Origin of the sequence: Streptomyces cahuitamycinicus, from assembly GCF_002891435.1 — a bacterium.
GTDB lineage: Bacteria > Actinomycetota > Actinomycetes > Streptomycetales > Streptomycetaceae > Streptomyces > Streptomyces cahuitamycinicus.
Window position 1 is genome coordinate 1 of sequence record NZ_POUC01000012.1, and the last position, 49,532, is coordinate 49,532.

At 70.7% G+C, this 49,532-nt stretch carries 44 protein-coding genes and 1 pseudogene; 26 read left to right on the forward strand and 19 right to left on the reverse strand.

Features of this window, described 5'->3' with window-relative positions:
• The 5 genes from C1J00_RS03135 to C1J00_RS03160 form a co-directional block, all read right to left on the reverse strand.
• Positions 1-678, reverse strand: a 678-nt coding sequence (locus C1J00_RS03135) for a hypothetical protein (RefSeq protein ID WP_102907489.1), incomplete at its 3' end; no start/stop codon positions are given.
• The gene (locus C1J00_RS03140) at positions 675-1,115 is read right to left on the reverse strand and encodes a hypothetical protein (protein ID WP_102907490.1); all 441 of its coding nucleotides are present in this window, start codon (positions 1,113-1,115) and stop codon (positions 675-677) included. The genes C1J00_RS03140 and C1J00_RS03135, both read right to left, overlap by 4 nt.
• A 624-nt stretch (positions 1,116-1,739) precedes the next feature.
• Entirely contained in the window at positions 1,740-2,321 is a 582-nt protein-coding gene (locus tag C1J00_RS03150) for a TetR/AcrR family transcriptional regulator (RefSeq protein WP_180989380.1), read from the reverse strand.
• A gap of 260 nt (positions 2,322-2,581) precedes the next feature.
• Positions 2,582-2,899 (reverse strand): hypothetical protein, encoded by a 318-nt coding sequence (locus C1J00_RS03155; protein ID WP_102907492.1) that lies wholly within the window; start codon positions 2,897-2,899, stop codon positions 2,582-2,584.
• Positions 2,896-3,750, reverse strand: coding sequence for a methyltransferase domain-containing protein (locus C1J00_RS03160; RefSeq protein ID WP_439333377.1), 855 nt, complete (start codon positions 3,748-3,750; stop codon positions 2,896-2,898). The genes C1J00_RS03155 and C1J00_RS03160 overlap by 4 nt, the downstream gene beginning before the upstream one ends.
• Before the next feature lie 40 nt (positions 3,751-3,790).
• Between C1J00_RS03160 and pdxR the strand changes: the two genes are divergently transcribed.
• From pdxR to C1J00_RS03175, 3 genes are all read left to right on the forward strand, one after another.
• Positions 3,791-5,281 carry a MocR-like pyridoxine biosynthesis transcription factor PdxR gene (gene pdxR, locus C1J00_RS03165; RefSeq protein ID WP_245936162.1) on the forward strand — a complete coding sequence of 497 codons (1,491 nt, stop codon included), beginning with the start codon at positions 3,791-3,793 and terminating at the stop codon, positions 5,279-5,281.
• 182 nt (positions 5,282-5,463) lie between these two features.
• Positions 5,464-6,777 (forward strand): Gfo/Idh/MocA family protein, encoded by a 1,314-nt coding sequence (locus C1J00_RS03170; protein ID WP_102907495.1) that lies wholly within the window; start codon positions 5,464-5,466, stop codon positions 6,775-6,777.
• A gap of 194 nt (positions 6,778-6,971) precedes the next feature.
• Positions 6,972-7,592: an acetoacetate decarboxylase family protein gene (locus tag C1J00_RS03175; RefSeq protein WP_102907496.1), complete on the forward strand. Its 621-nt coding sequence runs from the start codon at positions 6,972-6,974 to the stop codon at positions 7,590-7,592.
• Between the two features lie 113 nt (positions 7,593-7,705).
• Here the strand turns inward: C1J00_RS03175 and C1J00_RS03180 are convergent, their stop codons facing one another.
• Both C1J00_RS03180 and C1J00_RS03185 read right to left on the reverse strand, forming a co-directional pair.
• Positions 7,706-7,894 (reverse strand): CstA-like transporter-associated (seleno)protein, encoded by a 189-nt coding sequence (locus C1J00_RS03180; RefSeq protein WP_102907497.1) that lies wholly within the window; start codon positions 7,892-7,894, stop codon positions 7,706-7,708.
• A complete protein-coding gene (locus C1J00_RS03185) occupies positions 7,891-10,068 on the reverse strand; it encodes a carbon starvation CstA family protein (RefSeq protein WP_102907498.1) in 2,178 nt (725 codons plus the stop codon). Before C1J00_RS03185 ends, C1J00_RS03180 begins: the two co-directional genes overlap by 4 nt.
• A 227-nt stretch (positions 10,069-10,295) precedes the next feature.
• On the opposite strand from C1J00_RS03185, the gene C1J00_RS03190 reads away from it, so the two are divergent.
• From C1J00_RS03190 to C1J00_RS03200, 3 genes are read left to right on the forward strand one after another with little or no spacing between them, the layout of a single operon-like run.
• On the forward strand, positions 10,296-11,837 hold the full coding sequence (locus C1J00_RS03190) for a sodium:solute symporter family protein (protein WP_102907499.1): 1,542 nt from the start codon (positions 10,296-10,298) through the stop codon (positions 11,835-11,837).
• Between the two features lie 20 nt (positions 11,838-11,857).
• Positions 11,858-12,400 (forward strand): SigE family RNA polymerase sigma factor, encoded by a 543-nt coding sequence (locus C1J00_RS03195; RefSeq protein WP_245936163.1) that lies wholly within the window; start codon positions 11,858-11,860, stop codon positions 12,398-12,400.
• Positions 12,397-12,669 carry a hypothetical protein gene (locus tag C1J00_RS03200; RefSeq protein WP_102907500.1) on the forward strand — a complete coding sequence of 91 codons (273 nt, stop codon included), beginning with the start codon at positions 12,397-12,399 and terminating at the stop codon, positions 12,667-12,669. The genes C1J00_RS03195 and C1J00_RS03200 overlap by 4 nt, the downstream gene beginning before the upstream one ends.
• Here the strand turns inward: C1J00_RS03200 and C1J00_RS03205 are convergent.
• On the reverse strand, positions 12,651-13,271 hold the full coding sequence (locus C1J00_RS03205; RefSeq protein WP_102907501.1) for a dihydrofolate reductase family protein: 621 nt from the start codon (positions 13,269-13,271) through the stop codon (positions 12,651-12,653). The two genes, C1J00_RS03200 and C1J00_RS03205, sit on opposite strands and share 19 nt — an antisense overlap.
• Before the next feature lie 133 nt (positions 13,272-13,404).
• On the opposite strand from C1J00_RS03205, the gene C1J00_RS03210 reads away from it, so the two are divergent.
• Positions 13,405-14,061 (forward strand): maltokinase N-terminal cap-like domain-containing protein, encoded by a 657-nt coding sequence (locus tag C1J00_RS03210; RefSeq protein WP_102907502.1) that lies wholly within the window; start codon positions 13,405-13,407, stop codon positions 14,059-14,061.
• 11 nt (positions 14,062-14,072) lie between these two features.
• Here the strand turns inward: C1J00_RS03210 and C1J00_RS03215 are convergent, their stop codons facing one another.
• Positions 14,073-15,017, reverse strand: a complete 945-nt coding sequence (locus C1J00_RS03215; protein ID WP_102907503.1) for a helix-turn-helix domain-containing protein — start codon at positions 15,015-15,017, stop codon at positions 14,073-14,075.
• A gap of 101 nt (positions 15,018-15,118) precedes the next feature.
• Between C1J00_RS03215 and C1J00_RS03220 the strand changes: the two genes are divergently transcribed.
• The 7 genes from C1J00_RS03220 to C1J00_RS03250 all read left to right on the forward strand — a co-directional run bounded on the left by C1J00_RS03220 (position 15,119) and on the right by C1J00_RS03250 (position 24,455).
• Positions 15,119-16,153, forward strand: coding sequence for a saccharopine dehydrogenase family protein (locus C1J00_RS03220; RefSeq protein WP_102907504.1), 1,035 nt, complete (start codon positions 15,119-15,121; stop codon positions 16,151-16,153).
• A gap of 139 nt (positions 16,154-16,292) precedes the next feature.
• Entirely contained in the window at positions 16,293-17,387 is a 1,095-nt protein-coding gene (locus C1J00_RS03225) for an ABC transporter substrate-binding protein (RefSeq protein ID WP_102907505.1), read from the forward strand.
• A 50-nt stretch (positions 17,388-17,437) separates the two neighbouring features.
• Complete coding sequence (locus C1J00_RS03230; protein WP_102907506.1) at positions 17,438-20,278, forward strand: SpoIIE family protein phosphatase; 2,841 nt, start codon at positions 17,438-17,440, stop codon at positions 20,276-20,278.
• 163 nt (positions 20,279-20,441) lie between these two features.
• The gene (locus tag C1J00_RS03235) at positions 20,442-21,326 is read left to right on the forward strand and encodes a LysR family transcriptional regulator (RefSeq protein ID WP_102907507.1); all 885 of its coding nucleotides are present in this window, start codon (positions 20,442-20,444) and stop codon (positions 21,324-21,326) included.
• A gap of 73 nt (positions 21,327-21,399) precedes the next feature.
• Positions 21,400-22,458, forward strand: a complete 1,059-nt coding sequence (locus tag C1J00_RS03240) for a tartrate dehydrogenase (RefSeq protein ID WP_102907508.1) — start codon at positions 21,400-21,402, stop codon at positions 22,456-22,458.
• 62 nt (positions 22,459-22,520) lie between these two features.
• Complete coding sequence (gene solA, locus C1J00_RS03245; RefSeq protein WP_102907525.1) at positions 22,521-23,657, forward strand: N-methyl-L-tryptophan oxidase; 1,137 nt, start codon at positions 22,521-22,523, stop codon at positions 23,655-23,657.
• 117 nt (positions 23,658-23,774) lie between these two features.
• Positions 23,775-24,455: a haloacid dehalogenase type II gene (locus tag C1J00_RS03250; RefSeq protein ID WP_102907509.1), complete on the forward strand. Its 681-nt coding sequence runs from the start codon at positions 23,775-23,777 to the stop codon at positions 24,453-24,455.
• A 176-nt stretch (positions 24,456-24,631) separates the two neighbouring features.
• On the opposite strand, the gene C1J00_RS03255 is transcribed toward C1J00_RS03250, so the two are convergent.
• The 3 genes from C1J00_RS03255 to C1J00_RS03265 all read right to left on the reverse strand — a co-directional run bounded on the left by C1J00_RS03255 (position 24,632) and on the right by C1J00_RS03265 (position 27,516).
• Complete coding sequence (locus C1J00_RS03255) at positions 24,632-25,342, reverse strand: GNAT family N-acetyltransferase (RefSeq protein WP_102907510.1); 711 nt, start codon at positions 25,340-25,342, stop codon at positions 24,632-24,634.
• Positions 25,343-25,419: 77 nt separating this feature from the next.
• Complete coding sequence (locus C1J00_RS03260; protein WP_102907511.1) at positions 25,420-26,343, reverse strand: GDSL-type esterase/lipase family protein; 924 nt, start codon at positions 26,341-26,343, stop codon at positions 25,420-25,422.
• Between the two features lie 21 nt (positions 26,344-26,364).
• Positions 26,365-27,516, reverse strand: a complete 1,152-nt coding sequence (locus C1J00_RS03265) for a rhamnogalacturonan acetylesterase (RefSeq protein ID WP_245936164.1) — start codon at positions 27,514-27,516, stop codon at positions 26,365-26,367.
• A 439-nt stretch (positions 27,517-27,955) separates the two neighbouring features.
• Here C1J00_RS03265 and C1J00_RS03270 point away from each other — a divergent pair, with 439 nt between their 5' ends.
• Positions 27,956-29,857, forward strand: coding sequence for a rhamnogalacturonan lyase (locus C1J00_RS03270; protein ID WP_245936165.1), 1,902 nt, complete (start codon positions 27,956-27,958; stop codon positions 29,855-29,857).
• Positions 29,858-29,878: 21 nt separating this feature from the next.
• Here the strand turns inward: C1J00_RS03270 and C1J00_RS03275 are convergent, their stop codons facing one another.
• The gene (locus C1J00_RS03275; protein WP_102907512.1) at positions 29,879-30,361 is read right to left on the reverse strand and encodes a MarR family winged helix-turn-helix transcriptional regulator; all 483 of its coding nucleotides are present in this window, start codon (positions 30,359-30,361) and stop codon (positions 29,879-29,881) included.
• A gap of 140 nt (positions 30,362-30,501) precedes the next feature.
• Between C1J00_RS03275 and C1J00_RS03280 the strand changes: the two genes are divergently transcribed.
• Positions 30,502-31,863 carry a pyridoxal phosphate-dependent decarboxylase family protein gene (locus C1J00_RS03280; protein WP_102907513.1) on the forward strand — a complete coding sequence of 454 codons (1,362 nt, stop codon included), beginning with the start codon at positions 30,502-30,504 and terminating at the stop codon, positions 31,861-31,863.
• Positions 31,864-31,899: 36 nt separating this feature from the next.
• On the opposite strand, the gene folE is transcribed toward C1J00_RS03280, so the two are convergent.
• Positions 31,900-32,556: a GTP cyclohydrolase I FolE gene (gene folE, locus C1J00_RS03285; protein ID WP_102907528.1), complete on the reverse strand. Its 657-nt coding sequence runs from the start codon at positions 32,554-32,556 to the stop codon at positions 31,900-31,902.
• Between the two features lie 79 nt (positions 32,557-32,635).
• Positions 32,636-32,815 (reverse strand): hypothetical protein, encoded by a 180-nt coding sequence (locus tag C1J00_RS03290; RefSeq protein WP_146046122.1) that lies wholly within the window; start codon positions 32,813-32,815, stop codon positions 32,636-32,638.
• 120 nt (positions 32,816-32,935) lie between these two features.
• Between C1J00_RS03290 and C1J00_RS03295 the strand changes: the two genes are divergently transcribed.
• The 3 genes from C1J00_RS03295 (at position 32,936) to C1J00_RS03305 (ending at position 35,318) form a co-directional block, all read left to right on the forward strand.
• Complete coding sequence (locus C1J00_RS03295; protein WP_102907515.1) at positions 32,936-33,691, forward strand: helix-turn-helix transcriptional regulator; 756 nt, start codon at positions 32,936-32,938, stop codon at positions 33,689-33,691.
• Between the two features lie 152 nt (positions 33,692-33,843).
• Positions 33,844-34,788, forward strand: a complete 945-nt coding sequence (locus C1J00_RS03300; protein ID WP_102907516.1) for an MIP/aquaporin family protein — start codon at positions 33,844-33,846, stop codon at positions 34,786-34,788.
• Positions 34,789-34,922: 134 nt separating this feature from the next.
• Positions 34,923-35,318, forward strand: coding sequence for a cupin domain-containing protein (locus tag C1J00_RS03305; RefSeq protein WP_102907517.1), 396 nt, complete (start codon positions 34,923-34,925; stop codon positions 35,316-35,318).
• Positions 35,319-35,463: 145 nt separating this feature from the next.
• Here the strand turns inward: C1J00_RS03305 and C1J00_RS03310 are convergent, their stop codons facing one another.
• Complete coding sequence (locus tag C1J00_RS03310; protein ID WP_245936166.1) at positions 35,464-36,996, reverse strand: glycoside hydrolase family 43 protein; 1,533 nt, start codon at positions 36,994-36,996, stop codon at positions 35,464-35,466.
• Positions 36,997-37,249: 253 nt separating this feature from the next.
• On the opposite strand from C1J00_RS03310, the gene ppk2 reads away from it, so the two are divergent.
• A complete protein-coding gene (ppk2, locus tag C1J00_RS03315; RefSeq protein ID WP_102907519.1) occupies positions 37,250-38,206 on the forward strand; it encodes a polyphosphate kinase 2 in 957 nt (318 codons plus the stop codon).
• Between the two features lie 50 nt (positions 38,207-38,256).
• Here the strand turns inward: ppk2 and C1J00_RS45005 are convergent, their stop codons facing one another.
• Positions 38,257-38,520 (reverse strand): hypothetical protein, encoded by a 264-nt coding sequence (locus tag C1J00_RS45005; protein WP_180989386.1) that lies wholly within the window; start codon positions 38,518-38,520, stop codon positions 38,257-38,259.
• On the opposite strand from C1J00_RS45005, the pseudogene C1J00_RS03320 reads away from it, so the two are divergent.
• Positions 38,425-39,432 (forward strand): annotated as a pseudogene (locus tag C1J00_RS03320) (diguanylate cyclase domain-containing protein); the annotation flags it as partial. The gene C1J00_RS45005 and the pseudogene C1J00_RS03320 overlap by 96 nt on opposite strands.
• A 126-nt stretch (positions 39,433-39,558) precedes the next feature.
• Entirely contained in the window at positions 39,559-41,097 is a 1,539-nt protein-coding gene (gene hutH / locus C1J00_RS03325; protein WP_102907520.1) for a histidine ammonia-lyase, read from the forward strand.
• Between the two features lie 46 nt (positions 41,098-41,143).
• Here the strand turns inward: hutH and C1J00_RS03330 are convergent, their stop codons facing one another.
• Entirely contained in the window at positions 41,144-41,458 is a 315-nt protein-coding gene (locus C1J00_RS03330; RefSeq protein WP_180989382.1) for a hypothetical protein, read from the reverse strand.
• A gap of 110 nt (positions 41,459-41,568) precedes the next feature.
• Between C1J00_RS03330 and C1J00_RS03335 the strand changes: the two genes are divergently transcribed.
• From C1J00_RS03335 to C1J00_RS03350, 3 genes are all read left to right on the forward strand, one after another.
• Positions 41,569-41,898 carry a hypothetical protein gene (locus C1J00_RS03335; protein ID WP_102907521.1) on the forward strand — a complete coding sequence of 110 codons (330 nt, stop codon included), beginning with the start codon at positions 41,569-41,571 and terminating at the stop codon, positions 41,896-41,898.
• 263 nt (positions 41,899-42,161) lie between these two features.
• Positions 42,162-43,412, forward strand: a complete 1,251-nt coding sequence (locus C1J00_RS03340; protein ID WP_102907529.1) for a L,D-transpeptidase — start codon at positions 42,162-42,164, stop codon at positions 43,410-43,412.
• 355 nt (positions 43,413-43,767) lie between these two features.
• Positions 43,768-47,034, forward strand: a complete 3,267-nt coding sequence (locus tag C1J00_RS03350; RefSeq protein WP_102907530.1) for a S8 family serine peptidase — start codon at positions 43,768-43,770, stop codon at positions 47,032-47,034.
• Positions 47,035-47,218: 184 nt separating this feature from the next.
• Here C1J00_RS03350 and C1J00_RS03355 read toward each other — a convergent pair whose 3' ends face one another.
• Entirely contained in the window at positions 47,219-48,133 is a 915-nt protein-coding gene (locus tag C1J00_RS03355) for a helix-turn-helix domain-containing protein (protein WP_102907522.1), read from the reverse strand.
• 181 nt (positions 48,134-48,314) lie between these two features.
• Between C1J00_RS03355 and C1J00_RS03360 the strand changes: the two genes are divergently transcribed.
• Positions 48,315-49,355: an NAD(P)-dependent alcohol dehydrogenase gene (locus C1J00_RS03360; protein WP_102907523.1), complete on the forward strand. Its 1,041-nt coding sequence runs from the start codon at positions 48,315-48,317 to the stop codon at positions 49,353-49,355.
• Positions 49,356-49,532: the final 177 nt, after the last annotated feature.

The following is a 49,532-nucleotide window of genomic DNA, read 5'->3' on the forward strand; positions in this document are numbered from 1 at the left end:
GGCCACGGGGGTGACCAGCCCGGTGGCGGCGAGGCGGCGGAGCTCGACGAGGGTGTGGAAGGTGCGGCAGGCGAGGGCGGTGGCGATCTGGGCGGCGGTGCGGACACCGTCGACCTGGGCGAGGGTCCGGCCACGGCGGGCCGGCAGGTCGGCGGCGTCCGGTCCGGGCACCCGGGCGAGCGGCGCGCGGTCGACGGCGGGCTCGGGCCATATGCGATGCAGCAGTTCGCGGCGGCGTCTGGACTCGCGCAGGACGGTGTCCACCGGTACGGGACGGACCGCGCCGAGCCAGTGAGCGGCTCCGGGCCGGAAGCGGAGCGCCGGTCCGTCGTGGGCGAGCACGAAGTACGCCGCGTCGAAAAGGGCACCCATGTGGCACAGTTCCAGCGCGCCGGCGGCGAGGTGGCCGCTGTCGACCAGTTGCCGTCCGACACGGCAGCGGCGGCCGGCCCGGTCGATCGCCTCCCACCAGCCGTCCGCGGCGAGCGCGCCGCTGTGGGTGAGCAGGTCGCCGAGGTCGGGTGTCACGGCGGATTCGACGTGGACGACGTGTCCCGCAGCGAGGTAGACGATCCCCGTCTCCGTGGACAGGGCACCGGTCGCGCCCTGCTCGGCGAGGGTGCCGAGCATGGCCGAGGCGGGTTCGTCCCTGCGCAGCGTCCCCGTCGGCGCCGTCATCCGAGCACCAGCCGGTCCGCCATCTCGGCCAGCCGGATGCGGGCCAGGGCCAGGTTCCCTTCGTCACGGTCGAGCCACAGGTGCACGAACACCGTGCTGTCGAAGGTCGTGGTGACGAACCTGAGCAGGTGGTACGAGTCGGCGTTCGTGATGATCAGGTCCTGTACGGGGGGCTCCTTGCCGGACGGGTCGCCCGACGGGCCACCCGTGTCGTCATCGGGCGGCCCGCCCGGGCCCTTGCCGGTCAGGGCGAGGGCGCCGCTCTCGGTGGCGAGGCGGGCGAGTTCGGCGGTTTCCGCAGCTGTCGCCTCCACGTCGCCACCGGGTGCGTCACCCACCGCTCCCAGCGCAAGACCACTGATCCAATCGACCACCGACGCCCCCCGAGCACCTTGCAGTCGCATGGCGTCCAGCAGACTCTCGTCGATTCCGGGCACGCCCAATCCCCTCCCCCTGCACGGCCGTTCCCGCGAACGTGAGCACGACACTACGCACGGTACTTGGCGCAGGTGAACGCTTTGGCATTTTCCAAAGGAATGTGCAGCGGAGCGGGCAGAGGCGCGAACGGGATCGATCCGAAGCGAGCAGGACCTGTCGCGCCAGGGCCGACGACTTTCGATCCATGGCCTGACTTGGCGATGTTGCGGCGGCGCACCGACGTCCGTGGCTGACCGCACATCCCTGCCGAATCAGAACGCGTAGCGCGTGACAATCGGCTTCGCACCGGCCACGGATGGCGTGCACGCCATGCTCATCCAGCAGCTTTGGAGCGCGACCACGCCAACCGGCTGGCCGGCCTCCTCCCGCCACCGGAGGGGACGATCTCCACTCCGCCCGCCGGGGCCCTACGCATGCCGGCCCACCTCGGCGAGTTCCCCGCCGGCCCGATCACGGGCCTCTCGGGCACCCCGGGCTCGCGGGTGCGGTGACCACCGTGAGGTCCGCGCGGCGTGGCGCCCGGTGAGGGCGGTCGCGACGAGGACGAGCATCTCCATGGCGGGGGAATCCGCCCTGCGCGACGGAGACCGGCTCCGATCACGCGGATCTCGGCCTCCCGATCGTCACCCTCGCCCTGGCGCTCCCGCGCGCAGCCCGTCCATGACAAGGTCAAGGAGCCGAGCACTCTGGGCTTGCCAGTCCCCTCGGGCGTCGATCTGCCAGATGCCGGCGATGGCCAGGACGAAGTCGTCGACGGTCAGCTCCGGGCGGATGGTGCCGGCCTCGTGATTGGCCGCGACCAAGGCTTCGATCGCCGCGATCACCGGCGCGTATCCCGGCTGCGCAGGGCCGTCCGTCGTACCGACGATCTGGCGCATCGCGTCCGACAGGCCGGCCTTGGCGACAGCGAAGCGGGCGAGCTGGTCCAGCCATGCGCGCAGGGCCTGGTCGGGCGTCCGGGTCTTGAGCAGGTCCGTCACAGCGTCCGTGAGCAGCCGCACCTCGTGGCCGTAGACCTCCAGGACGAGCGCTTCACGGTTGGGAAAGTTGCGATAGAACGTGCCCTGCCCCACCCCCGCCTTCTTGGCGATCAGACTCAGCGGGACATCCACAGCACGCGACAACTCGGCCAGTGCCACCTCCAGAATCCGCTCCCGATTGCGCTGTGCGTCCGAGCGCTGAGGCCCGCTGTTGCTGGACTCCACTCCCCCTCCTCCGGGTACGTTGCGGGTAGCGGACATCGGTCCGCTTAGGTCCACCATAGTGCCAGCCGCAGTCGAGAAGAGCGGCCGGTAGCACTCGACCGTCCTTCGGTCCAGCCATCAGGGCGCACTGAGGGACGGGCCCGGCACCGGCGCGTCCTGGGCGCCGGTCACGCCGCGGACGATCGACGGGCCCCGCCCATGGCCCCATAGCGAACTACAGTCCGCTTAGTGATCTGCGTCGTAAGCCCTTCGGGGGTTGATCATGTTGCTGGTGCGGCGGAGGATACTTCTGGGTGATCGGCGGTGTGCCGGGTCGAGTCTGGCCAGCAGATCGTCCAGATCGGAGGTGGTGAACTTCCGCTGCTGGTGGCGTGATCGTTGGCGACTGGCATCCCCAAAGGCCCCAGCTCGGCCCAGTCAGCGGCGGCACCTAGTTCGGCCCGGACGCGCTCGGCATCCCGGTCGTGGACGTCTGTGCTGCCGTTCAGCGATGGTCGCGGGTAAGGCTGGCGACGGTGGTTGTGCTCCAGGCCGCAGGCGGTGGTCGCCAGCAGAATGAGAGTGATGATGACGGTCATTGGCCCGTGGTGGCGACGCCGGATGGGTTCACGGCGGCGGCCTTGAAGAACGTGTAGTGGAAGGTCCCGATGGCCTGTGCGGTGCGGTGTAGGTCTGTGATCCCCCGGTCCCAGTCGCCCGCGGTCATGAGCCCTGCTGCCAGCGCATCGTCCCGGACTGATTCGACCATGGCGATGAAGGTGTTGCGAGTAAAGCCGTCGACCAGTGCGGGCCGGGTCTGGTCGGCATACACAGTGCGAGGACGCACTACGACGTCGTCGTAGCCGGCCTGAGCCAGCAGCGGTTGCAACTGCCGGCCGATCAGCGCGTTTCCGCCGGCGGCGGACTGCAGTTGGACCTGGCATTCGATCGCGGCGCGGGCGTATGCGCTGGCCGGATGGAAGAACGCCGATCCGTGATCCCCTTCGATCACGGTGATGGTGCCCTCGGGCCGCAGCACGCGCCGCAGCGCGGTCAGCGCCTGCCGGGGGTCTGACAGGTGCTCCAGGACGAAGCAGACGAAAACATGGTCGAACTCCGCATCAGGAAAGGGAAGATCGAACAGATCAGCGCGATACCACTCCACCTCCGCCCCCGGTGCGTGGGCCGCGACACGGGCGCGGGCCTGTGCAAGGGAACCACGGGAGCGGTCGACCGCGGTGATGCGCGCTCCCGGGCTGGCCTGGGCCAGGTGGATCGTCTGGGCGCCGACCCCGCAACCGACCTCCAGCACCCGGCTACCGGCCGGATAGGCCGTGCCGGCATGCAACAACGCCGCCAAGGTGTCCGCCTGCTCGCCGAGCCGAGCCGCCTCACGTTCCGAGTAGCCGTGCACATAGCCGGCCGCCACGGTCACTCCATGAGATGCCATCGCTGTATCCATGCGTTCACCCTGCTGCCACTATGGCTCGGTGAACAGGTCCAATCCACACTCATCCGACCAGTCCATAGTCTCCGGATCCGACTTCCTGCAACTGAACATCGACGATGCACCGATGGGCAGGCGATCCGACTGGCTGGCCCAGCAGCTTCGGCTCGCGATATCGGACCACCGCCTGCCGGTGGGAAGCAGGCTTCCAGCCACCCGGGTTCTGGCCGGCGAGCTGCGGGTGTCCCGCGGAGTGGTCACAGAGGCGTATCAGCGACTGATAGAAGACGGGCACGCGGCAGGACGCGGGCGCAACGGAACGATCATTGTTGCCGCTCCCGCCGTGCCACCGGAAGTGCCCCCGACCACGCCCGGCGCTCCACCGCAGCCAAGGGCGCTGTTCGCCGCCGCACCCGGTGCGGACATCTTCGACATGATGCGAGCGGCACCTGCCCGGATCGATCTGTCGCCCGGCGTTCCCGACCTTGCCGCGTTTCCGCGGTCAGCGTGGCTGCGTGCCGAACGCTCCGTACTGGCAAGCCTCTCGGCGTCCGACCTTGGATACGCAGACCCTCGCGGGACACCGGCACTGCGTCACGCCATTGCCAACTGGCTCGCCCGCAACCGCGCAATCAGGGCGGACCCCGACGAGATACTCATCGTCGCCGGCACCGCCCAAACACTCAGCCTGCTCGGACACGTACTGCACGACGACGGGATCCCCGCGGTAGCTGTGGAGGACCCAGGATCCCTCGGGGCCCGCCAGCATCTGCGCAATCAACGGCTGGACACGCCAGCGATCCCTGTCGACTCCCAGGGCGCACGCGTCGACGTACTGCACCGCATGGGCGTTCCAGCTGTCTTGCTGACTCCCGCGCATCAGTTTCCGACCGGAGTAGTGCTCAGTGGGGCACGGCGTCGTGAACTGATGCATTGGGCCACCGAAAACGACGGACTGATCATCGAGGACGACTATGACGCGGAGCACCGCTACGACCGGCCTCCGGTCCCCGCCCTGCGATCCATACTGCCCGACCACGTCTGCTATGCCGGGAGCGTTTCCAAGCTCCTCGCCCCCGCACTGCGCATCGGCTGGGTACTCGCACCGCCGAAGTACCGCGATGCTCTTGTTGCCGCCAAGCGGTTCGCCGACCTGGGCAACGCGGCACTGCCGCAGCAGGTGCTGGCCCGGTTCATGGAATCAGGTGAGATGGAACGCCGGTTGCGGCACCTGCGCACACGCCACCGCCGTCGCCGGGACGTCATGGTCGATGCGATCACGACCCACCTTCCCAACGCGGTCGTACACGGCGCCGCAGCAGGCTTGCACCTGACGATCACCTTCGACACCGAGTTCGCCGACACCGACCTCGCTGCCTCTGCGCTTGCGCGGGGCGTGAAGGTGCAGCCACTCTCATGGCACACTCAACGTCCGTCCCGCCCCGGGCTTGTCCTCGGCTACGCGGCGAGTTCGCCCACCGACATCAGCGAAGGTGTGGCAACCCTCGGCGCCGCCCTACGGCGCCTGCCTTGAGCAGGTCGATACACGGTCCAACGCCAGCACCGGCCACCACGAGGACGTTGGAGTAAACCCCCGAAGGACTTCCGGAGCCGACCACTTAGCAGGGGTGGGATGTAAGCCTCATCGTCAGGGAAGCAGGAACTCACTCCGCTGCCCGCCGAGTCGTCCTCCGACCGAACCGAGACGGAGACCGCATGCCTTCCGACACCGCACGCCGCCGCTGCGCCGTGGTGGGACTGGGTGCCCGAGCCCGGCTGTTCACCGCAGCGCTCGCCGGTCCCTACGCGGACCGCATCGAACTGGTGGGTTTCTGCGATGTCAACCCGCGCCGCATGGCCGTGCACAACGAGTGGATCGGGGCCTCGGTACCCGCGTACGCCGCCGAGGATTTCACTGTGATGCTGCGCCGCGAGCGTGTCGATCTCGTCGTCGTCGTCAGCGTGGACCGGACTCACGACCACTACATCGTCGAAGCCCTGGAGGCCGGCTGCGACGTGGTCACCGAGAAGCCGATGACGACGGACGCCGACCGCGCCCGCCGCATCCTCGGCGCACAGCGGCGCACCGGCCGCGAGGTGCGGGTCGCCTTCAACTATCGCTACAACCCGGTGCACGCCGCCGTCCGGGAGACCATCGCGGCCGGGGGGATCGGCGAGGTCGGTTCCGTGCACTTCGAATGGCTGCTCGATCTGCGGCACGGCGCCGACTACTTCCGGCGCTGGCACCGCGAGAAGGCCAACTCCGGTGGCCTGATGGTCCACAAGGCCACCCATCACTTCGACCTGGTCAACTGGTGGCTGGGCACCGAACCCGAGACGGTGTACGCGCAGGGCAGGCTGTTCTTCTACGGTGACGAGGCGGGCACACGGCGCGGCCTGGCCCGTGACTACACGAGGGCGCACGGCTCGCCGGCGGCGGCGGACGATCCGTTCGCCGTACGGATGACCGACTCGCCACTGCTCAGCGCGCTGTACCTGGACGCGGAGGCGGCGGACGGCTACCACCGGGATCAGAACGTCTTCGGGCCGGGGGTGACGATCGAGGACGACATGGCGGTGCTGGTCCGCTACGCGTCCGGCTCCACCCTGACCTACCACCTCACCGCCTACGCCCCGTGGGAGGGATACCGGATCTCCGTCAACGGCAGCGAAGGACGTCTTGAGCTTCTGGTCGAGGAGTCCACCTGGACCCCGCCCCGTTCACCGGCCCAGGGCGAGAGCACCGTGCCGCACGGGGAGTCGGTGGGCGACACGGCGGGGCGCACGGAGCTGATGCTGCGCCGGTTCTGGGAGCCGCCGCGCGAGCTGAAGGTCCGGACCGGCGAGGGCGGTCACGGCGGCGGGGACGTTCGCATGCTCGCGGATCTCTTCGGCGAACCCGTGGCCGACCCGCTGGGGCGGGCGGCGGACGCCGTCGACGGGGCCCGCTCACTGGTCACGGGTCTCGCCGCGAACCGGTCCTTCGAGCTGGGGAGCCCGGTGCGCACCCGGGACCTGCTCGACGTGTGACCGCCAGGAACCGACCCGTCCCCCTCCCGTACGGGGCTTCCCGGCGGACGCAGTCCGCCGCACGCTTCCGCCGGCATGAGCCGCGCCCGTCGCCCGGACAGCGACATCGCGGGCCCGGACTGTGTCCGGTGGGACAATCGGCCGTACGAGTCCGAGCCGAGAAAGTCGGTCATCACGCCGTGGAACGAGCAGCAGTGCCCTTTCCTCCTTCGCCGTGGCACCTCACCGGCGACATGGTCGTCTCGCTGTGGCGCGTCCCTGCGGACGATCTGCCCCCCTGGCCCCTGCCGCGCGGGGTCCGCCCCTGGGTCGTGCGGCGCCGTGCCAGCCTGCTCACCTTCTGGGTGGACTACCGGCCCGGCGGCGTCCTCGCCTACCGCGAGTTCCTCATCGCTATGGCCGTTCGCCACGGCCGCCGCCTCACCGGCAGCACCGTGGCCGCCTGGGTCGACGACGAACAGTCCCTGGCCGGGGGACGCGCCCTGTGGGGCATCCCCAAAGAGCAGGGCGCGATCACGCTCGGCGCGGACGGCCGGCGCATCCGGGGCGAGCTGACCGCCGCCGGCCTGCCGTCGGTGCGCGTCGCGTACCGGGACGTGCTGCGGCTGCCCCTCCGGTTGCCGGCCCGCGCCCGCCTGGTCCAGCAACGGGCCGACGGTACGGAGTGCCGCGTGCCGATGCGGATCAGCGGACGGCCGGCCCTCGGCCGCAGCCGCGTCACGACCGGGGCCGACGCTCCGCTGTCCGTCCTCGCCCGGCATCGGCCGCTTCTCTCCCTCGCCGTCCGCGAGTTCCGCAGCAGGGTGGGCAGCTGAGCCGTACGGCCCTCCCCCGGCGTCCGTGCTCCCCGGCACCGCGCGTTCGCGGCACGAGGCATCCTGGGGACCTGTCGCGACGCTCGCTGCTCGCGCGGCGCCGCGGGAGCCGCTCAGCAGCAGCGGCTGTGGGTACGGGCCTCCTGGTTCCGTGTGCGCAGCACCTGGTACTCGCGACGGGTGGGCACCGGGGCGAGCGGGTGGTGGCGTCGGTGCCGGTCGCAGTGGCGGTCGTACTCGGCCTCTCCGGTCAGCTCGCGCAGATACCAGCGCACCGCCCGCATCCAGTGCCGGATCCTCACGAGCGGGCTCCGGCCAAGGGCTCGGCGGAGTCGCCGGGTGCGTCGAGGCGAGTGTCACCGGGTGCGTCGATGCGGGACTCGACGTACGGGGCCTCGGTGGTCGGCAGCGGCGTGGTGGACCGTATGGCGCGCACGCAGACCACCGCCGCGTTGCCGATCACCACGGCGACCAGGAGCAGGAAGAGGGCGATGAGGACGCCGTCGACGGTGGAGTTGGTGACCACGGTGTGCATGTCGGCGGTCGTCTTGGCGGGGGCGAGGATCTGCCCGGCGTCCAGGGCGTCGGCGTAGTGGGCCCGTTGGGCGAAGAAGCCGATCTTCGGGTCGGCGGAGAAGACCTTCTGCCAGCCGGCGGTGAAGGTGATCGCGATGACCCAGGCGAGGGGAATGCCGGTGACCCAGGCAAAGCGCAGTCGCCCGGACTTGACGAGGACGGTGGTGCAGACGGCGAGGGCGATGGCGGCGAGCAGTTGGTTGGCGATGCCGAAGAGCGGGAAGAGCTGGTTGATTCCGCCGAGCGGGTCGGTCGCGCCGGTGTAGAGGAAGTAGCCCCAGGCGGCGACGACCAGACCGCTGCACAGCCAGATGCCGGGCTTCCAGTTGACCCGGCCGAGCGGCTTGTAGACGTTGCCGAGCATGTCCTGGAGCATGAAGCGGCCGACGCGGGTGCCGGCGTCCACCGTGGTCAGGATGAACAGCGCCTCGAACATGATCGCGAAGTGGTACCAGAAGGCCTTCATGGCAGCCCCGCCGAAGACTCCGGAGAAGATCTCCGACATGCCGACCGCGAGGGTCGGGGCGCCTCCGGAGCGGGCGATCAGGGTCTGTTCCTCGACCGCCTTCGCGGCCTGGGTGAGCTGGTCGGGGGTGATGGTGAAGCCGAGGCCCGCCACCGCGTGGGACGCGGACTCGGCGGTCGCGCCCAGGAGACCAGCCGGTGCGTTCATCGCGTAGTACAGGCCCGGCTCCAGCGTCGCGGCGGCGATCAGCGCCATGATCGCGACGAACGACTCCATCAGCATCGCGCCGTAGCCGATGAGGCGGACCTGGGACTCCTTCTGGATCAGCTTCGGGGTCGTTCCGGAGGAGACCAGGGCGTGGAAGCCGGACAGGGCGCCGCAGGCGATCGTGATGAAGAGGAAGGGGAACAGCGCCCCCGCGAAGACCGGGCCCGCTCCCGATGTCGCGAAGTCGCTCACCGCGTCGGCCCTGAGCACGGGCGCGGCCACGATCACTCCCACCGCGAGCAGGGCGATCGTGCCGATCTTCATGAAGGTGGAGAGGTAGTCGCGCGGCGCCAGCAGCATCCAGACCGGCAGCACGGAGGCGACGAAGCCGTAGCCGATCAGGCAGAAGACGAGGGTGGTGGGGCTGAGGGTGAACGTATCGGCCGCTGCGGAGTTCTGCACCCAGCCGCCGCCGACGATCGCCAGGAGCAGCAGCGCCACGCCGATGAGGCTGGTCTCGACGACCCTGCCCGGGCGGACGCGGTGCATCCAGAAGCCCATGAAGAGGGCGATGGGGACGGTCATCGCGACGGAGAACGTGCCCCACGGGGAGTGGGCCAGAGCGTTCACGACTACCAGGGCGAGCACACCGAGCAGGATGATCATGATGGCGAACACCGCGACCAGGGCGGCCGCCCCGCCCGCCCGGCCGATCTCGTCGCGGGCCATCTGGCCCAGGGACTTGCCGTCCCGGCGCATCGACAGGAACAGCACCACCATGTCCTGCACCGCCCCGGCGAAGATCACCCCGGCGACGATCCACAGGGTGCCCGGGAGATACCCCATCTGGGCCGCGAGGACAGGTCCCACCAGCGGCCCGGCGCCGGCGATCGCGGCGAAGTGGTGGCCGAGCAGCACCCGGCGGTCGGTCGGCTGGAAGTCGACGCCGTCCTCCAGGCGCTCGGCGGGCGTGGCCCGGCGGTCGTCCGGCCGGAGCACCCGGCGGGCGATGAACCGGGCGTAGAAGCGGTAGGCGATGGCGTAGGAGCCGAGCGCGGCGACCACCAGCCAGACCGCGGAGATCTTCTCGCCCCGGGCCAGCGCGAGGACGCCCCAGGCGACGGCGCCGAGCAGGGCGACGCCGGTCCACAACAGGGTGGACCGAAGGGATATGCGCGGCTTTTCGGGCGCTGGCAGTCCGGATTCGGGCAGGGTGGACGCAGGCATGGCGGCTCCTCACCAGGGTGGTGCGGGACACCTCGTGACCCGAGGCTCCCGGGGATCGGCGAAACGGCGGCTCTCCCGCTCGCTGTGGGTCTGTGCAAGAGTTGCCCACCCACCGGAACCGGTTGACAGCGAATTCCCAGAGGATTTTCCGCCGGTTTCTTGTCCTCCGATCGGGGCCGCCGCGCAACTCTTGCGCGAGGGATCAGGCACACCAAGGACGGTGACCCATGGCCGACGGCACCATGACCGCGACGTTCCTCGCCGTGACCGGCGGAGCGTCGCTGCTGGCCGTCACCGCGCGGCGCCTGCGGCCCAGCGGCCGGCTGCCGTCCCTGGAGGGCTGGGCACTGGCCGACCGCAGCCTGGGCCCGGTGTGGACCTGGTTCCTGCTGGGCGGCACGATGTTCACCGCCTACACCTTCACCGCCGTGCCGGGTCTGGCGTACGGCAACGGCGCCGCGGCCTTCTTCGCCGTGCCGTACACGGTGATCGTCTGCCCGCTCGCCTTCGTCCTGCTCAGCCGCCTGTGGACCGTTGCCCGCGCGCACGGCTACATCACCGTCGCCGACTTCGTCCGCGGGCGGTACGGATCGCCGCCGCTCGCGCTGGTCGTCGCGCTGACCGGGATCCTCGCGACCATGCCCTACCTGGCGCTCCAGCTGCTCGGCATACGGGCCGTGCTGACGGCCGGCGGCGTGTATCCGCGCGGCGCCGCCGGGGACCTGGTGATGGTGGCGCTGTTCGCGGGGCTCGCCGTGGCCACGTACCGGCACGGGCTGCGGGCGCCCACCGTCATCTCGGCGCTGAAGGCGGTCGCCGTCTTCGTGTCGCTCACCGCGGTCACCTGGCTGGTCCTGGAGCGGCTCGGCGGACCGGGTGCCGTCTTCGACGGAGCGGCCCGGCGGCTCGGCGACCCCGCGCTGGTGCTGACCCCGGCCCAGCAGCCCGCCTACGCCACCCTCGCGCTCGGCTCGGCGCTCGCCCTGCTGATGTACCCGCACGTGCTGACGGTGGGGTTCGCCGCCGACGGACCGCGCACCCTGCGCAAGGTGTCGGTGGCGCTGCCCGCCTGGACGGGACTGCTCGCGCTCTTCGGCGTCCTCGGCTTCGCGGCACTCGCGGCCGGGGTGCGGGCGCCGGAGGGTGGGGCCGAGACGGCCGTGCCGATGCTGGTCGACCGGCTGATGCCGGGGCCGCTGGCCGGGCTGGTGTTCGGCGCGATCACCGTCGGGGCGCTGGTCCCGGCGGCGGTGATGTCGATCGCGGCCGCCACCAGCTTCGTCCGCAACGTGTACGTCGAGTACGTGCATCCCACGGCCACACCCAAACGGCAGGTCCGCATCGCCAAGGCCGTCTCGCTCATCGCCAAGGCCGGGGCGGTCGCGTTCGTCTTCGGGCTGCGCGACCAGGACGCGATCAACCTCCAACTGCTCGGCGGAGTCTGGATCCTGCAGATCTTTCCCGCCGTCGCGGTCGGCCTGTTCACCGGACGGCTGCATCCACGGGCGCTGCTCGCCGGGTGGGCGGCGGGCATGGCGGCCGGGACGTACCTCGTCGTCCGCGAGGGCTTCTCGTCCATCGTGGGTTTCGGCTCCGGGCCGCTGGAGATCTACGTCGGGCTCGCCGCCCTGCTGCTCAACCTGATCGTCGCGGTGGCCGGCACCGCCGTACTCGAACGTCTCGGCGTCCCGCGCGGCGCCGACCTGACCGACCTGCCGTCCCGCCTGACCGTCAGGCGGCGTCCGGAGACGGGAGCGATCCAGCAGTGAGACACAGACACCCGATACCGGTGCCGGAGCCCGACGTCGAGGCACTGGCAGCCGCGCCGGCCGACCCGGCGGAACTGGAACGCGAGGCCGGACTGGCCGGGCTCTTCGAGCTGCACTACGCCTCGATGCTGCGCCTGGCGGTGCTGCTGGGCGCGGACGACCCGGAGAACGTGGTGGCCGAGGCGTACTACCAGATCTACCGCAAGTGGCGGCGCCTGAGGGACATCGAGGCGGCGGAGGCGTATCTGCGCTCCACGGTGTGCAATCTGACCCGGATGCGGATCCGGCACCTCCAGGTCGCCCGCAAGCACGTGGAGAGTCCGCCCGAGGAGACCGTCGTCTCCGCCGAGAGCGCGGCGCTGCTCCGCGACGACCAGCGCGTCCTGATCGACGCGCTGCAGCAACTGCCGGCCCGGCAGCGCGAGGCCCTCGTGCTGCGGCACTGGCTCGGACTGAAGGAGGGCGAGATCGCGGCCGCGATGGGCATCTCCTCCGGTTCGGTGAAGACGCACACCGCGCGCGGCCTCGCCGCGCTGACCCAGGCGATGGAGGCCCGGCGATGAACCACACCGATCCGGACCGCACGGAGCGGGAGCTGACCGAGGCCCTGGCCGCCCTCGCCGGCGGGGTGCGGGCCGCGCCGGACGCCTACCGCACGGCACGCGGCGAGTGGCTGCGCCGCGAACGCCGTCGCAGGCTCGTCCTCGCGGTGCTCATCACCGTCGTGTTCGCGCTGGCCACGCTGATCGGACTGTGGGTGCTGAACGAAGCGCCGTCACATCCGGGAGTGATCTTCTCCGGCCTCCCGAGCGCTCAGCTCAGCACGCGGTAGGTCACGTGCGTGACCCGGCTCGCCGCCCGCGAGGTCACCTGCTCCAGTGTCAGCGGCGGGACGCCCTCGAACAGCCGCGTGCCGGCGCCGAGCATGAGGGGCACGATGTGCAGGCGCAGCTCCTCGATCAGGCAGGCGGCGAGGTACTGGTTGATGGTGGTCGCGCCGCCGAGGACGGTGACGTCGCCGCCACCGGCCGCCGCACGTGCCCGGTCCAGGGCCGGCGCGATGCCGTCGGTGACGAAGTGGTACGTGGTGCCGCCCTCCATCGGCTGCGGCTCGCGCGTGTGGTGGGTGAGCACGAACACGGGTGCGTGGAACGGCGGATCGGCACCCCACCAGCCGTTCCACGGGCGATCCCACGCGCCCCGCACCGGGCCGAACATGTTGCGCCCCATGATGAACGCCCCGGCCGTGTTCAGCCGGTCGATCTCGGCCCGGTTCTCGTCAGGTGTGTCGAACATCCAGGCGTGCAGCGCTTCACCCGAGCCGTCACCACCGTCGTCCCCGAACGGCCGCTCCTCCGTCTGGCCGAGCCCGGCCGAGTAACCGTCGGCCGAGATCGTGATGTCACACACCACACTGCCCGTGCCTGTGGTCATGGTCCTGCCCTCCTCGTGTCGTTCCGGTGCCCGAACCTACGCGCGCGGACTCCTGTCCTCGGGAATCCTGCCCGCGCCGCGCGGATGCGAAAGTGTGATCGCCCGTACGACGCATCGGAAGGGAACTCACGGCATGGCCGTCATCCACCACACCACCCTGAAACCGACCAAGCCGGAACTGCTCGCGGCCTGGCTGCCCTCCCGTCCGTGGTACCGCGGCGCGGCCGAACCGGAGTTGACGAAGACGGGAGGCTTCCGGCTCGACGATCCGCAGGGCGAGGTGTGGATCGAGTTCATGGTGGTCACCGACGCCTCCGGCGCTCAGCCGGTCGCGTACCTGGTGCCTCTGGCGTATCGCGGTGCCCCGCTCGAAGGGGCGGAGCACGCCCTCGTCGGCACGATGGAGCACGGTGTGCTGGGGCAGCGCTGGGCCTACGACGGCTGCCATGATCCCGTGGTCGTCGCCCGGTTGGCGGCCCTGATCGAGGGGCGGGCGCAGGCCCAGGACCAGAACGTCAGCGACACCCCCGCTCAGCGGGTCGTCGTCTCCCGCACCGGTGAGGGCTCCCTCTCCACGGACTTCACCGTCACCGACGACCGGGAAGGCACCGCGCTGACCACGCCCCAGGGCCCGGTCCTGCGCTTGCACCGGGCCCTGCAGCCCGCTGCGGGCGGCCTGTTCACCGCTCCGCGGGGGACGATCGGCCACGTCGCCGGTTCCTGGGAGGCGCCGGACGGCACCCGCGCGCACGGGGCGTTCGCCGTCCTGCACGGCAGGAACCGGGCGTAGCTTCCCCCGGATCAGCGCGTCCGCGAGCGGAACGTCCTGCGGTACGCGTCCGGGGGCACGCCGACCGTGCGGTTGAAGTGGCGGCGCAGCGTCGTGGCGGTCCCCATGCCGGTGGCCGCCGCGATGGTGTCGACACTGTCGTCGGTCTGCTCCAGCAGTTCCTGGGCGTGCCGGATACGCTGGGTCAGCAGCCACTGCAGAGGGGTCGTGCCGGTCACCGCTCTGAAGTGCCGGCCCAGGTGACGGGAGCTCATTCCGGCCCGGCGGGCCAGGTCCGCCACGGTCAGCGGCTGGTCGAGCCGCTCGATGATCCAGGGGAACAGGGCGGCGAGCGGGTGGTCGTCCCGGTCGGGCACCGGGGCGGTGACGAACTGGGCCTGTCCGCCTGCCCGGTGGGGCGGTACGACCAGGCGGCGGGCGACGGCGTTGGCGACCGACGCGCCCAGGTCGAGACGGACCAGGTGCAGGCACAGGTCCAGGGCGGCGGCTTTGCCGGCGGAGGTGAGCACCCTGCCGTTGTCCACGTACAGCACGTCCGGGTCGACCTCCACCAGAGGGTGGCGGGCGGCCAGTTCCCCGGTGTGCGCCCAGTGCGTGGTGGCGCGCAGCCCGTCGAGAAGCCCCGCGGCGGCCAGTACGAACGCGCCCGTGCACAGGGAGACCACGCGCGCGCCCGCCTCGTGGGCCTCGCGCACCGCGTCCACGAGGCCTGCGGGCGGGGCCTCGTCGACGTCGGCCCAGCCGGGGACGATCACGGTACCGGCGTGCCGGAGCCGGTCGAGCCCGGCGTCGGGTTCCATCCGGAAGCGGCCGATGCGCACGGCGGCCGGGCCGCAGACGGTGAGGTCGTACCAGGGTCCCGTCACCCCGTCCGGGGCGGCGGCGAACACCTCGTGGGCCAGGGACAGTTCGAAGTGGAGCATTCCGTCGGTGGCGGCCAGCGCGACAGTGGTCATGTCCGTAATTGTATGGGGCATGTCGTTCCGGACACTCACACTCGGATGCTCACCGCCGTCAGGATGGCCGTAGTTGATCGTTCGAGCACAGGGGAGAGCTCATGGGACCGGGTCAGACGGTGACGGTGTTCGGCGCGTACGGGCACACGGGGCGGTTCATGGTGGCGGAGCTGCTGGATCGCGGGTTCGTCCCGGTCCTCTCGGGCCGCGACGAGGTGAAGCTGAAGGCGCTGGCGGCGTCGTACCCCGGGCTGGAGGTCCGGCCGGCGTCGGTCGACGATCCGGAAGCGCTCGACCGCGCGCTGGCCGGGGCGGCGGCGGTGGTCAACTGTGCCGGGCCGTTCGCCACGACGGCCGCTCCGGTGATCGAGGCGGCCCTGCGCGCCGGCGTCCCGTATGTCGATGTTGCGGCCGAGATCGAGGCGAACGCGGACACGTTCGCCCACTTCGCGGACCGCGCCCGCGCCGCGGGAGCGGTGATCGTCCCGGCGATGGCCTTCTTCGGCGGTCTCGGTGACCTGCTGGCCACCGCGGCGATGGGCGACTGGACCGGGGCCGACGAGGCGCACGTCGCGTACGCGCTGAGCGGTTGGCAGCCCACGGACGGGACACGGGCCGCCGGCGCGGTCTCCCGGCAGCGGCGCGGCGGTGCGCGCGTGGTGTACCGCAACGGGCGGCTGGACTACCGCCGGGACGAGGCGACGACCCTCCAGTGGCCCTTCCCCGAGCCGCTGGGCACCCGGACGGTGATCGGGGAGTTCACGATGGCCGACGTCGTCACCATCCCCAGCCACCTGCCCGTCCCCGACGTCCGCACCTACATGACGGCCGAGGCGGCCCGGGACGTGTCGGCCCCCGGCTCACCGACGCCGACCGCGGTCGACGAGCACGGGCGGTCCGCACAGACCTTCCTCGTCGACGTCGTCGTACGCTCCGGCGGCGCCGAACGGCGGGCCGTGGCGAGGGGACGGGACATCTACGCGGTCACGGCGCCGCTCGCGGTGGAGGCGGTGCACCGCATCCTCACCGGGCAGACCCGGACGGTGGGTGTCGTCTCCGCCGGCGAGCTCTTCGATGCGGCCGGCTTCCTGCGCGCGCTGTCCTCGCACCTGTCGGTGGAACTGGGTCACAAATGATCTCCCGGGCTCCCGCCCACAAGCTCTGTGAAGAAGGTACTTTTCCTGGTAAACACTGACCAAAGCTGCACGAGGAAGAAGGCCGGCCGGGACACACCCTCCGTCACGGATCATCCAGAAGGCACTGTGGAGGCAGCCGGTGGGACACGTCGCATTCAACCGCAGGGCCTTCCTGACCGGTGTCGGAGGGATCGCCGCCGGCGCTGCTGCCGCGTCGCTCACGGCATGTGAGACCCGCACCGGGCCTCCCGCCGGCGAGGGCAGCAAGGTGCTGATCGTCCGGAACTTCGGCGGCTCCTACGGCGAGGCGAACCGGAAAGCCGTGTACGACCCGTTCACCAGAGAGACCGGCATTCGGATCAGGACGGTGAACTTCGAGCACGTGCAGATGCTCGCCCAGATCAAGGAAGGCCGTCCGCAGTTCGACGTCATGGACCTCGACATGTCCAATCTGCTGCTCTTCGAGCACGAGGGCGTCTCCGAGCCACTGGACTACGGCCGGTTGAAGAACGTCAGGAACGCGGGTATCGCCCGGTCCCTGCTCACGCCCAACGGCGTGGGCAAGAGTTACTGGGCCAGCGTGCTCGCCTACCGTACCGACGCGTTCGGCGGCAGGAAGCCGGAGTCCTGGGCGGACTTCTGGAGCCTCGGAGGCTTCCCGGGCACCCGCGCGCTCCAGGGGGAGGTGGACTTTCCCGAGCTGGAGTTCGCCCTGCTGGCCGACGGTGTGCCGCTCGACGGGCTCTACCCGCTCGACGTGGACCGTGCCTTCAAGGTCCTCGACGAGATCAGGAACTCCGTGGGCGCGCTCTGGGAGTACGGCGCGGAGCCGGGTGAGCTGCTGTCCCGCGGCAGCGTCGTGACCTCCAGCATCTGGGCCGGCCGGCTCCAGACCGTGATCGAGGGCGGGTCTCCGCTCGCGTACGAGTGGAACGGTGCCCGCAGGCAGAGCAACGGTTTCGGGATTCCCAAGGGATCCGCGAACCCGGACGGCGCCTACCGGCTCATCGACTTCGCACTGCGGCCCGAGATCCAGGCCCACATGGCGCGCCTCTACCCCGACGGGCCCGTGGTGCCCGCCGCCTACGGGCACCTCACCGAGGCAACCGCCGTGAATCTGGCGAGCACTCCCGGCCACCTGCTGTCGGGCTTCGACCTGGACATCGAGTGGTGGCTCCAGAACCGGGACTCCGTGGCCAGGCGCTGGCAGCGGTGGGCACGCACGCATGACTGAGCACATTCAGCCATATGGCTGAATATGGAGGCACATGGTAGAGAGTCGGTATGGCCCGGCACCTCGGTCGATTCTCGGCCCTCCGCTCCCCGGCGCACAGTGACGGGCGTACTCGGTCGGCCTCGCGACGGGGTGAGGAGGAGGACGACGCGCGGCAGGAGCCCGGCACCCGGTCCCCGGGAGCGCGGCGGCAGGTCCTGCCGAGGGTGCGCAGCGTCGCCGGCCAGGTGTTCCTGCTGCAGTCGGTGATCATGGTGCTGTTCGCCGCCGCCGCGGGAGGAGTCCTCGTCGTGCAGGCGCGGGAGTCGAGCACCCAGGAGGCGCGGCAGCTCTCGGAGGGCGTCGCCCAGTCCTTCGCGCGGGCCCCGGGAACGCTGGACGCCATGAAGTCCCGCGACCCCACCGAGCTGCTGCAGCCGCGGGCGGAGGACACACGGAAGAACACCGGCGTCGACTACGTGGTGACGTTCGATCCTCAGGGCTTCCGCTGGACCCACCCCGACCCGGAGCTGATCGGCGAGCACATCTACGCCGTGCGCGAGGGCGGCGCCGCCGACCGGCCGTTCACCAAGACGTTCGAGGGCAGTCTGGGTCTCGCCGTGGACACGACGGTCCCGGTGTACGACACCAACGGGCTCACGGTCGTCGGCTTCGTGTCGGTCGGGGTCACCGTGGCCAGCGTGGACGACGTGGTGCAGGATCAGCTGCCGCAGCTGCTGGGGTTCGCGGGCGGCGCGCTCGCGGTGGCCGCGGGCGGCACGGCGCTGGTCTCGTGGCGGTTGCGGCGGCAGACCCGCGGCCTGGATCCGTCCGAGATGACGCGCATGTACGAGCATCACGACGCGGTGCTGCACGCGGTGCGCGAGGGTGTGCTGATCATCGGGAGCGACGGCCGGCTGCTGCTCGCGAACGACGAGGCGCGGCGGCTGCTGGACCTGCCCGCGGACGCCGAGGAGCGCCGGGTCTCGGATCTCGGTCTGGAGGCGGGCACCGCCGAGCTGCTGGGTTCGGGCCGGCCGGCCAGCGACGTGGTGCACTTGGCGGGCGACCGGCTGCTGGCGGTCAACGTGCGCCCGGTCGACCCGGACGACCGTCCCGCGGGCAGCGTGGCGACCCTGCGTGACACGACGGAGCTGCGGGCGCTGGCGGGCCGGGCGGAGGTGGCCCGGGAACGGCTGGGGCTGCTGTACGAGGCGGGGGTGCGGATCGGGACCACGCTGGACGTGGTGCGTACCGCGCGGGAACTGGCCGAGGTGGCGGTCCCCCGGTTCGCCGACACCGCCACGGTCGACCTGCTGGATCCGATCCTGCGCGGTGCGGTGTCGGCCGGGCCCGGTCCGGAGATGCGCCGGGTGGCGGTACACGGCGTCGACGGTGCCCGGTCCCTCTATCCGGTGGGTGAGCTGATCCGCTTCGTCCCCACAGCGCCGGCCGCCGTCGGAGCCGAGCGCGGCCGTGGGGTCCTGGACGTCGACCTGACCGCTCCGGACGGCTGGTTGAGCGCCCAGGACCCCCATCGCGCGAAGCGCGTGCTGGACCTCGGTTTCCACTCCCTGATCACGGTGCCGCTCCAGGCCCGCGGTGTGGTGCTGGGCATGGCGAGCTTCTGGCGCTCCGACGGCGCTCCCTTCGTCAGGGAGGATCTGGCCTTCGCCGAGGAACTGGCCGCGCGGGCCGCGGTCGCGGTCGACAACGCCCGCCGCTACACCCGTGAGCACACCCTGGCCGAGTCACTGCAGCGCAGCCTGTTGCCGGGCTCCCTGCCCGACCACTCGGCCGTGGAGGTCGCCCACCGCTACCTGCCCGCCCTGGAGGGCGTGGGCGGCGACTGGTTCGACGTGATCCCGCTGCCCGGCGCCCGGGTCGCCCTGGTGGTCGGCGACGTCGTGGGGCACGGCCTGCACGCCGCGGCCACGATGGGCCGGCTGCGTACCGCGGTGCACAACTTCTCCGCCCTCGACCTGCCTCCGGACGAGCTCCTCGGGCACCTGGACGAGCTGGTCGCGCGGATCGACAGCGACGAGAACGAGGAGCGGGACCACGAGAGCGTCGCCGGCGCCACCTGCCTCTACGCCGTCTACGATCCGGCCTCCGGGATGTGCTGCCTGTCCCGGTCCGGGCATCCGGAGCCGGCCCTGGTGCATCCCGACGGCACCGTGGAGTTCTTGCGGGTGCCCGGGGCGCCGCCACTCGGTCTGGGCGGCGCCGAACCCTTCGAGACCACCGAGGTCACCCTGCCCGAGGGCTCGCGGCTGGTCCTCTACACGGACGGGCTGGTCGAGGACCGGGAGCGGGGCATCGACACCGGTCTGGAGGCGTTGCGCCGCGCTCTGGCCGGCGCTCGCCGCACCCCGGAGGAGACCTGCCGGGACGTCCTCGGCGCACTGCTTCCCGCCCGGTCGAGCGACGACATCGCCCTGCTCGTCGCCCGCACCCGGCTGCTGGATCCCTCCCGGGTGGCCGAGTGGGACGTGCCCGGCGATCCGGCGGCCGTCGCGGGCATCAGGGCGGACGTCACCGGGCGGCTGCGGACCTGGGGGCTGGAGGAGCTGGCCTTCACGACCGAGCTGATCGTCAGCGAGCTGGTCACCAACGCCATCCGTTACGGCATCGAACCGGTCCGGCTGCGGGTGCTGCGCGACGGCGACAGCCTGATCTGCGAAGTCGCCGACGGCAGCAGCACCTCACCCCACCTGCGCAGGGCCGCCATCACCGACGAGGGCGGGCGGGGACTGTTCCTCGTCGCCCGGTTCGCCCGGCGGTGGGGAACGCGCTACATGGCCCGCGGCAAGGTGATCTGGACCGAACAGTCCACCCGGAGTCCGGCCGCCGAGCCCGAGGAGGTGCCGGCCGACGCCCTGCTTGACCAGTGGGAGGACGCGGCCTGGTGAGGCACCGCGAAGGGTCCCTCCCGTGGCGGCGCCGGTGACGGGTGCCTGTTGCGGCCCCGGGCCGGGAGACGGCTCTGGTCCGTACTTCGTCGAGGGATCCTGCACCCAACGATGGCCGGGACCACTGAGTCGGCGGTTGACTCCCTGAGAGGCTAAGGCGCGTATGGACATTCGGCAGCTGGAGTACTTCCTCGCGATTGTCGATCGTGGGGGGTTCAACCGTGCAGCGTCGGCTCTGTACGTGTCGCAGCCGTCGCTGTCGCAGGCCGTGCGGGCACTGGAGCGTGATCTCGGCTCCGAACTGTTCCATCGGATCGGGCGAAGGGCAGTGCTGACGGAGGCCGGAAGAGCCCTGATCGAGCCTGCCCGCCAGGCCGTGCGGAGTCTGGAGACGGCGCGGGCGAGTGTCGCGGCGGTGCATGAGCTGCGTGAGGGGCGCCTGGATGTGGCGTCGATGCCTTCGCAGGCGGTGGAGCCGCTGACAACCCTGGTGAGTGCCTTCAGCCATCGGTATCCCGGCGTCTGCGTGGTCATCAACGCGGCCTTCACGTCGCGTGATGTGATCGACATGGTGCGCACGGGTGCCGTGGAGTTGGGCCTCCTGGCGTCCGCCGGTCCGGTCTCCGACCAGGAGGTCGTCTCGCATGCGCTGGGGCGGCAGCGTTTTGTGCTGGTGGTGCCGGCCGACGGTCCGTTCGCTGATCGGACGGCGGTTCAGTGCCGGGAGCTTTCTGGACAGCGGCTGATCGTGGGGCAGCCGGGTACCGGGATGCGCGCCTACGTCGACGGGGTGCGGGAGCAGGGCATCGAGTTCGCCGTCGCCGCCGAGACCGAGCACCGCGTGTCGCTCATGCCCCTGGTGCTGGCCGGTGTCGGGCTCGCGGTGGTCACGGATTCCTGGCGGGACGTCGCCCGGCGACTGGGCGCCCGCGTCCTGGACATCGAGCCGGAGACCACCTTGGACATCGCCCTCGTCAGCCGCCGCGGCGCCCTGTCGCCCGCAGCCGCAGCGTTCGTCACGGCTGCCACCTCGGCCGCCGACACCTGATAGGCACCGCTTATAAGGGAGATCCGCTTTGTGTCTTGGACGCCCCAGGGACCACCCTGCTGCAATCGACGCCATGACGACGAAGCACCGCATTGCCCTGATCCCCGGCGACGGCATCGGCGCCGAGGTACTGCCTTCGGCCCAGCAGGTACTCGATGTCCTCGGCCGCCGCCACGGCTTCGGCCTGTCCTACACGTCGTACGACTGGTCGTGCGAGCGGTACCTGCGGGAGGGCGCCATGATGCCCGACGACGGGATCGACCAGCTGCGCGACAAGGACGCGATCCTGCTGGGCGCGGTGGGATACCCGGGGGTGCCCGACCACGTCTCGCTGTGGGGGCTGCTGATCCCGATCCGGCGCAGCTTCCGCCAGTACGTCAACCTCCGGCCCATCCGTGTCTTCGAAGGCATCGACAGTCCGGTGCGCGGCGCACTGCCGGGCGAGGTCGATTTCGTCGTCGTCCGCGAGAACATGGAAGGCGAGTACAGCGAGGTCGGCGGCCGGCTCAACAGGGGCTTCCCGGACGAGATCGCCGTGCAGGAGGCCGTGTTCACCCGGGCCGGCGTCACCCGCGTGCTGGACTACGCCTTCACGCTCGCCTCCCGGCGCGGCGGCTGCCTGACCTCGGCGACCAAGTCGAACGGCATCGTGCACACCATGCCGTTCTGGGACCAGCTCGTCACCGAGCGAGCCGCCTCGTTCCCGCAGGTCACCTGGGACCAGGAGCACATCGACGCGCTCGCGGCCAAGTTCGTCCTCGAACCCGCCCGCTTCGACGTCGTCGTCGCCTCGAACCTCTTCGGCGACATTCTCAGCGACCTAGCGGCCGCGGTCGCCGGTTCCATCGGCGTCGCCCCGGCGGCCAACCTCAACCCCGAGCGGGACTTCCCCTCGATGTTCGAGCCTGTGCACGGCTCCGCGCCCGACATCGCGGGCCAGAAGATCGCCAACCCGTTGGGCGCGATCTGGTCCGCGGCCATGATGCTCGACCACCTCGGTCATCCCGCCGCGGCCAAGGACATCACGGACGCGATCGCCTCGGTCCTGGCCAAGACCGATGTCCGCACCCGTGACCTGGGCGGAACCGCGACCACCGCCGAGTTCACCGACAAGCTGATCGAGCTCCTCTGAGCCATGTCCCCCTGCCTCACGGTGGACACGGCGTGGACCACACCATCGAAAGGAACGACCTCATGAGCATCCCGAAGCGCGTCGCCGTCATCGGCTCCGGCAGCATGGGCAGCCAGGCCATGTGGCGACTGGCCGCCCGAGGAGCCGAGGTCATCGGCTACGACCGGTACGCACCGGGTCACGACCGCGGCGCAGCCGGCGGCGAGACCCGCATCTTCCGAGCCGCGCACCTCGGCGACGCCGGGTACGTGCCGCTGTTGCGGCTCGCGGACCGGATGTGGGAGCAGCTCCAGCAGGAAACGGGGTCCCCGTTGCGCCGTCGCAGCGGTTGCCTGGTGATGGGGGAAGCCGCTGCACCGTCCATGCGCCTCCTCTTGGCCACCAGCACCACCCATCAGCTGGATCACGAGGTACTGGACCGGGAGGAACTCGCCCGCCGCTACCCGCAGCACCGCCTGCCGGACGGACACATCGCCGTCCTCGACCGGTTGGGCGCCGTCATCAGACCGGAGGCGTCGATCCAGGCCGCCGCCGCCCGCGCCGAGCAACTGGGCGCCCGGCTGCACCGCTACACCACGGTGCGCGAGATCGCGCCCGCGGCGGGCGGCGGGGTGCAGATCATCACCGACCACGGCACGGACCACGTGGACACCGCGGTGGTGACCGTGGGCCCCTGGATCAACACACTGCTCCCGGGCCTGCCGCGGACCGTCGACGTCCGCCGGGTGATCTGCTCCTGGCACCTGCCCACCCGGCACGACTGGTTCACGGGCGGGGCCCCTCCCTTCGTGCGCAGCACACCTCACGACTGCTTCGGGCTCCCGTCGCCCGACGGCCACTCCGTCAAGCTCGGTCTCTCCTTCACACGCCATCTGCCGGTGCCCGAGCCCGAACGGCTCGTCCGTGAGGTCCGCCCCGAGGAACTCGGCACCTTCCGTGAGCTCATCCATGAACTCATGCCCGACCTGAATCCCGACCCCATCCGGCTGTCGGCCTACATGGAGGGCTACACGGAGTCCGGAAACCCGCTCGTCGGTCATCTCCCCGGCGAGGACGACATCGTCGTCATGGCCGGATTCTCCGGCAGCGGCTTCAAGCTCTCCCCCGCCATGGGCGAGATCGCCGCCGACCTGGCACTCGACGGCACCACGGAACACCCCATCGGCTTCCTCGCACCGGCCGCCGTCGGCACGGTCTGATCCCCGGCGGTGTCGACGACATCGCCCCCATCTCGGTACTCCGTCGGGCATGCCCGAACAGGCCTGCCATGAACAGGCCGTAGCCAGTTCCCCGAAGCAAGAAAGTGGAGCACCTCCATGAACATTCCGTCGTTGCAGTTCCGCCCGAAGTACGTCTCGTTCGACTGCTACGGCACGCTGATCGAGTGGCCGATGACCCCCATCACGCGTGAGCTGGTCGGCGACCAGTTCCCGGCAGAGCATTGGGACCAGTTCGTGCGGGAGTTCCGCGGCTACCGCTACGACCAGGTCCGCGGCGCGTACTACCCCTACGAGCAGGTGCTGCAGGACTCCTTCGAGCGGGTCTGCCGCAAGTGGGGGGTGAAGGCGGCGCCGGAGGCGGGCAAGCGGTTCGCCGACGGCGTCCGCGGCTGGGGGCCGCACGCCGACGTGCCCGGGCCGCTGAAGACGATGGGCGAGAACTACAAGCTGGTGATCCTGTCCAACGCGGGCGACTCCTTCCTGGAGGAGAGCGTGCCCCGCCTCGGCGCGGACTTCCACGCGGTCCTCACCGCCGAGCAGGCCGGCTACTACAAGCCCCGCTACGCCGCCTTCGAGTACATGCTCGACCAGCTCGACGCCTCCCCCGAGGACTTCGTGCACGTCTCCTCGCACACCCGCTACGACCTGATGCCGATGCACGACATGGGCTTCCGCAACCTCGTCCTCCTCGACCGTGGCTGCGACCCGGTCACCCACGGCTACGACTACGTGACGGTGAAGTCCCTGGACGAGCTCAACCGCATGCTGGGCATCTGATCGCCGAGCCGGATTTCCGCCACAACGCCTGAACCAGGGCATGGAGGCCACGCGCCGTGCGGACAGGCTGCCCTCGCCGGAGGTCCCGACGACGACAGTGACCTGCGACATCGGCGTTACGACACATCAGGCAGATCTTGCGCCCCTGGAAGGGCCGGGCATGCGGATCCGATGCCTCACGGCGTGCGGAAACCGCGGAACGTCACGTGCTTGCGCGTCTCGAAGCCGAGCCGTTCGTAGAGCGCGAGAGCGCCGCTGTTCTCCTCGGCCACGTGCAGGAAGGGACGTTCGCCGCGAACGACGATGCGCGCGATGAGCGCACGCAGCAAGCGGACGGCGTGACCTCGACCGCGCGCCTCGGGGGCGGTGCAGACGGCGCTGATCTCGGTCCATCCAGGAGGCCTCAGCCGCTCCCCCACCATCGCCACCAGCGTGCCGCCGTCCCGGATGCCGAGATACGTGCCGAGTTCGTGCGTTCGGGGCCAGAACGGCCCCGGACGGGTCCGCTCGATGAGGTCGAGCATCTCGGGCACGCTCTCGGTGCCGAGTTCGACCACGCCGGAGTCGGACTCGGCACCGGACGGATCCGGGCCGCTGTGCCCGGCCCAGATCATCTGCCGGCCTTCCAGGACGAAGACCGGCTCCCAGTCCGGCGGCGGCAGGTCCGGGCAGCTGAACATGTCGGCGAACTCGCCCGGCCCCAGCAGCTTGGCCAGGTCGGCCCATGCCTGCGCGTCCGGCTCGGCGGACACCGCGGAGAAGGTCGCGACCCCGGGCACGTAGGTGACGGCGTCACCGAGCCGGCGGGCGAGACGCGCGTGGTGCCCGCGGAGCGACTCGCCCACCGGGTCGTCGAGTACGTCGGCGTCGCGGAGCCCCGTCGTCATGCTGCGCCTTCCTGCCCTGGGTCGTCTTCGGATCCGACAGCCATGCTAGTCAGACCCTCGGAACGGGATGCGGGCAGCTACCTGAGATAGGTGGCGAGCGCGAGGTTCTGCTTGCGCACGTCCCCGGCGACGAGTCCGGCGATCCGCTGCGCGCCGTACGTCTCGAAGTGGGTGCGGTCGTTGCAGAAGAAGGCGCCCACGGGGCCCGATCCGAAGTCGCCGTTGTGCGGGCAGAAGCGCAGGTTGTTGTAGAGCGACACACTCAGCGACTGCAGGTCGACGACCGGTGCCCTGGTGGCGGCTCCGACGGCGAAGGTCTCGTTCACGAAGCCGCGGTTCTTCGTCGCAGTGCTCCCGGAACAGGTGATGGCGGCCACCGGGGTGAGCAGCACCGGGTGCGCTCCCCGGGCCAGGGCGGCCTGCACCATCGTGGTCATCAACTGGCGGTAGCGGGCGGGGCCGACGTGCCGGGGGCAGGTCGAGGAGGAGTCGTTGATGCCGAACTGGATGAACAGGTAGTCGCCGGCCTTCATCCCGGTGCTCGCGTTGAGCATCGACTGCCAGCGTGAGGAGTACGTGCCGGAGGTGAGGCGGCACTCGCCGTCCGAGCCCTTGGTGCCGCTGACGTTTCCTTCGTACATCCAGGTCTGGATGCTGCGGCCTCCCACGGCCTGGTTCCTGACGGTCACGTCGGCGTTGAACAAGGCGTCGAACCGGCTGCCCCAGCCGACCGGGCAGCGGGCGGAGCCCGGGTTGGCCATGGTGGAGTCACCGGCCAGCCACACCGTGACCGGTGCGGCCGCCGCTCGTCCGGCCGGGGCCTTGGCGCTGGAGGCGCCGGCGCAGTTCGCCGCAGGGCCGGCGAACGGGTCGACGACAGCGCGCAGTTCCGGTCCGCGCGCCGCTGGGGCGCCGCTGTCAGTCGCTGAGGCGGTGCCGGCACCGAGGCTCGACAAGGCGATCACCAGCGCGGTCGTCACGAGTGTCCGGAGGTTTTTCATCGTGTGTCCTCCATGGGTCGGTCAGCGCAGGTGGGCGGCCAGGGGCAGGTTCTGCTCCCGGATGCTCTGGAGCAGCAGGCCGCCCATCCGGGACGCGCCGTACTGCGAGAAGTGGGTGTTGTCCGTGACGCCGTCGACGGAGGAGCGGAGGAAGAGCTGCGCGGAGGCGGATGGTCCCATGGACTCGACCAGTGCCTTGCTCCGGGCGGTCAGGTCGATCACCGGCACCCGCTGGGCCGCACCGACCGCGCGCATCTCCGCAGGCAGGTTCACACCGACGCCGTTGACGTGCAGTGCCGTGGACGTGAGCCGGTTGCCGTCGAACAGCCTGCGGACCGGCGGTGTGACCAGGACCGGGACACCGCCCTTGGCACGGACCCGGGAGATCATGGTGGTGAGGTTGTTCCGGTAGGCGGACGCGCTGGTCTGCTTGTCGTTGTGGCCGAACTGGATGAAGACGGGGTCGTTCGCCCTGACCTTCGACACCAGTGTGGGAAGGAGCGCCGAGTTGCTCAGGAAGCTTCCGGAACTCTCCCCGGAATCACCGTAGTTGGCGACTGACGCGCCGGCACGCACCGCGGTTGTGATCATCTGCCCCCAGCCGGTGTACGGGGCGGTCGGCTGGTCGCACACGGTCGAGTCGCCGGCCAGGTAGGCGACCAGCGGCTGCGCCGCCGGCTTCACCGAGACGGCGGAGACCTGGGGGGCGGCACCCGCGAAACGGAGGTCCAGACCGGGGTTCCCGGTGCCGCCCTGACCGGTCGGCTGCCCCTCCGGTTGACGAACGTTGACGGTGAACGAGTACGTGGCGACGGATCCGGCCGCCGTTCTCGTCGCCGGGAGCATCAGACGCCGGGCCTCCGCCCACATCTCGGTCTGCCCGGCGGAGGTGCCGCCGATGGAGACCGTCACGTCGTAGTTGCCCGGCGCGACGGCGTAACGACAGGTGATCGGAGAGGTGCCGGAGCAGCCGGCCGGCAGAGCCTGCGGTGCGGCGGCGGCGCTGTGGGCCGCGCCGGGGCCGGCCAGAGCCGCCACGGTCAGCAGGCCCGCCGCTCCCAGCCGGACACCCGGCGCGGCGGCTCCGGCGATCGCACCGGCGGTCGCCGTGGTGGCCTTGAGCAGCATCCGGCGGGTGAGCCTGGCGGGAGGGAAAGCAGGGGTCGGGGACATGGCCGCTCCTCCCTGCCCGCCGGCCGTGCATGGGACAGCGCTGCCGGCGGACAGCGAATGGTGGGGGGTGGAGTTACCGGGACTGGGGTGATCCGCCTGCATGCACTGGGAGCGTTCACAACCGGTTCAGGTGGACACGAGACGCTCCATCCTCGAAGGGGCAGATCGCAGGGGCAGGATCCGCGAACCGACTTGCACAACACGTGAGTTGACCGGCGCGCTACCCGTTCGACTGCCTTCGACCACAGGTGCCCTCGAGGCGGCATCCGCAATATTCAAGGCCCGCCACCCCGCTGTCAATCCATCGACACCGAGAAACTCACGAATCCAAACAGGGCCGAACAGCAGACTGGACAGAATCCTTGACGAGGCATCAGCTCGTTCTTACGCTCCCTCACCATGGGAGCGTTCCCATACCCCCCACGCCCCGGAGGTCACCATGACCGACTCGCATCGGCGTCCCCGAACCGCGCCACGACCGTCGCGGTCGCCCCATCGGCCAGGAGGCCGGTTCATCGGCTGCGTCTCCGCTGCCGCACTGGCCGTCTCCGTACTCGTCGCGCTGCCACACGGTGCGCACGCGGCGACCGCACGGCAGGTCGAGAAACTCGACCGCGGACTGACCAGCGTGCACACCAACAGCGGAAACCTGGTGTCATGGCGTTGGCTGGCGACCGACCCGAACGACGTGTCGTTCAACGTCTACCGCGGCGGTACCAGAGTCAACTCCTCACCCGTCACCGCCTCGACGAACTACTTCGACGCGGGCGGCGCGGCCTCGGCCGACTACACGGTGCGCGCCGTGGTCAACGGCGCCGAGCAGGCCGCGTCCGCGCCCGCGGTCCAGTTCCGCACGGGCTACAAGGACGTGCCGGTCTCCCCGCCCGCGGGCGGTACCGCTCCGGGCAACTCGGCCTACACCTACGAGGCCAACGACGCCTCCGTCGGCGACCTCGACGGTGACGGCGCCCTGGACCTCGTCCTGAAGTGGCAGCCCACCAACGCCAAGGACAACTCCCAGTCCGGCTACACCGGCAACACCATCGTCGACGGCATCAAGCTCGACGGCACCCGGCTGTGGCGCATCGACCTGGGCCGCAACATCCGCTCCGGCGCCCACTACACGCAGTTCCAGGTCTACGACTACGACGGTGACGGCAAGGCCGAAGTCGCCATGAAGACCGCCGACGGCACCCGGGACGGCACCGGCGCGGTCGTCGGCAGCTCCTCCGCCGACCACCGCAACTCCAGCGGCTACGTCCTGTCCGGCCCCGAATACCTGACGATGTTCAACGGCCGGACCGGCAAGGCGATGCAGAGCGTCGACTACGTCCCGGGCCGCGGCAACGTCTCCTCCTGGGGCGACAACTACGGCAACCGCGTCGACCGCTTCCTGGCCGGCACCGCCTACCTCGACGGCGCCCGCCCCTCCCTGATCATGGCGCGCGGTTACTACACCCGCACGGTGATAGCGGCCTGGGACTGGCGGAACGGCGCCTTCACCCGCCGCTGGACCTTCGACACCACTTCCTCCACCAACAGCGGCAAGGGTTACGACGGCCAGGGCAACCACAGTCTGTCCGTCGCCGACGTCGACGCCGACGGCAAGGACGAGATCGTCTACGGCGCGATGACGGTGGACGACAACGGCAGCGGCCTGTGGACCACCCGGCTCGGCCACGGCGACGCCGGCCACGTCGGCGACCTCAACCCCTCCCGTCCGGGCCTGGAGTACTTCAAGGTCTCGGAGGACTCCAGCAAGCCCGGCTCCTGGATGGCCGACGCACGCACGGGCGCGAGGCTGTGGCAGACGGCGTCGGGCTCCGACAACGGCCGTGGCGTCGCCGCCGACGTCTACGCCGGCAGCGCGGGCGCGGAGGCCTGGTCCGCCTCCGACAGGACCCTGCGCTCGGCCACCGGCGCCTCCCTGGGCCGGGAGCCCTCCAGCGTCAACTTCCTGTCCTGGTGGGACGGCGATCCCGTCCGCGAGCTCCTCGACGGCACCCGCATCGACAAGTACGGCACGTCCGGCGACACCCGGCTGCTGACCGGCTCCGGGGTCGCCTCCAACAACGGCACCAAGTCCACACCGGTCCTGTCCGGCGACATCCTGGGCGACTGGCGCGAAGAGGTCGTCTGGCGCACGAGTGACAACAAGGCGCTGCGGATCTACTCCACCCCGAACCAGACCAGCACGAAGATCACCACCCTGCTCCACGACACCCAGTACCGCACGGCGCTCGCCTGGCAGAACACCGCCTACAACCAGCCCCCGCACCCGAGCTTCTTCATCGGCGGCGGCATGCCGACGGCACCCCGCCCGACGGTCTACACACCTTGACCCCAGGGCTGCCCCGCGCTGTCAGGTGTCACGCAGCGCCTTGTCGATCTCGCCCAGCGCGTGGGTCAGCCGTGCGTAGTCGGCGCGGGCCACCGGCGCCACGAAGTACCGCTCGACGACCTGCGCGTGGACGGTGGCAGCCCGCAGGAACACCGCACGACCATGATCGGTCGCCTCGACCAGGACGCTTCGGCGGTCTCCGGGAGCCGGCACCCGCCGCACCAGGCCGGCTCCCTCCATGCGGTCGATCAGGCGGGTGATGCCGCTGCTGGTGAGGGTGAGGTCGTCGGCGAGCAGGCGCTGCGAGATCTCCTCGTCCGGGCGGCGGCACAGCCGGATGAGGACCTCGAACATCGTGTGGCTGACCTCGCACTCCTTGCGCAGGGCCGTGTCGATCCGCTGTTCCAGGCGGGTCGCGGCCTTGATCAGCAGTCCGAAGTCCTGCACGAGCCTGCTGTCGGCGGCGCGGGCTGCATCGTCGTTCTCTCGCTCAGCGGGGTTCACCCGCCCGACTTTACTGCCTCTTCACCTACTGCCTTCTCATCTACTGCCGTCTCAACCACTGAGCAATCAATTGCTGAGCAGTCAATGATTCCCTTATGGTGGGCCACCCAGCACCCACCACGTCGCAGAGAGGGAGATCAGTGGACCTGCAGCACTGGCTCGGCCGGGCCAACGACGCGATACAGCAGTGGGCCGACACCTTCGGCCCCTACGAGCAGCACCCGTCCCTCGTCGTCGACGAGGACCGCTTCGCCGCCGCCTTCGAGGAGCTCACCGGGAGACTGAAGGAGAACTACCCCTTCTTCCACCCGCGCTACGCGGGGCAGATGCTCAAGCCCCCGCACCCGGCGGCGGTCGTCGGCCACCTCACCACGATGCTGATCAACCCCAACAACCACGCGCTGGACGGCGGCCCGGCCACCGCCCGCATGGAGCGCGAGGCGGTCGCCCAGCTGGCCGCGATGTTCGGCTACGACACCCACCTCGGCCACCTCACCACCAGCGGCACGATCGCCAACCTCGAAGCCCTCTTCGTCGCCCGTGAGCTCCACCCCGGCCGCGGCATCGCCTACAGCGCCGACGCGCACTACACCCACGGCCGCATGTGCCACGTCCTGGGCATGAAGGGGTACCCGATCCCGGTCGACGACCGCGGCCGTATCAGCATCGACGCGCTCGAGGACATCCTGCGGACGGGAGAAGTGGGAACGGTCGTGCTCACCGCGGGCACCACAGGCCTCGGGGCCGTCGACCCGGTCCACTCCGCCCTCGCCCTCCGGGACCGCTACGGGGTCCGGCTCCATGTCGACGCGGCCTACGGCGGGTTCTTCACCCTGCTCGCCGGGGCCGACGGCCCGGAAGGACTCCCCGCCCAGCCCTGGCGGGCGATCGCCCCGTGCGACTCGATCGTCGTCGATCCGCACAAGCACGGACTCCAGCCCTACGGCTGCGGTGCCGTCCTCTTCCGCGACCCCGAGGTGGGCCGCTTCTACCTCCACGACTCTCCCTACACCTACTTCACCTCCAGCGAACTCCACCTCGGCGAGATCAGCCTGGAATGCTCCCGCGCCGGCGCCTCGGCCGCCGCCCTGTGGCTCACCTTCCAGGTCCTCCCGCCCACCCCCGACGGACTCGGCCGCGTCCTCGGCGCCGGCCGCCGGGCCGCCCTGCGCTGGGCCGACCTGATCTCCGCCTCGGACGCCCTGGAGCTGTATCAGCAGCCCGAGCTGGACATCGTCGGCTACTTCCCTTCGGTGGAGCCCGCCACCCTCAGCGGGGTCGACGCGGCGTCGGCACGCGTCCTGGCCGACGGCATGGCGGGAACCGATCCCGTGTTCCTGAGCACCCTCAAGGCCGATCGCGACGCCTTCACCGCACGCCACCCGAAGGTCACCGCCGATGCCGACGGTGCCCGCATCCTGCGCAGCGTCCTGATGAAGCCGGAGTCCGAGGACCACGTTCAGCGCCTGCACGACCAGGTCACCCGTCTCGCCCGGTCATGACCGCCCGCCCCGGCGGGCCCGGGCGCCGCGCCGGCGTCAGGAGGTCACACGCGTCAGGGCGAGGAACTCGCCGCGGGAGCGGGCGTCGGAGCGCAGGAGGCCGAGCAGGGTGGAGGTCAGAGTGTCGGAGCCGGTGGCCCGCACGCCGCGCAGCGTCATGCAGAAGTGCTCCGCCTCGATGACCACGCCGACGCCCTTGGGCTCCAGGTGCGTCTGCAACCAGTCGGCGACCTGCTTGGTCAGGCGTTCCTGCACCTGGGGGCGGCAGGCGAAGTGCTCGACCACGCGCGCCAGCTTGGACAGGCCCAGGATGCGGGCCCCGGGCAGGTAGCCGACGTGCGCGACGCCGACCACGGGCAGCAGATGATGCTCGCAGACGGTCCGGACCGGGATGCGCCGGGCGAGGACGAGCTCGTCATAGCCCTCGTCGTTGGGGAAGGTGGTCAGGTCGAAGGGGCGCGGGCTGAAGAGTTCGGCGTACGCGCGGGCCATCCGGCCGGGTGTGCCGCGCAGGCTCTCCGACTCCGTGGAGATGCCGAGGGCGTCGAGGAACCGGCCGGCTGCGGCCTCCGCGGCTGCCAGGTCGATCCCGTCGGTTTCGTGGACCACCCGCAGGGCGGGCCGTGCGGGTGCCGTCACGTCCTGGTCGAGCAGGTCGCTCCGGAGGGAGGTCTGGGCGGGAAACTCGGTCATGTCGGCCATCTCCGAGGGTCGGGGGCGGTGTCGGGGGCGGCCGAAGCGCACCGGCCTTCGCGGCGGGTGCGTCCGGCGATCACGCGGAGGAGCGGGAGCGGATCGAACCGTTGCTCAGGGCGTGGGAGGCGATGTCGAGCACGAGGCCCGAGGCCCCGATCGGCACGGTCACCAGGATCGGGTGGAACGGCTGGCCGTACGGCCCGGCCAGCGGGGCCCCGACGGGACGCTTCGCCCGTAGGTGTGGCTCTGTGACCATGAGGACCTCCAGGAGTTTCACCAACAAGTGTTTCCTTTATTCGGAGCGGACGTCAAGTGTTGCAGAACAGAGCGCCGAAAGAGCTCTCGCTCCCACGGGTATGGGAGTTACGGTTGTCCTGTGGCTCCCGATCCACCCGCACAGGCCCACCCGGCCGACAGCGCCATCGACTCCGTCAGCGTCCTGAGCGAGGACTCGCGCCGGCGCATGTTCGCCTTCGTCCGGCGCGCACGGCGCGCCGTCACCCGCGACGAGGCCGCCGCCAGCGTCGGCATCTCCCGCAAACTCGCCGCCTTCCACCTCGACAAGCTGGTCGACGCGGGCCTGCTGCGCACCCGCTACGAAGCGCCGGGCGGCACCCGCAAGGTCGGCAGGCAGCCGAAGCTGTACGAGCCCACCGACGCCCAGATCACCGTGAACATCCCCGACCGGCGTCACGAGCTCCTGGCAGACCTGCTCCTGGACGCGGTTCTCACCGAGCGGGCGGACGAGAACGCCACGCAGGCGGCGATGCGCGCCGCGGAGGATCGCGGCCGGCAGGTGGGCGAGGCCGCACGGCACGAGACCCGCCCGGGCCGGCTGGGCCCCGAGCGGGGGCTGACAGCCTGCGAGCGCCTGCTGGACCAGTACGGCTACGAGCCCACCCGGGAGACCCCCACCCGGCTCCGGCTGCGCAACTGCCCCTTCCATCCGCTGGCCGCGAAGGCCCCGGACCTGGTGTGCGGCATGAACCACGCGTTCCTGCGCGGCTACCTCGACGGCCTCCAGGTCAACGGCGTCCGCGCGGTCCTGGCGCCGGAACCGGGGGAATGCTGCGTCCGGCTGGGCACGGGCGAGTGCGAGATCCCCCCGGAAGAGACGCCACGGGGCCGATGAGCACCGCCGTCGCGCGAACCGCTACCGGTTCGCCCGGCAGGCCCGCCGAGTGAGCCCGGAGGGGCCCCTGCGGTTGCCGCGGCGCACGCGGCGGGTTACGACGTGACTACCGCGCGTCAGCCCGGATCGCGGCGAACCCTGGGAGAAGTCACATGGCAGTGGAGATCAGGCCCTTGGTGAAACCCTCGCGGCTCAGGCGCCGCGCAGGCCTCGCGGGCGAGTGCCTGGCGGAGTTCTTGGGGACGTTCGTCCTCATCGCCTTCGGATGCGGCGTGGTGGCGATGGCGGTGGCGGCGCTGCCCGGCTCAGGGCGTACGGAGGGGCCCACCGTCTTCTTCCTCGGCGCCGGGGACTGGCTGCTGATCACCTGGGGCTGGGCCATGGCCGTGGTTTTCGGCATCTACGTGGCCGGCGGGGTCAGCGGAGCGCACATCAACCCGGCCGTCACCCTGGCCTTCGCCGTCCGCCGCAAGTTCCCCTGGGCCAAGGTCCTGCCCTACTGGGCGTCCCAGGTGCTCGGCGCCCTGGCCGGGGCGGCACTCGTCTACGCCGTGTACCACGACGCCATCAACGCCTTCGACGCCGCCATGGAAGGGCCCAAGACGAACGGGAAGACCCTCGCCTCGTTCTCGATCTTCGCCACGTTCCCGGCGCCGTACTTCAACGGCGGCGTCTGGGGCCCGCTGATCGACCAGATCGTCGGCACCGCCTTCCTGGTCATGCTGGTGGTGGCGCTCATCGACCTGCGCAACACGGCGGTGAAGGCCAACCTCGGCCCGCTGGTGATCGGCTTCGTCGTGGCGGCCATCGGCATGTCCTTCGGGGCGAACGCCGGATACGCCATCAACCCGGCCCGCGACTTCGGTCCCCGTCTGTTCACCTGGATGGCGGGATGGGAGGATCTCGCGTTTCCGGGCAGCCTGGCCGGGGCGTTCAGCGGCTACTGGTGGATCCCGATCGTCGGGCCCCTCGTGGGCGGCGTGATCGGCGTGCTGGTGTACGACCTGTTCATCGGGGACGTGCTCCACGCCCGCGCGCAGCAGGGCGAGGAACCGGAAGTCGGGCGTACGCGGCCCACGACGTCCGAAGGGGAGTGACCGCAGCACCGGCCACGGCCGGGGCTGCGGCCGGTGCTAGATTCCTCTGGGCATCCGCCCGTGAGCGGTGCGGATCGCCTGTCGAACCGGTGAACCGGCCCAGGGCAGGCCCGTAACGGACGGTGGGACGATCCATGACTGACGCGGAGGGTTTCCCCGGCGCGGCCGACGCTCCCGTGCCGCGGATCCTGGGCAACACCGAGTCGCTCGCCGCCACCGACCCGGGATCGGCCGGCGCCCTGTGGCGACTGGCCGAGCCCGGCCGGCAACTGGACGCCAACCTCATCCGCGTCCCGCCCCGGGGAGCCATCGACACCCACGCCGAACCCGACCTCGACGTCCTCCTGCTCGTGGTCGCCGGTGACGGCACTCTCGGTGCCGCGGACGGGCCGCACCCGGTGGTGCCCGGCAGCCTCGTCTGGCTGCCTCACGGCAGCGTCCGCAACGTGACCGCGGGCGAGGGCGGCCTGACGTACGTGACGGTCCACCGCCGCCGCCCGGGCATGCAGATCCAGGGCCCCCGCCCGTAACAGCCGTACAGGCAGGGCGCGACGCGACCTTCCGCGTCGGCTGCTGGAAGCGGGCGGTCGACGGTCACGTCGGGTGCCCGGGCACCGGGACCGCCTCGTGCGGGCCCTGGTCGAGGAGACGGGCACCGCGCTCGAGGGCTCGTCGTCAGTCCGCGGAGCCGGTCCGGTCCGGCCCGTCGGGGCCGGCCGGCTCGTAGTCGAACCAGTCGAAGTGGACGGTCCCCGTAGCGGCGTACATGCCGATGACGCGGCCGGTGAAGCCCCCGGCGACCTCGGTGGACAGGTACCGGCCGTCGAGCGCGGCGAGTTCGGTGCAGGCGCCCTGCGGGTCCTCGATGCCGAAGGAGACGGTGTCCGGCCCCTGGCGGGCGTCACCGACCTGTTCGGTGACCGCCGTCTCGACCCTCAGCACCACCGGGCCTGCGGCCGTGGCACGGGACGCCACCTCCGAGCGGAACGGGCCGACGCGCGTCAGGACCCGCACCTCGCCCGGCGTCACCTCGATCTCGTAGTGGTGCTCTTCGTCGAGACGGACGGCCAGGCCTCCGCGCCCCTGCGCCGGATCCACCAGCACCCGCGCGCGGCACGACACATGCTGCTGGCGGCGGCCCACGAAGGTGACCTCGGGGTCGTCGAGCGACGCCCCCGCCGCGCGGAGGCTCAGCCAGCCGGCCCGTTCCTTCGTGGTGCAGTTCTCCGGGGGCCGGGAGCGCAGCGAGATCCAGGCGGGGGCGAGTTCACCGGAGTCGAAATCATCCCGGACCGACGGGACCGCGGGCTCCCTCAGCGGCCACGGGGGCCGGGCCAGGACGGGGGAGAGCTCGCCGACGACCGGCCAGCCGTCGGACCAGGTCACCGGCACCAGGAAGGTCTCTCGGCCCAGTACGTGCCAGCCGGGCGTGCCGCCGTGCGGCCGGACGCCGAGCAGGACCATCCACCACGAGCCGTCCGGTCCCTCCACCAGGTCGGCGTGGCCGGTGTTCTGGATGGGGTGGTCGGTGCCCCGGTGCGTCAGGACCGGGTTGGCCGGGCAGGGCTCGAAAGGGCCCTGCGGTGAACGGCCGCGGGCGATCGAGACGCCGTGGCACCGCTCGGTACCGCCCTCGGCGATGAGCAGGTACCAGTAGTCGCCGATGTGGTAGAGGTGCGGCGCTTCGGGTGCCTTGGCGCCGGGGGCGCCGGACCAGAGAGGCCGCCGTTCACCGGACGTCTTCCCCGTGAGGGGGTCGATGCGGATCTGCCCGACTCCGGCGGTGGTGCACCAGCAGGTGCCGTCGTCGTCCCAGGCAAGGTCGGGGTCGATGCCGTGCACGCCGGGCAGCGGGACCGGGTCGGACCACGGTCCGGCCGGATCGGTGGTCGTGAACAGCAGGTTCCCGTCGCCGCTCACGTTCGTGACGATCAGCCAGAAGCGCCCGTCGTGATGGCGCAGGGTCGGGGCGTAGACGCCGCCGGAGGAACGCGTGCCGGGCGGCAGGCGCAGCTGCCCCGGCCGGTCGAGCGCGTTGCCGATCTGGGTCCAGTGCACCAGGTCCCGGCTGTGGAACACCGGTACGCCCGGGAAGTACTCGAAGCTGGAGCACGCGAGGTAGTAGTCCTCGCCGGCCCGGCAGATGCTCGGGTCCGGATGGAAGCCGGGTATCACGGGGTTGGTGACGGGGGAGCTGTTGCGGGGCATGCTCGACACCCTCATCGGGTCCTTTCGCTGAGAACTGGTCTTCACCCAAGGCCGTGCGTCAGCGCAGTCGGCTCGTCACGCGGTACGAGCGTGACGGCAACCGGTAGGAGGCTACGCCGTCCACGACAGCACGGCACCGGCGTCCGGCCGGGAGGAGTTCACGCCGGCCGGGCCAGGGCGACATGGGAGGGGCCGGGCGGGGCACCCGTGTGTGCGTTGACCTGCGGGTGCGAGCCGAACGGGGAGCCGAGTGATGAGCACCGGAGACCGGGACGAGCTGCTGGACGGGCTGACCGTGGACACCAGCAGAAGAGAGCAGCCGATCGTGCTGGACGGCGACGGGCGGCCCATCCGGACATGGCGGGAGAACTACCCCTACGACCGCAAGGTGAGCCGCAAGGAGTACGAGCGGACCAAGCGCATCCTGCAGATAGAGCTGCTCAAGCTGCAACGGTGGGTCAAGGACACCGGCGCACGCGTGATCGTCGTGTGCGAGGGGCGTGACGCTGCGGGCAAGGGCGGGACGATCCAGCGGCTCATCGAGCGGCTCAACCCGCGCGGCGCTCGCGTCGTCGCCCTGGACAAGCCCACCGAGCGCGAGGTGGGCCAGTGGTACTTCCAGCGGTACATCGCGCATCTGCCGACGGCCGGGGAGATCGTCTTCTTCGACCGCTCCTGGTACAACCGGGCCGGCGTGGAACGTGTGATGGGTTACTGCTCCAAGGACGAGTACGAGCTGTTCCTCGACCAGTGCCCGGCCTTCGAACGGATGCTGGTGGACGACGGCATCCTGCTGGTGAAGTTCTGGTTCTCCGTCTCGCGCTCCGAGCAGCGCACGCGCTTCGCGATCCGGCAGGTCGACCCGGTCCGTCAGTGGAAGCTCTCCCCCACCGACGTGGCCTCCCTGGACCTGTGGGACGAGTACACCGAGGCGAAGGTGGACATGTTCCGGGCCACCGACACCGCCCACGCCCCCTGGACCGTCGTCAAGAGCAACGACAAGCGGCGCGCCCGTCTGGAGACCATGCGCAGTCTGCTGTCGCGCGTGGACTACGCCAGCAAGGACCGGCAAGCGGTCGGCACGCCCGACCCCCTCATCGTCGGTGCGGCCGACACCCTGCTGGAACCGGGCGAGGAGGATTCCGCGCTGTCACCCACCCCGTTGTCCCCCGGCGCACACGGGCCCGGCACGCACCCCGGGACCGACTGACGTCCCCGGGCCTCCTCCTGCCGGTGTGAGGGAGGGGGCCCGGAGCCGTGTCACCGCCGGGCCGCCGCGCGCGTTTCGGTGCGGTGGTCGTAGTACGCCCAGACGCTCACCGCGGCCACGACGGTGAGCGCGACCGTCAGGACCCGTACCACGCCACCGGTCAGGTAGGCGACGAGACCGGTGAGCCCCGCTCCGGACAGCATGATCAGGCGGCTGACGAAGCGGTTCTCGGGCGGCTGCGGGTCCTCGTGAACGTCGGCGAGCTGGCCGAGGGTGAGGAGGAGTTCCCGGAGGACGAGGCCTACCCGGTGCACCAGTTCGCGGAGATCACCGAGTTCCTGCACGAGCAGTGGGCCGGTGGCGGGGAGCCCGACGCGTGGGTGGAGACCGCCGAGGGGCCTGCCGCCGGGCGGCGGCCCGGGTACTGCCATCAGCGGGTGGCCGCCCTGCGCCGCCGGGGCCGCGGTTGCTGCGTGGTCGCGCCCATCGTGCTGCACGGCCGGGCCTGGGGCGAGCTGTACGTGGCCCGCCCTGCCGGTGAAGCCGTCTTCGGGCGGGGTGACGCCGACTTCGCCACGGTCCTCGCCTCCGTCGTGGCCGCCGGCATCGCCCAGACCGAGCGGCTGGAGGAGGCCCGGCGGCTCGCCTTCACCGACTCCCTCACCGGACTCGCCAACCGGCGCGCCGTGGACGTACGCCTGGAGCAGGCGATCGAGCGGCACCGCAGGGACGGGGCCGTCGTCAGTCTCGTCGTCTGCGATCTGAACGGGCTCAAGCGGGTCAACGACACCCATGGGCACGCCGCCGGCGACCGGCTTCTGGAGCGGTTCGGCTCGGTGCTGTCGCTGTGCGGGGCCATGCTGCCGGGGGCGCTGGCCGCGCGGCTCGGCGGGGACGAGTTCTGTCTGCTCGCGGTCGGGCCGCCCGCCGACCAGGTCGTGAAGGCAGCCCATGAACTGTGCCGCAGGGCCGCCGAATTGGAGCTCGGGGACGGGGTGGCCTGCGGGGTCGCCTCCACCGAGGATCCGATCGGGCCCGTGCGCTCGGCCCGGCGGCTCTTCCGGCTCGCCGACGCCGCCCAGTACCGGGCCAAGGCCGAGCGGGCGAGCCGGCCGGTCGTGGCGGGGCGGGCCGGGCCCGACGATCCCGTCGTGCGGCTCGCGGACGAGCCGTCCCAGGAGTCCGGCGGTGAGCGCCGGCGGTTCCGGGGCCGGCACGCGCCCTGACTCGGCCGGGGGCGGTCGGCACGCGCCCTGTCTCGGCCAGGGTGGTGTGACGTATTCGGTAAGGGGTGAACGGCGCCCCCAGTGGTGACATCATCGAATTCACTGCGTACGCTCCTGAATATGGATATGCACACTGTGGTGGTGGGGACGTCCGGGGTGACCGCGTCCCACGTGCTCGCCGTGGCGCGCGGCGGCGCCCGCGTCGAGCTCTCCGAGGAGGCCGTGGCCGCCCTCGCCGCGGCCCGCGAGATCGTGGACGCGCTGGCGGCCAAGCCGGACCCCGTGTACGGCGTGAGCACCGGCTTCGGCGCCCTGGCGACCCGGCACATCAGCCCGGAGCTGCGCGCACAGCTCCAGCGCAACATCGTCCGCTCGCACGCCGCCGGCATGGGCCCCGCCGTCGAGCGGGAAGTCGTGCGCGCCCTGATGTTCCTGCGGCTGAAGACCGTCTGCTCCGGGCACACCGGTGTACGCCCCGAGGTCGCGCAGACCATGGCCGACCTCCTCAACGCCGGAATCACCCCCGTCGTGCACGAGTACGGCTCCCTCGGCTGCTCCGGCGACCTCGCGCCGCTGTCCCACTGCGCCCTCGCGCTCATGGGCGAGGGCGACGCCGAGGGCCCCGACGGTGTCGTACGCCCGGCCGCCGAACTCCTCGCCGCGCACGGCATCCAGCCGGTCGAACTGCGCGAGAAGGAAGGCCTCGCCCTCCTCAACGGCACCGACGGCATGCTCGGCATGCTGGTGATGGCCCTGGCCGACCTGGAGACGCTCTACCGGTCCGCCGACGTCACCGCCGCCCTGTCGCTGGAGGGCCTGCTCGGCACCGACAAGGTCCTCGCGCCCGAACTGCACGCCATCCGGCCGCACCCGGGGCAGGCCGCCAGTGCCGCCAACATGCTCGCCGTGCTGAAGGGTTCCGGGCTGACCGGGCACCACCAGGACGACGCGCCGCGCGTCCAGGACGCCTACTCGGTGCGCTGCGCCCCGCAGGTCGCCGGGGCGGGGCGGGACACCATGACCCACGCCCGGCTGGTCGCCGACCGCGAGCTGGCCTCCGCGGTGGACAACCCGGTGGTGCTGCCCGACGGGCGTGTGGAGTCCAACGGCAACTTCCACGGTGCGCCGGTCGCCTACGTCCTGGACTTCCTCGCCATCGCCGCCGCCGACCTCGGGTCCATCGCCGAGCGGCGCACCGACCGGCTGCTCGACAAGAACCGCAGCCACGGCCTGCCGCCGTTCCTCGCCGACGACCCCGGTGTGGACTCGGGCCTGATGATCGCTCAGTACACGCAGGCCGCGCTGGTGAGCGAGCTCAAGCGGCTCGCCGTACCGGCGTCGGCCGACTCGATCCCGTCCTCCGCCATGCAGGAGGACCACGTCTCGATGGGCTGGTCGGCGGCGCGCAAACTGCGCACGGCCGTCGACAATCTCACGCGCGTCCTCGCCATCGAGCTCTACGCCGCCACGCGCGCCGTCGAGCTGCGCGAGGGACTGACTCCGGGGCCCGCGTCGCGGGCGGTCATCGACGCCGTACGGGAGGCGGGAGTCCAGGGACCCGGACCGGACCGGTTCCTCGCGCCCGACCTCGCCGCCGCGGACGCGTTCGTGCGCGACGGACGGCTGCTGGCCGCGGTCGAGAGGGTCACCGGGCCGCTCCGGTAGGGGCGGAGGGGCCCTGCCGACCGGCGGGGCCCCGGGTGAGACGCCGTCAGAACCCGAGGCGTTCCCGGCGCACCGAGTACACGACGAACCCTGCGCCCAGCGTGAGGCAGAAGGTCCCGCCGATCACGTACGGCGTGCTGTCGAAGCTGCCGGTGTCGGCGAGGCGGGCGCCGCCGACGGAGGCGTCCGCGGTCGTGGCGGCGATCCGCGCCTGCTCCGTGACCTGCGGCGACGGGCTCGCCGAGACCGCGTCTCTCACCGGGGAGTCCGACGTCGCGTTCGCGGACGGAACGAACCACAGGGCGCCCAGCAGGGACGCCGCGGCGGTGGCGGTCAGCAACGGTCGGCGAGCGGATGACACGGAATATCGATCCCCCTTGTGGCGCTGGCGAATTGGCCGTGTGGGGCGATGTTAGTGAAAGTCGCGGGTCACGGGAAAGTCACGGGAGGACCTGGACGTACGCTCGCGCCATGAGCACTGCAGAGTCATCACGTTTTGTACGGATTCGAGTGGAACTCGTTCTCGAAGTCGACGACGCGGACGCGGTCACCAAGTCCGCGCTGCGCCGGATCGCCGACGAGGCGGAGATGCCGGCGTCGGAACGGGCCCACGCCGAGAGCGCTGTGACGGAAGACACCGCGGAGGCCCTCGCCTATCTCGTCGACCCGTTCGACCTGGTCAGCCAGGTGCCGGGGGTGGAGCTCCAGCAGGCCTCCTGGAGCAGCGAACGGGTCGACTACGACCCCGATTCGCCTGAGTGGGACCTCGACGAGGATGATGGCGACGACAGCGACGGCTGAGCGTCCGGGAAAATCGTGGCCCCGGGAGGCAACCGCCGCCCGGGGTCTTCTCGTCTCAAGCGGCGCACGGATCGCACTCGTATCGCCGGCACCGTCCGTCACGGACGTGGTGATCCCCACACCTTGGTGACATGGGGAACCGGACGAACCGGCCGTAGCGTTGAAAGTTCCGGACGAGGACTCACGAGTGGCGGCGGGGGCACTCAGTTCTGACGGGGACACTCGGGGTTTTGGGGAAGTCGGCAACAATGGAGAAGCGTGTGATGACGGTCGGTAAGCGGCGCAAGGGCCTGACGGTCGCGTCCGCACTGCTCGGTGGAGTGCTGATGCTCTCGGCGTGTTCCGGAGGCGACGACAACGCCTCCGGGGGCGACGGCGGCGACAGCTCTCAGTCGAAGGTCGACGAGGCCGCGGCGAAGAAGACCTCCGAGGCCCAGATCAAGATCACACCCGAGGACGGCTCCGACAACGCCTCCATCAACAACTCCGCAGCGGTGACCGTGAGCAAGGGCACGCTCACCGACGTGAAGATGACGACGTCGGAGGGCGCGGAGGTCAGCGGCGAGATATCCGCCGACAAGACCAGCTGGAAGCCGACCGCCCAGCTGGAGCGGTCCACGACCTACAAGCTGTCGGCCGAGGCGAAGGACTCCGACGGACGCGTCGCCCACGAGAACGCCTCGTTCACCACGGTCTCCCCGGCCAACAGCTTCATCGGCAACTTCACCCCGGACGACGGCACCACCGTGGGCGTCGGCATGCCGGTTTCGATCAACTTCGACAAGGCGATCACCAACAAGGCCGCGGTCCAGAAGGGCATCAAGGTCAGCACGACCGGCGGCCAGGAAGTCGCCTGCCACTGGTTCAACGCCAACCGCATGGACTGCCGGCCCGAGGACTACTGGAAGGAAGGCTCCACCGTCACGCTGAAGCTCGCGCTCGACGGCGTCGAGGGAGCCAAGGGCGTCTTCGGTGTCCAGCAGAAGACGGTCACCTTCAAGGTCGGCCGCAACCAGGTCTCGTACGTCGACGCGAAGACCAAGCAGATGAAGATCACGCAGGACGGCAAGGTCGTCCGCACGATCCCGATCTCCGCCGGCTCGCCCGAGAACAAGACGTACGAGGGCATCATGGTGATGTCCGAGAAGTTCAAGGAGACGCGCATGAACGGCGCGACCGTGGGCTTCACGGACGACGACGGCAAGGGCGAGTACGACATCAAGGACGTGCCGCACGCCATCCGCCTCTCCAGCTCCGGCACCTTCATCCACGGCAACTACTGGGGCGCGAAGTCCATCTTCGGCAGCGTGAACACCAGCCACGGCTGCGTCGGCCTGCAGGACGCCAAGGGCGCCAACGACCCGAACACCCCGGGCGCGTGGTTCTTCAAGAACTCGATGCTCGGTGACGTGGTGGTCGTCGAGAACACCGGCGACAAGACCATCGCGCCGGACAACGGCCTCAACGGCTGGAACATGAGCTGGGCCGACTGGAAGGCCGGCTCGGCGGTCTGACGGTTCGCCGGCTTCGCTGACGAAAGGCCGCCGTCCACCCCTGGAGAGGAGTGGGCGGCGGCCTTTCGTCTCTTCTGTCAAGGAGAACGCGCGTGCGTAACCATGCCGCCCCGTAACGGAGTTCCGACGGCCGTGTAACAGTCGGCCGACGGATTTCTTACCTCCTTCTCATCTATTGAGCACCTGATCACCCCTCGGCATACTGCCTGTTCCGGGGGGCGTACGAGCATGCGTACGAGACCACCCCCGGCCGGGTGAACGGGGAATTCGCCCGGTTCTTCTGCAAGGGGGAAACTTGCGCAGACAAGTGAAAAGGGCGTGCGCGGCCACGGTCGCCACAGCGGCGGCCGTGGCCATGGCGGCGGGTATGACCAGCCCGGCGTCGGCCAACGGCGAGCGGGCGGCAGCGGCCGCCAAGCCGGCGTCCCTTACCGCCAAGCACCGCATCACACTGATCACCGGCGACCGCGTCGTCCTGGACGCCAAGGGCCGTGTCATCGGCCTGGAGCACGCCAAGGGCCGTGAGAACGTGCCCGTCCAGGTCCGCAAGGTCGACGGCCACACCCTCGTCATTCCGGCGGACGCGGCCCGCCTGGTCGCCACCGGCAAGCTCGACCAGCGGCTCTTCGACGTCACCGAGCTCAACAAGTCCACGACCCGGAAGGCCCAGAAGAAGGGCCTGAAGGTCATCGTCGGCTACCGGGGCGGCGCCGCGGCCACCAAGGCCGACGTCCGCGAGGCCGGCACCCTGCACCACACACTGAAGTCCGTGAACGCGGACGCGGTGCAGACGCCGCAGGCGGACACACCCGAACTCTGGGACGCGGTCACCAACGGTGAGAAAACCGCTTCCGGTATCGCGCACGTCTGGCTCGACGGCGTCCGCAAGGCCAGCCTCGACAAGTCCGTCACCCAGATCGGCACCCCCAAGGCGTGGGCGGCCGGCTACGACGGCAAGGGCACCAAGATCGCCGTCCTGGACACCGGTGTCGACGCCACCCACGACGACCTCAAGGGTCAGGTGGTGGGCGCCAAGAACTTCACCACCTCACCCGACGCCACCGACAAGCTCGGCCACGGCACGCACGTCGCCTCCATCGCGGCCGGCACCGGCAAGAAGTCCGGCGGCAAGTACAAGGGCGTCGCGCCCGGCGCGAAGATCCTCAACGGCAAGGTCCTCGACGACGCCGGCTTCGGCAGCGACTCCGAGATCGTCGCCGGTATGGAGTGGGCCGTCGCCGAGGGCGCCGACGTCATCAACATGAGCCTGGGCGGCCTCGACACGCCCGCCATCGACCCGATGGAAGCGGCGGTGAACAGGCTCTCCGAGGAGAAGGGCGTCCTGTTCGCCATCGCGGCCGGCAACGAGGGCGACTTCGGCGAGCAGACCGTCGGATCCCCGGGCAGCGCCGCCGCGGCCCTGACCGTCGGCGCGGTCGACGACAAGGACAAACTGGCCGACTTCTCCAGCCGCGGCCCCGGCACGGACGGTGCCCTCAAGCCGGACGTGACCGCGCCCGGCGTGGACATCACCGCGGCCTCCGCCCCGGGCAACCAGATAGCCCAGGAGGTCGGCGAGAAGCCGGCCGGCTACATGACGATCTCCGGCACGTCGATGGCGACCCCGCATGTCGCGGGCGCGGCGGCGATCCTCAAGCAGCAGCACCCGGAGTGGAAGTACGCCGAGCTGAAGGGCGCCCTCGCCGGCTCCACCAAGGGCGGCAAGTACACCCCGTTCCAGCAGGGTTCGGGCCGGATCCAGGTCGACAAGGCCATCAAGCAGTCCCTGATCGCCGAGCCGGCCTCGGTGAGCTTCGGGGTGCAGCAGTGGCCGCACACCGACGACAAGCCGGTCACCAAGCAGCTGACGTACCGCAACCTCGGTACGAAGGACGTCACGCTGAAGCTGGCGTCGACGGCCACCAACCCCAAGGGCCAGGCCGTCCCGTCCGGCTTCTTCAAGCTCGGCGCCACCTCGGTGACGGTCCCGGCCGGCGGCAAGGCCTCCGTGCCGTTCACCGTCAACACCAAGCTGGGCGGCACGGTCGACGGCGCGTACTCGGCGTACGTGACGGCCAGGGGCGGCGGCCAGACCGTCCGCACTGCGGCGGCGGTGCAGCGTGAGGTCGAGTCGTACGACGTGACGCTGAAGTTCCTCGACCGCGACGGCAAGGCGGCGAAGAACTACAGCGCCGACCTGACCGGCACCGCCGGTCTGGGCAAGGGCAAGGGGGCCATGCCGTACGACGAGGACGGCACGGCCACCGCCCGCCTCCCCAAGGGCACCTACATCCTCAACACGAGCATCTACGTGGGCGACGACCCGGAGAAGTTCGAGGGCGTCGACTGGCTGGCCCAGCCCAAGCTGAACCTCACCAAGAAGACGACGGTCACGCTGGACGCCCGCAAGGCCAAGCCGGTGGACATCACCGTCCCGGCCACGGGCGTCAAGTCGGAGTTCGCCTCGGCCGACTACACCGTGGAGGCCGGTGACAGCAGCTACGGCTTCGGCTGGTGGCTGGATTCCTTCGCCGACATCCGCACCGCCCACGTCGGCCCGCAGATCACCGACGGTTCGGTGACCCAGCAGTGGGACGGCCACTGGTCCAAGGGCGGCAAGGAGGAGTACAACACCGTCGCCGGCGGCCCGGTCAAGAAGCTCGCCACCGGTTACACCAAGCACTACAAGGCGAGCGAGTTCGCCACGGTGAAGGCGGGCCTCGGCGCCTCGGCGAGCGGCAAGAAGGGCTCGATCAACGCGGTGGGCTGGATGCCGTGGAGCAACAGCGCCTCCTCGATCGGCATCCCGCAGACCCTGCCCGGCACGCGCACCCTGCGCCTGTCCGCCCAGGGCGGCGTGAAGTGGCAGCTCGAATTCGCCCAGTCCGGCGGTGTGGACGCGGACGGGTTCCCGGTCGACGAGGCCGCCTACTCGATGGGCACGCACAAGTTCGCCGCCGGCAAGAGCTACTCGAAGACCGTCAACACGGCAGTCTTCGGACCGCGTCTGAGCGGTGACCTCGGTGTCTTCCGCGAGGGCAACGAGATCTACGGTTCCCTGCCGCTGTTCGCCGACGGCAAGGGCAACGTGGGCTACTCGACGTTCTCCGCGGTCGACACGACCCTGTACCGCAACGGCACCAAGGTCGGCAGCCACGACGACCCGCTGTTCGGCGACAAGCAGTTCAAGGTCCCGGCCGGTGACGCCGCGTACAAGCTGACGACGTCGGTCAAGCGCAGCGTCAAGGTCGCGGCGGCCTCCACCCGGGTCGACGCCAGCTGGACGTTCCGCTCGAAGAAGACCAGCGACATCACCAAGCTGCCCGCCTCCACGGCCCGCTTCGGCGCGACCACGGGCCTGGACAGCAAGGCCCCGGCCGGCAAGACCGTCAAGATCCCGGTCACCGTCGAGGGCGCGGCCAAGGGCAGCAACCTGAAGTCGCTGTCGGTGTACGCGTCGTACGACTACGGCAAGACCTGGAAGAAGCTCACCGTCAAGGACGGCAAGGTGAGCGTCAAGAACCCGGCGAAGGGGAAGGCCATCTCCTTCCACGCCAAGATCGCCGACAAGAAGGGCAACAAGTCGACGATCTCGATCTACAACGCGTACTACGGCAAGTAGACGCGTACTGCGGCAAGCAAGCGGTAGCGCAAGCGCGTTGACGACCCGTCGGGGGCTCTGCTCCCGGCGGGTCTGCCGTATGGTCCCCGCATGACCGCCGCAGTGGCCGCCATGATCACCGCCGTCGTGGGCGTCCTGGGAACGCGGGAGGACCCCGGCGTCGTCGACTGAGGCGAGGCCCTTGCTACTCCGACGGTGCCGATGCCCTGGTGCCTGAGCGGGTGGCGTCCGCCCCCCAGCTCGCCAGCAGGCGCAGGGCCTCCGCCGACGGGGTGCCCGGCTCCGCGTGGTACGTGATCAGGGACTGCTCGACGTCGTCGACCAGGCGGAACGTCTCGAAGGACAAGGTCAGGTCGCCGGCCAGGGGATGGCGCATGCGCTTGACGCCGTAACTCTTCTCCTTGACGTTGTGGGCGGCCCACAGGCGGCGGAAGTCCTCGCTCTTCACGGACAGCTCGCCCACCAGGGCCGACAAGCGCGGGTCGTCCGGGTGGCAGCCCGCGTCCATGCGCAGGTAGCCGACGATGTCGGACGCCTTCTGGTCCCACTCCACGAACAGCTCGCGGTACTCGGGCCTGAGGAACACCATCCGCGCCCAGTTCCGCTCCGGCGCCGGCAGCTCCGCCCAGTCGCCGAAGACGGCCGCGGCCATCCGGTTCCAGGCCAGGATCTCCGAGCGGCGCCCGACGATGTACGCCGGGACGCCCTCGATCGAGTCCAGCAGATGCCGCAGCGCCGGCCGCACCTGCTGGCTGCGCGCCACCGGCTTCTTCTTGTTCTGCTTCGGCTTCGCCAGATGCATCAGGTGCGCATGCTCGGCATCGCTCAGCCGCAGGGCGCGCGCGATCGCGTCCAGCACCTCCGCGGAGACATTGCGGCCGTTGCCCTGCTCCAGCCGGGTGTAGTACGCCACGGACACCCCGGCCAGCTGCGCCAGCTCCTCACGGCGCAGCCCGGGTACCCGGCGCCGCCCGAAGTCGGGCAGCCCCACGTCCTCGGGCTTCAGCCGGGCCCGCCGGGTGCGCAGGAACTCACTGAGGTCGGCGCGCCGGTCCAGGCCGCCACCGGCCGTCTGTGCGGGTCCGGGCTGTTCGTCCATGCCGTCCAGTATTCACGGTCGTACGCACACGAGCCTGACCCCGCCAGTGGTACGCACCGTGTGCGTACGCAAAAGCGTGGTCTGGGTGAGCGCTCGCGGATCGGGCACGCTGGTGATCGTGCCCGGTCCGAAGATCCAGAAGGCAGCCGGGCACACAATCCCCGCTAGGAGAACCCCCGGCATGACCACTGTTGCTGCGTACGCCGCTCCCGCTCCCAAGGCTCCGCTGGAGCGCACCACCATCGAGCGCCGCGCGGTCCGCGAGTTCGACGTCCTGATCGACATCAAGTTCGCCGGCATCTGCCACTCGGACATCCACCAGGCCCAGGAGGGCTGGGGCGAGGCGATCTTCCCGATGGTCCCGGGCCACGAGATAGCCGGTGTCGTCACCGAGGTCGGCCCGGGCGTCACGAAGTTCGCCGTCGGTGACCGCGTCGGTGTCGGCTGCATGGTCGACTCCTGCCGCGAGTGCGAGAACTGCGAGGCCGGACGCGAGCAGTACTGCGTCAAGGGCAACGTCCCCACCTACAACGGCATCGGCAAGGACGGCGAGCCCACCTACGGCGGCTACGCGCAGAAGGTCGTCGTCGACGAGAACTTCGTCCTCCGCATCCCCGACGGGCTGTCGCTCGACATCGCCGCGCCGCTGCTGTGCGCCGGCATCACCCTCTACTCCCCGCTCCGCCGCTTCGGCGCCGGCCCCGGCAAGAAGGTCGCGATCGTCGGCCTGGGCGGCCTCGGCCACATGGGCGTCAAGATCGCCAACGCCCTCGGCGCCGAGGTGACCGTGCTGTCGCAGTCCCTGCGCAAGCAGGAGGACGGCCTGCGCCTGGGCGCGGCCCACTACTACGCCACCAGCGACCCGAAGACCTTCGAGGAACTGGCCGGCACCTTCGACCTGATCGTGTCCACGGTGTCCGCCCCGCTGGACTTCAACGCCTACCTGTCGCTGCTGAAGACCGAGGGCACGCTGGCGAACGTCGGCGCCCCCGAGGAGCCCGTCTCCCTCAACCTCTTCTCGGTGATCGGCGGCGGCAAGACCCTCGCCGGTTCCATGATCGGCGGCATCGCGGAGACCCAGGAGATGCTGGACTTCTGCGCCGAGCACGGCCTCGGCGCCGAGATCGAGCTGATCAGCGGTGACCAGATCAACGAGGCGTACGACCGGGTCCAGGCCAGCGACGTGCGCTACCGGTTCGTGATCGACACGGCGACGATCTGACACCCGACCCGCTGGAAAGCACCCCTTGAGGGCCCCGGACGCGCCGCGTGCCGGGGCCCTCAGGGCGTTCGTCCTGCACGACGGGGCGCGCTCGGGGCACTCGTGGAGCGCACGCGGGGTAGACCTGGGGCGGCGCACGCGGGGTAGACGTGGGGCGCGCACGGGGTAGAGGTGGGG

Bases quoted from the DNA above. Each gene is read 5' to 3' on its own strand.
- C1J00_RS03155 (WP_102907492.1), bottom strand. From the start codon at position 2,899: ATGACCGTCATCATCACTCTCATTCTGCTGGCGACCACCGCCTGCGGC.
- C1J00_RS03160 (WP_439333377.1), bottom strand. From the start codon at position 3,750: ATGGCATCTCATGGAGTGACCGTGGCGGCCGGCTATGTGCACGGCTAC.
- C1J00_RS03170 (WP_102907495.1), top strand. From the start codon at position 5,464: ATGCCTTCCGACACCGCACGCCGCCGCTGCGCCGTGGTGGGACTGGGT.
- C1J00_RS03185 (WP_102907498.1), bottom strand. From the start codon at position 10,068: ATGCCTGCGTCCACCCTGCCCGAATCCGGACTGCCAGCGCCCGAAAAG.
- C1J00_RS03190 (WP_102907499.1), top strand. From the start codon at position 10,296: ATGGCCGACGGCACCATGACCGCGACGTTCCTCGCCGTGACCGGCGGA.
- C1J00_RS03200 (WP_102907500.1), top strand. From the start codon at position 12,397: ATGAACCACACCGATCCGGACCGCACGGAGCGGGAGCTGACCGAGGCC.
- C1J00_RS03205 (WP_102907501.1), bottom strand. From the start codon at position 13,271: ATGACCACAGGCACGGGCAGTGTGGTGTGTGACATCACGATCTCGGCC.
- C1J00_RS03210 (WP_102907502.1), top strand. From the start codon at position 13,405: ATGGCCGTCATCCACCACACCACCCTGAAACCGACCAAGCCGGAACTG.
- C1J00_RS03215 (WP_102907503.1), bottom strand. From the start codon at position 15,017: ATGACCACTGTCGCGCTGGCCGCCACCGACGGAATGCTCCACTTCGAA.
- C1J00_RS03220 (WP_102907504.1), top strand. From the start codon at position 15,119: ATGGGACCGGGTCAGACGGTGACGGTGTTCGGCGCGTACGGGCACACG.
- C1J00_RS03230 (WP_102907506.1), top strand. From the start codon at position 17,438: ATGGCCCGGCACCTCGGTCGATTCTCGGCCCTCCGCTCCCCGGCGCAC.
- C1J00_RS03235 (WP_102907507.1), top strand. From the start codon at position 20,442: ATGGACATTCGGCAGCTGGAGTACTTCCTCGCGATTGTCGATCGTGGG.
- C1J00_RS03240 (WP_102907508.1), top strand. From the start codon at position 21,400: ATGACGACGAAGCACCGCATTGCCCTGATCCCCGGCGACGGCATCGGC.
- solA (WP_102907525.1), top strand. From the start codon at position 22,521: ATGAGCATCCCGAAGCGCGTCGCCGTCATCGGCTCCGGCAGCATGGGC.
- C1J00_RS03250 (WP_102907509.1), top strand. From the start codon at position 23,775: ATGAACATTCCGTCGTTGCAGTTCCGCCCGAAGTACGTCTCGTTCGAC.
- C1J00_RS03255 (WP_102907510.1), bottom strand. From the start codon at position 25,342: ATGACGACGGGGCTCCGCGACGCCGACGTACTCGACGACCCGGTGGGC.
- C1J00_RS03260 (WP_102907511.1), bottom strand. From the start codon at position 26,343: ATGAAAAACCTCCGGACACTCGTGACGACCGCGCTGGTGATCGCCTTG.
- C1J00_RS03265 (WP_245936164.1), bottom strand. From the start codon at position 27,516: ATGTCCCCGACCCCTGCTTTCCCTCCCGCCAGGCTCACCCGCCGGATG.
- C1J00_RS03270 (WP_245936165.1), top strand. From the start codon at position 27,956: ATGACCGACTCGCATCGGCGTCCCCGAACCGCGCCACGACCGTCGCGG.
- folE (WP_102907528.1), bottom strand. From the start codon at position 32,556: ATGACCGAGTTTCCCGCCCAGACCTCCCTCCGGAGCGACCTGCTCGAC.
- C1J00_RS03290 (WP_146046122.1), bottom strand. From the start codon at position 32,815: ATGGTCACAGAGCCACACCTACGGGCGAAGCGTCCCGTCGGGGCCCCG.
- C1J00_RS03300 (WP_102907516.1), top strand. From the start codon at position 33,844: ATGGCAGTGGAGATCAGGCCCTTGGTGAAACCCTCGCGGCTCAGGCGC.
- C1J00_RS03305 (WP_102907517.1), top strand. From the start codon at position 34,923: ATGACTGACGCGGAGGGTTTCCCCGGCGCGGCCGACGCTCCCGTGCCG.
- C1J00_RS03310 (WP_245936166.1), bottom strand. From the start codon at position 36,996: ATGCCCCGCAACAGCTCCCCCGTCACCAACCCCGTGATACCCGGCTTC.
- ppk2 (WP_102907519.1), top strand. From the start codon at position 37,250: ATGAGCACCGGAGACCGGGACGAGCTGCTGGACGGGCTGACCGTGGAC.
- hutH (WP_102907520.1), top strand. From the start codon at position 39,559: ATGCACACTGTGGTGGTGGGGACGTCCGGGGTGACCGCGTCCCACGTG.
- C1J00_RS03335 (WP_102907521.1), top strand. From the start codon at position 41,569: ATGAGCACTGCAGAGTCATCACGTTTTGTACGGATTCGAGTGGAACTC.
- C1J00_RS03340 (WP_102907529.1), top strand. From the start codon at position 42,162: ATGACGGTCGGTAAGCGGCGCAAGGGCCTGACGGTCGCGTCCGCACTG.
- C1J00_RS03350 (WP_102907530.1), top strand. From the start codon at position 43,768: ATGGCGGCGGGTATGACCAGCCCGGCGTCGGCCAACGGCGAGCGGGCG.
- C1J00_RS03355 (WP_102907522.1), bottom strand. From the start codon at position 48,133: ATGGACGAACAGCCCGGACCCGCACAGACGGCCGGTGGCGGCCTGGAC.
- C1J00_RS03360 (WP_102907523.1), top strand. From the start codon at position 48,315: ATGACCACTGTTGCTGCGTACGCCGCTCCCGCTCCCAAGGCTCCGCTG.